The organism is Arthrobacter sp. NPDC056691 (genome assembly GCF_042791415.1).
In the GTDB taxonomy this organism is placed as follows: Bacteria; Actinomycetota; Actinomycetes; order Actinomycetales; family Micrococcaceae; genus Arthrobacter.
The window spans coordinates 62340-120010 of the sequence record NZ_JBHTXX010000011.1 but is presented as its reverse complement, the minus strand read 5'-3'; the positions used below and the strand labels follow the sequence as shown (position 1 = coordinate 120010).

Sequence of the window (57671 nt, the reverse complement as noted above, 5' to 3'; positions counted from 1 at the left end):
CAGGCTGCCCCTGTGGCTCACAGCAGCAGTCCAGCACACCACTCCGGGAGCAGCCTCGACACCTAACCAACACCTTGTGGCCGGCGGTCAGTCGATGCGTTTCTGGAACGAGACCATGACCAGGGCCGACGCGATGTACCGGGTGACCTGGACGTTCTCATGACCAATGAGTCCGGTGGGTCGGCGTTCAGTGAAAGGCACTGGCGTGACCGTGTGTGATGCAGGCTCCGCGGTCCATAACTGCTCCCCCGCCTCCTGGAATACGGTCACCAGGTCTTTGAGGTTCTTGTCCAGGCGTTGGGCGAGCTGCCGGACCGAATCCTCGACGGTGGGTTGCGGCTCGCTCACGACGTACACCGTTTCAATGCGGCTCATCTGTTCTTCTTTCTCAGCAGTCGTGGGCGCCGGATGCCGAACAGGCTTCCGGCATAAACCAGCACCGACCAGCTCACCAGGCCGGTAACAAAGGAAACCGCGGCGTCGCCCAGGAACGACACGTTCGTCCGCGCTATCGCATTCCCCAGGGCCTGACCGGTAAGGATCAGGTAGATCCCGGCGCAGGCCCACCCTGACAGTGCCAGGATCAGGCCGACCATCGTTCGTCTCATTGCGTGCCTCGTGGTTCGCGCAGCGTGCCGCCGGCCATAGGGCAATCGCGGCGGGAAGTGCCGTCACCAACAAAGGCCGCCTGCACGGGAATCCCCCGGTTACTGTTCCGGCGTCCCCTCCGGCTTCCCTGCCGCTCTGCTTCGGCGGGACCGGGATTCGGCCAGGGCCGCGCGGGCTTGGGCGGCTTCGGTTCGAAGCTGGTCCACCTGGCGCTCATAGGTGGCCCGGAGGTCATCCACCCGCTGGTTGCCGTGGTCGCGTTCGCGTTCGGTGTCGGCCCGGGCGGCATCACGCTCTGCCGTGAGCACGGCCACGGATGCCCGCAGCTCGGCGGTTGTTTCGCGGGCACGGTCCAGATCCGCGCGGACAGCCTCCAGCTGCGCGTGGGCTTCCCCCGCTTCGGCTTCGGCACGCTGTGCGCGTCCTGCCTCTGCGGCCGCGCGGCTCTCTGCATCTGCTTTCCCACGTTCCGCGGTCCCGGCCCGGGCAGTGGCCGCATCCCTTTCGCGCTCGGCGCCGGAGAGCTCGGCGCGGGCGGCCTCGACGTCGGCGCGCAGCTCCGCCGCGGCGGCTTCCGCCTGTGCCCGGTCCTGCTCGGCGTCCGCGCGGGCCTGGGCCAGCTCTTCCCTCAGGTCCTCTCCCGCAGTTCGGGCAGCCAACAGCTCTTCCCGGGCGGCCGAAAGCTCTTCTTGCAGCCCGGCCAGATTCCCGGTCAGCTCCTCGACCTGCTGCGTGGCCTCCGCCGCGGCGGCGTCGGCCTCGTCTTTCTCGACCTCCGCGCGGCGCTGTGCCTGCTCGGCACGCGTTGCCCGGGCAGCCGCGGCGGCGATCTTCTCAGCAGCCTCGGTCGAGATCGACTCGATCTGAGCTTCTGCCGCGTCCGGATCCCCCACCGTGCGCAGTTCCTCGACCAGCGAGGCCAGCTGCTGTCCCAAGTGCTCGATCATCCCCGCAACCTGACCGCCGATCTCGCTCGCGCGCTGACGCGCCGCATCCACGGGCCGCGCCTCTTCGGCCCGCTCCTGGTTCTCGCCAAGCCGCTGCCGCGCCCGCCACGCGGCGGCACGGTTATGCCGCGGGTCATCGCAATACTCCGGAGGCCGCCCCGTGCCAGCCTCGCCAGCCATCGCAGGACGCCGGCAGCCAGGAAACCGGCAGATGCGCTCCTCGGTCTGTTGCTCAGTCATGACGTTACAGTAACACAATACGGAACATAACGAAAGACGAAATACGGAACGAAACAAAAGGGACGATTGTAAGGTCCGGAGTTGGGTGGCGCGGAATTACCAGCGCTATCTGTCTGGCCTCGGCTTATGCTGAGATCGTGAACAGTCCCTCGTCGCTGAGCGGCGCTGATCCGCTGGCGGTACCCGGCCGCGAGATGGCCAGTGGTGGTGTGCGCCGGTCGGGTGCTCGCCAGGGAATGGGTGTGGTGGTGAGGTGACGACTGCGGTGGCAGACCACACCCCGCTGGGCAAGTTGAGCGAGGCGCAGCGGGCAGCGGCGATGGCGCGGTTCGAGGTGTTGCGTCCGCACCTGCACGATGGGGTGCCGGTCACCGCGGCTGCGGCGGCGGCGGGACGGTCGCCACGGACGGTCACTCGGTGGCTGTCGGCCTACCGGGCACGGGGCCTGGTCGGATTGGCGCCGACACCTCGGTCGGATCGGGGTCAGCGCCGGATCCGGGCAGAGCTGGTCACCGTGATCGAGGCCCTGTACCTGCAGCGGCCCGCGCCGTCGGTCGCGACGGTGTATCGCACCGTCGGGCAGGTCGCGGTGCGCCAGAGGTGGGCCGCGCCGAGCTACGAGACTGTTCGGGGCGTGCTGCGGGCGTTGGGTGATCCGATGCTGGTGCTGGCTCAGCAGGGCACGAAGGCCTACCAGGAGGCCTATGACCTGTTGTACCGACGGGAGGCCGACCGGTCCAATGGCATGTGGCAGGCCGACCATACCGAGCTGGACATCCTAGTGCTCGGCCCGGGTCGGTCGCCGGTGCGGCCGTGGCTGAGCGTAATCCTGGATGACCACAGCCGGGCGGTGCCTGGTTATGCGCTGAACCTTAGTGCCCCCTCGGCCCTGCAGACCGCGCTGGCGCTGCGGCAGGCGATCTGGACCAAGGCCGACCCGGCCTGGCGGGTGTGCGGGATCCCGGAGATCCTGTACTCGGACCACGGCTCGGACTTCACCAGCCGCCACATCGAACAGGTCTGCGCGGACCTGCATATCCAGCTGGTTCACAGCACGGCCGGTAAACCGCGCGGCAGGGGCAAGATTGAGCGCCTTTTCCGCAGCGTGAACCAGTTGTTCCTTCCCGGGTTGCCTGGGCATCTGGTGGCTGGGGTGCAGGCGTCTGCACCGGGTCTGACCTTGGGTGAGCTCGACCAGCTGCTGCATGCGTTCATCGTCGGCGACTACAACCAGCGTCCACACGGCGAAACCGGCGTGCCGCCACAACAACGCTGGGAAGCCGGCGGGTTCCTGCCGCAGCTCCCGGAGCGCGTCGAGGATCTCGACCTGCTGCTGTTGACCGTGCCGGCGCCTCGGGTGGTGCATCGTGACGGCATCCGCTTCGAGAACATGCGCTACCTGAATGTGAACCTGGCCGCGTTCGTTGGCGAGCCGGTCGTCATCCGCTACGACCCCCGAGATCTCGGACAGATCCGGGTATTTCACGACGGGACCTTCCTGTGCACGGCGATATGCCAGGACATCGCCGGCGAAACAATCAGCCTGAAAGACCTGCGGACCGCCCGAGACCGCCACCGGAGAGATCTGCGTGAGCAGATCACCGCACGGCGCACCCTGGTCGACGATCTGCTCGCCGCGCACCAGGCCGATAGGCCGCCGCCGGTCCGCAAGCTCAAGCGATACCGCAATGATTGACACCACCTCCGCGGCATTCCTTGTCACAGGCGAGTACCGGCGGTTTTGCGAGTTCGCGGACGCGGTGCGCCGCGACCGCTATATCGGTCTGTGCTACGGGCCGCCGGGCGTCGGCAAGACAATGTCGGCTCGCCGTTACGCCGGCTGGGACCTCGCCGAAAAGTACCTGGCCCAGTTGTATCGGCCCCTCGGCAGCGACTTGGACGCTCTCATCTCGTCCGCCGACCTGATCGAGAGCCGAACCGTCTTGTGGACCACCCGGTTATGTCCGCCAGCAGTCGCATCAGCCGCAACGTGGTCGACTTGTGCCGCAGCATGGACACCGTCATTCGAAGGCTGCCGACATCCCGGTGGCGGCAACAGATCCCGGGCGGATTCCCCCAGGTCGAGATGCTCATCTGCGACGAGGCCGACCGGCTCACGACCACCGGGCTCGAAGAGCTGCGGGACCTGTACGACAGGAACGGTATCGGACTCATCCTGGTCGTTATGCCCGGCCTGCAACGCCGTCTGGCGCGCTACCCCCAGCTGTACAGCAGAGTCGGATTCGCACACGAGTACCGGCCCCTGGCCCGAACCGAGCTGCTCGAGGTCCTCACAGGGCACCACCACGAACTCGGGCTCGCCCTTCCCGCTGGAGCCACCCTGGAGGACCCCGACGCCCTTGCAGCCATCGCACAGGTCACCGGCGGTAACCTCCGTCTCGTCCAACGCCTGTTCACACAGATCAACCGAATCACCGAGATCAACAACCTGACCGGTGTCACCCGCGACGTCGTCGAAGCAGCCCGCAGCTCCCTGATTATCGGCGTCCCCTGACACGGGCAAACCCCGTACCGCAGGCGAGGTTCAGCAGGGAGGCGCCCACGTCTATCTGGTTGTATTGGTGCATGGATGCTGACGATCATACTGCCGGGCAGCGGGCCGGGTGGGAGAACCTGCAACCGGGGCAGGAAGTGGAAGTCCGGGAACCGGGCCAGGCAGGCAGCGCAGGGGTCATAGACGATCTGACGCCCGATGGCTCGATCGTGTGGGTAAGTCTCCATGGGCAGTCTCCGCGCAGGATGTTCCTGACGGGAGATCCCGTGGTGATCCTCCCTCAGGTTCCTGACGCGTTCTAGCGTCAACTCGTTCGGTCGCGACCCGCATGGAGGCCGGGAGTGCGCCCACCTCCGCACTGGCCTCGATCCTGTCCGCACGTCTTTGACCTGGTCATGGGCGCGGACTGCACCGGCTTTGGGCACCTGCGGCTAAATGCTGTCTTGGTCTAGAGCGGGCGGATGTTGTCCGCCTGGGGACCCTTCGGGCCTTGAACTAGGTCGTACTGGACTTTCTGGTTCTCCTCGAGCGAGCGGTAGCCGCCGGAAGCGATCGCGGAGTAATGGGCAAAGACGTCCCCCGAACCGTCGTCCGGGGCGATGAAGCCAAAGCCCTTCTCCGCGTTGAACCATTTCACTGTGCCTGTTGCCATGTGCCTGTTGCTCTCCACTGAACTCACGATTCGTGGCCGCGAGGGCCCGGGCGGAAGTGATCTTCCGCTGGTCTCCAACCTATGGTGGCGGTCAGCGGTGGGCAAGGGAACTGCGCGGGCGGGCCGCCGCAATCGATCGACTGCGCCGACCGCCACCGCGTTGAAGCCCTAGGCGTTCGGCTGGTCCGGGGCTGTCAGCGTTTCTGGGGGCCGGGGCGGCAGATGACGGTAGAGGCTGGAGCGGGTGATGCCTGTGGCGTGGACAATCTCGGAGATGGACAGGTCCTCCTGATCGCGAAGGTGTGCGGCATAGGCGAGTTTCGCCGGATCGACCACGCTGGGCCGGCCAACCCTTTTGCCCTTGGCAGCAGCCACGGCACGCGCGTGGGCTGCGCGTTCGATCGCGTAGGTTCGTTCCATTTGGCCGAACAGGGCGAGCATCACCACTGCCAGCTGTGACATGGGATCTTCCGGATTGGCCGAATCAACGCGGATCGGGTCGGCCAGATTCCGGATTCCGACGCCGCGGCCTGCCAGGTCGTGGATCAGGTTCAGGGTGTCCCTCACCGTCCGGCCCAGCCGGTCCAGGGTGTGCACCACGATCACATCGCCCTCGCGGGCGTGGTCGAGTGCTTCATGAAGTCCGGGCCGGTTGGTGGTGGACCCGGATTTCTTGTCCACATAGATGTGCCGGGCGGGGATGCCCTGCCCGCGCAGCGCCTCGATCTGCCGGTCGAGGTCCTGTTTCGCTGTCGAAACGCGGGCGTACCCAATTTCCATTGAACCAATGTACCGATACTTGTCCTGCACTCGTCGGGCGGGACGTCAAAGAGAACATAATTTTGGAACGGGATCTGACGGCGTGTCGCCATTTTTTGAGGGTCCTTGACTGGGTGTTCCAGTTCCTAGGATGTGGGCCGGGTCCGGGACGTTGTAGGAGTCGGACAAATATGCCGGCGCGGCAGGTCGGTGAGGCAACGGACTGGTTGTGGCCAGCGGCGAATCCGGGCAGCACCTGGCGCATCTAACCGTGCCGTTTCCAGGGCCCACCTCAGGGCTGAGCCCATCGCTGCTTTTCCTCAGATGGGGGGACCGTATGTGGGGAGGCCGGCCCCCTGCTTTTGCCAAGGCCCGCCGGACATACTGTGTGCATCTGGTTCAGCGAGGCTGGGGAGCTGATCCTTTACCAGAGTTACAGGGAACCGGCGCCCGGAATCCCAATCCGGCGCCGGCTTCCGCCGACGTCCAAGGAAGGGCGCCGGCGGGCCAGCGCAGGATGGGCTAACCACGCCAGCCCGGCTGACGCGGTTACCGGCGGGTAAAATCGCTGTTATGCCGGTCACACACAATGTTGCCTGGGACGGACGTCTGGAATCCTTTAAAGGCAGGGATACGACGCTTTACGTAACCACGGCGGCCGCCGTTGCCACGACCTGTGATCGCTGCCGCAGGCCGCTGCGGCCCGAAGAACCACTCTCGCTGATCGTGGACATCGCCGAAAGCACGGCCCCTGACGGGACCGAGTACCTGACATTCAGTGACTGGGTCTGCCACCGTCGCTGCGGAGATCCCACAGTGACGGTGCACGATTCCCCTAACAGGCCCGAAGGCCTGGCGCCTCTCGCTGCACGGGTGATCCTCGTCGACAGGAGCGGCACCGGCCCGGCGCGGACCGTCCCCATGCTCGCGTACACCCTGGTCCCGGTCGTGAGCTTCCGGGAAGCAGGCGGCGAACTGACGTCCGCGCTCGTGGCGATTCTGCTCTCCCACGGCTTCCAGCTGGCGATGAGCGGCGACTACTCCGACATTCTGAACCAGGCCCGCCAAACGGGGAACGGCTGCCGTTTCACCCTGTCCCGCAACGGCCTGCTCACCCTTGAGGTGGGCGGGGAAACCATCTACCGGGAGCAGCTTGACCCGGACAGTCCGGATGATGCCGAGTGGCTCCAAGCCGCAGGAAACGGCAGCATCCTGGTCATCGGCGGTGACAACCTCGTCGTCACCGGATCTTCACTGGACATCACCGCCGCCGCGGGCCTGGGCACACTGGTCATGGGAACCGTCACCGTCCGATCCGCCGGCTGACCGGCGCACGCTTCCGGCAGCCTGCCGTCAGAATTTCCGTACCACCCCCCTACGTGCGCTCATCAGGGGCTTAAGGTTTCCGGCCTAGACTGGGCACACCTACTAAAGGCCGGGGGCACATTGGGTTCACGGGGACTTTGCCTGGTCATCGAGGATGACCGGGACATTCGAGATCTGCTCACACTGATCCTGACACGGATGGGGTTTGAGGTTCATGCCGTGCGCAACGGCGTTGAAGGTGTCGCCGCGGCATGGGAACACCGTCCGGACCTCATAACGGTGGACCTGAATCTGCCGGACATCGATGGCCTGGACGTTGCCAGGCACATCCGGGCAAGGTCCGAAGCGCCGATGCTGTTCATCACCGCCCGGGCCGAACTCGAGGACGAGATGGCCGGGATGGCATCGGGGGCCGCAGCGTATCTGACAAAACCCTTCCAGCCCCGGCAGCTCACCGCGGCGGTCAATCAGCTCTGCCCGGCCGGGCCCCTGAGCGCACACAGCCGGAATCAGAGCACCTGACAACCCGTCCAACGCGGAGCCCATCACGTGCCGGCATAAGGCCAGATAGCGCCCGGAATCGTGGGACCGACGACGGAAACTGGGAGTCGGCTGGCATGGGGGACACCAGCACGACGGTCCGCCGCCGGCCGGTTCCAACTTTACGCCGCCAACATACGGCCGAACACGGGTTTGCCTCGGAACCGCACGGCTTCGCCAGCCCACCCGGACGCACGAACTATGGACGAGACGGCTGCAGCGTTGGCCGCTTGCCTGCTTTGTACGGTGGCAGGTCTTCAGGACCCTGAACGTCGCCGAGGTGGGCCAGCAAAGCCTGCTCCGGATGCCCGGGATACTCGGTCAGACGACCGATCAGGGACACGTACATGCTTGGATCAAGGTCCGGGGCAGCCAGAATTTCGACAATCAGGCGCTCGAGCTGAAACCGCAGGAGCTCGCCCGGTCCGGCGGGCGGTCCGGAGTGCTGGTGGATAGCCCTCGGGTGAGGTCCGGGAAGCATCATCGTCCCTGTCCTTTCGCCTGCTCCTGTCGAGGGCGCCACACGCACTCGGTACCGGCGGCGTTACAGTCCATGTCGACCACCATGAAGCCGCTTCGTTCCGCCTGTCCTGTCTGAAAACTCTGCCACTACTTCATGGTGAATACCCTGTGGACCTTGGAACTGTGCGGGGTATGTGCAGAGATCTGGAGCGCCGCCCCAGAGCCGGGCTTTCTGAGGGCGGGGTATCGGTTATAGGGTTCCGTCGGGTTTCCCCAAGGTCGTAGCGAAAAGATCTGTGTTACCTGGCCGACGAGGCGCCCTCCGGGCCAGTCCGCCTGGCCCGGCATTGCACCCCCCGTCAACAGCCGGGCCCGGCGGGATCCTTGTGGCACTCAAAACACCGCGGCACCGTGACATCGGACCATGCTGGAACGGAGTGCAGAGACCTTCGGACATCCGTGCAGATAACATCGCAAACTGACACCGAAACCGCCATCATGACCTAGCGACTCAACCGCCATTTCGGCTAACAGTCACAGATTCGGGCCTGTTGCGTGTCCAAAAGACGTCTCATAACCCTGTCGGACACAGTAACCGGGCTGGCACCCCTCTCCCCCGTTCGACACCGCGTACGTCAAACAGCGTTGGTAGAACCACGCCATCAACCGCTTGCATTTACAACGATACCTTGTCGTTTTTCGGAGGCATCTGCACACAGATGTTCATACTCGCTTGCACACCGTGGTCGGCCAAGGTCTGGCAGGGCCGTCAGGCCAGCCGCCGGCGAGAGGGGCGCGTTCGTGCATGCCGGGAAGTCCCGAGCCCGATACGGCCGGGTTCCCGGTCTGTGCATTAGTAGGGCGCCATCGTCGAGGCCATGTGGAGGGTCAGGCCTTGACCGCTCCAGTCAAGGGGTCTGGACATCCCGTGCCGCGCCCGCCGTGTTTCAGGGCATTGGTCAGACACTTCCGCATGATCCGAAGATTGCCATCTCTTGTCCTGTGGAGAGTTCCACCGGCGTCCCGGACTCTCTGTCATGGATGTTCGAGCTGCCCTGTTGCATACCCTCGATCAGCGCTTCGATGTCACCACCTTCATGCGATCCCACGGCCTATGGGCAGTCGCTGCAACTTCCGGCGCCGCGTCCGGGTGTCAAATACAAGCCCTTGGGGACGCGTATCCCCTCGGCTTGTGGAGCGCAGGTTAGAAGTGCCCAATTCTCCAGCCGGCAATCTCCTGAGGACAGGACGTCTCGAAAAACTGCGGCGGACATCAAGGCGTTCAAAGCTGGTGCCAGGCGCTCCGGAAATAAAACCCCCTGCCATGTCTTCAGACTTGAGTAGATGGGACTCCTGGACGACCATAAGACCTTTAGCCCATGTTCTGGTGATTTCTATAAGCGGTCAGAACTCCGACGAAGAAGGCGTTCCGGTTATCTGCTGTCCAGGTGCGCGCCAGACTGATGATCACTCTCATGTGGTCCCTACGAAAGCGCAGCGGCCTGGTCTCCGGCTCGATAGACCCACGGGCATGCTTGGATACGGCCGGAGCTCGCCCGAAAATGTCGTTGGCGGGAATCGGGCTATCCTTGGGCGCAAAAATATCCCCCAACCGATTCTCGCCTGCAGCCCAGCTGATCGCATTCAGAACGATCCCCGGATACGAGATATCTGTACTGTCGTGGTGCTCCCCTAGCCACCGATTGAGGTCCTTGGGCAGGTAAAGAGTGACATGGCCGGAATGCTCTTCTGCAGCGGGTTGAATCTTCTCTGGGGAAATGACCGTAGGCTTTGCCCTTTCCGCAGGCTCATGTGCGCCCTGACCTTCTAACCGCTCTGGAGCTGCAATCGCATCATCTGCTGCGGACTCCGGGTCAGCGCCTGACTGTCCACCTGTAGCCGATTCGGCCGTACGAGCGTCTTGCGTACCCGCTACGGCCTGTTGCTCAGGCTCGAGCACCGTTTCAGATGCCCGCTCGGCAGGTACTGCTTCAACGGGAGTAGACGGTACCGATTGCAGCACGCGCTTCTTCAAGCCGCTGAGGGCACTGAGGTCCATCTTTCCCGGACTAGAGGGCATGCTCACTTGGCAACCACCTCAAGATTCTCGTCAAGCGCTTCTTCCTGAGCCTGGAGCTCCTGGACGATCTGTTCCGTCAACCGCATGTAATCCTCGGCGAGGTTTCCTGCTGACTGCGCGATGCGTGGTTCGTCAGAAGTGCCTCTACCCTTGTTGCGCAGCCGCTCCCAGAACGGCGACTGAGTCGCTGCTTTGGCGGCCAGCTCATGTGCCGCCAAACCACGAAAACTGGCGTCAGCGTCAGCGGCAACCACGTCACGGATGCTGCCCTCGAACACGGGTGCTATGCCGTCCAGGGAGTCCTGCAATAGCGTGCGAGCCTGCTTGTCAACATTCCGGGCATTTGTTGGGATGCCGAAAAGGATGACGCCAAGCAGCGCGACAGCCGGATTGTCGTTCTGGACACTGACTATGCGGCGGGCAAGCGACTGGAGGCCGCGAATTGACTTCGGCTCAGGCCTTACCGGAGCCAGAATCCATCGGGACGCTAACATCGCTTCCTCGATAGCTGTCCAGCCAGCTTCCGAGGGAGGAGTGTCGATCAGAACGATGTCGTAATTCGGAGCAATCTTGGCCAAAGTGCGGGCTACTCCCCCGCGCATCTTGCCCTGGCGGGAGGCGTCGCCCTGGAACGTATCCATGAGCTGTGCGGTGTGATTGCCGCCAGCGAGAACATCCAGGCCCGGTCGCACATCCTTGATTGGGACTGGAACCTTGTCGTACCGGACCGCAATGTCCAACGCCTCACCACGGTCGTACTGCTCATCGTTAATGATGCCCAAGTTGGTGGATGTGTCGCCTTGAGAATCGAGGTCGACGACGAGCACCTTGTACCCCGCTTCAGCTAAAAGAGCAGCCAAGTTGGTCGTAACCGTTGTCTTGCCCACACCACCTTTGCCGTTGGAGATACAGATGGTGCGGCGCGAAGCCAGCTGAACGTCGGGTGACAAAGCGTGAGAGATAGTTGCCGTAGCCATAGTGCACATCGTATGTGCGACCAATGCAAAATAGCCGCACATTCAGTGGGGTGTCGCCATGCAGCACCAACATGGCTACTATGCAGTTGTTATGCACTTGCACCGCAGTAGCTTCAAACTAGTGCCGTAGTACTTGCTTTCTTGTAGGACAGCTGAAATGAACTTCCAACGAACTCGTAGCAAACCAGCTTCTACTAGTAGCGACTCACAAAACATGTAGTAACCACGCAGTAAATTCACTAGCAAACTCACAGTAGTTATGACAGTTAGGTCACGCAGTTGAAACCGCAGGAGACCCCCACTTGAACCACAGCCAGAACACAGTTAGTGCGCAGTTAGTGCGCAGTCTTTTTTTCCCATGGAAGTAGTGGAGCATAACAAGGGCCGTAGGTTCGAAGCATTACGCCCTGCAGTAGAACAGCAGTCAAGAAGGGCACAACCAACTTAAAGATAGACGGGTCGATTGGGGAATGCACTCAATTTCCATGATCGACGGGCATAGAGCATCGGTATGTAAACGCGGAGAGGCTGGCCCACCGGGCGAGGTGGGCACACTACAAAACAAAATCCGCTTTGGGTGCGACATTGCACGCGCTCGCGCCCTACGCCGACGAACACCAGCCGTCAAATGCTGGACAACAAGCCAACAGAGAATTACCAACTGTGCACCAGCACCCCATTAGCTAAGCACCAGCTACGCAGTATTGAGACAGTAAAACAGCGTCATTCCCTGCCTATTTACGCAGCTGCCCACAATGGGTAATCGTCGTCACTGGGCGGCAGCCAATATTCATCCCTCTCCGCGTCGAACAGGTCTTCTTCGGCGATGAATTCTGGCGTTAGGTGCCGGTCGAGCCATGCGTGCCATGCGGCGCGTTCTTTACGGTTCCTGCTGATGTGGGCCTGAACGTCATCCATGACGCCGAGGCGGACGGCAAGACGGGTGAGGCTGGTGGCTGCGCTGATTTTCCATTGCCGGCCGTCTCGGTGGATCATGCCGAGGCTTGCCATCTCTGCCAGGGCGCTGTCTATGGCGTTGCGGCTGATGCTTGTGGCGCGGATGATTTCGGCTGTGGTGGGGGAGTGCCGGCCGCGTTCAATGGCCTCGTAGGCAAGTGCTGCGGGATCTCCGAGGGTGCGAAACACGGGCCGTATCCCATGGATTTTGCCTTTGCGCCAGGTCAGTTCGCGTGCGAGCTCTTGGAAGTGTTCGGGTAGTTGGATCGTGTAGACGTCCGCGGCTTTGTGCCTGGCGTCTTCTGTTTTGGTGAGGATGCCATCAGAGTTGGCGGCGAGGATCGGCAGGAGCCGGGCCACCGTTGCGTGGTGTTTACCGACTGCCACGGCCAGAGTGCGGCATCCTACGTCCAGGACATTCGTGTTCTTCGCCCTCATGTAGCTCAGTAATGCGCGGAGTAGGAGGCGGAGGCTGTGGCCTTCACGCCCTCTGTCTTTGAGGCGTTGATCCAGGACCGAGTAGAGGACATTTTCCAGATCGTTTACCAGTTGGTGAATAGCTGCGTTGCTGGGGTTGGGTGCCCCCCCTGTGGGTTTAGTAGGGCTTGTGTCGTTAATAAGTGCATGTCTTTCTCCTTGTTTTCTGGGGTCCCGATCTTTTACGTAGGCGGTGGCTTTTGCCCACTCTTTGCGTAGGAGCCTGTGCTGCTTTGTGGGGGTGCCGTAGAGGGCGGCCAGTCCGGTGAACTGTCCGGTGAGCTCGTGCTCGACTTGTGACAGGGTCCAGCCGGAGCCCACGAAATGGTTCAGGACGGCAAGGCGTGCTTCGGAAGGGGAGGGGTAGCGGTTCGCGTCGAACAGGCCGGTCTGGGCAATCCTGCGCAGCGGTGATTCAGTCCCTGCCAGTAGGGGCACAGCAGCCGGGGCCGGGTTGGGGAACGCAGCAGCCCTGCGGAGCCGGTCTTTGAGCTCTCGGCGCCGGCGCAGTTCAGGTGCGAGTTTTCTGCGCAACGCCTCCACAGCGGCAGCCGGGTTCCGGTGCCGCAGGATCTCGTACGCGGACGTCAGCGGCGTGGACAGGACTTGGTGGCCGCCGGACTTGTGTGGGGAGCCGGGGACACGGATGCAGCCGTCACCGAGATTTTGATGAGGTCCTGGGTCAAGGCTGGGAGCCCGAAGCGTCATGGCTTCAACGAGCTCCCGCGCAGCTGCCCCATCCATACGCTGCTCTAACGGAACGTACAGGTGAACACCACCACTGGGGGAGAAGTCCTGAACGAATCGCAGCCCGCATTCGGCCAATAGGCTTCCGAGACCAGCGGCGTCGGAGTCGACGACGTGTTTAGCGGCTTTAGAAGTATCCAAGTCAAGGCACAGGGTTGCCACGGAACCATCAGTGCCGTGGATCATGACCGCTGCCGGCGCCCCAGGAAGAGCGTCTGTAATCCGCGGGGGAGTATCAGGCCGCGGATACCCAAACCGCTGGCCACGCCAGCGGCCAACCCGGTACAGGGGTTGACCGGCGATCAGCGGAGCCAGTTTCCACGCCTGCTTGGGCGTGGACTGACACGAAAAACGCGGCCGCGCCTTTGTTGACGCGGATGTGTAGGGCTGTACCATAGACAGCAGTTGGTCCTCTCCGGAGGGTACGAAAAAATCCACCCACTGGGTGGGTGTTTTGAAAAGTTCAGATCGCGTCCCGCCAAGAACTGGATCTGAACTACATACTTTGGAAGGCCCGCCTAGTGCGGGCCTTCTTCCTTTAAGATGCTTGCGGTATGGGCAGCGCTCCTTGGTTCTTGAGCATCCAGGAGGGCAGTCCGACGGTGGGAATGTCCGGCTGAATGTGGTCGATGATGGCTTCCAGCACGACTGCGCTGGATACGCCAGCCCGCTTCGCCAGGTCGTCGATTACGTCCTTGCGCGGTTCTTCGATTGCCCAGCCAAGACGGACGGGATTGACCCGTGTACCTTTGGGAAGTCTGCGAGCTGCCATGAGACCCACTTAACTATGTATGTGTGTGTGAGCTTGGGAGTGACACGCCCAACGGTGCGCAGTTTAAGCATGCACTTCCAGCTGGCGGGAGCTAATCCACCAGTTTCAGGGCGCGTCCAAGGGCTTTATAGTGCTTGGCCAGCTCGTCGCGTACCACCGAATACCTGACTCTCTTACCGACCCTGTCTTCAACGCGAAGACCTCTTGGGGGGTCAGCGGTGACCGCTCCAGCGTCTGCCAATTGATAGAGGTGCGCTTTAACTGTCGGCCGCCCCAGGCCAGTCCCTTCCGCGACTTCAGCGGATGTCGCCGGACCATGCTCAGCAAGGAAGCCCAGGACGGCAATCTTTGCGTGATTGCCACCGAACGCGTCAATGGCTGCCTCCAGGGAGGCGGGCACACTGGGCCGGACGTAGCGGGGCATGGGTCCTATCATGCCCCAACTTCTGGATGGTGATCATACCTACACACTAGTGCATAGTTAAAGTATGCGCTATCCTGAACGCAGTTTCTATTGACTCATTCCGTCACTGGTATGTGAAGCCCGCCACGAATGCGTGACTTGACATGCAAATGCCCGTCAAAACCGGGAGAATCGCCCCTTGGTCCAGTCGATGGAGTTCTGTCGGTGCCTCTTGGTACCGCTGGAGGAGAGGTGTTTGTAAGCTGCGGGGCTCGTTTGAGTCCTGTTGGGGATCTAGGAAGGTGGGATCTTTCGATGACTGAGGTGAATTTTCCGGGCGCCCGGCGTTCGGGCATGTATGTAGAAACAGAGGAGCGGCCGAAGCCGGCTCCGGCCGTTAGTGAGGCTTTTGAGGAGCCCGCGGATCCGTTCGTTGAACCGGCTGACGCCGGCGATGCACAAGTGGTCCAGGAGGTCAGGGCGGGCACTGCCCTTGCTGCGCCTGCAAAGGCACCGGATCCGGTCCCGGCACCGGAGTCCGAGGCTGATGAGGAGGAGCCTCCGGTACCTGCAAGGGAAGGTTTTCGGGGTTTCCTGAACCGGGTCTCGGGCGGGTTGCTGAAGCTCGGGCCGTCCCGGGCCGAAGCTGATGCGCGCCTTCTGAACGTGGACCAGGGCCGTTTTGAGGCTTTGATCCGGCAGTCGAGCTGGACTCGGGCCGTGGGCCTGCTGGTGGCCAACAAGAAAGGTACCGCAGGGAAGACACCGCTCTCGATCCTGTTGGGCGGGGTTCTTGCTGCGATTCGTGGCGGGTCCGTGGCCATCCTGGAAACGTCGGATGATAAGGGACAGTTGGCGTACCGGGCTGAAGGGGATCCGCAGTTGGGTATGGGGGAGTTGGTCGCGAACATCGCCGGTGTCCGCACGCAGTCCCAGCTGCGCGGCTACACCGTGACGCAGACCAGCTTTGCCTCGGTGATTGGCTCCACGCCCGAATGGCGCCCGCCATTGACGCGGCAGAACGTGCTGGATGTCGCCTCGATCGTGGACGAACACTTCACAATCCGTGTGATGGACACCGGCAACCAGTACAGCTCCGGCCCGTTCGGTGCCGCCGTGGACGTCGCCGACGTGCTGGTGATCCCAACGATGCTTGCCCAGGACGCCGTATCAGAGGCACTTGAGCTGCTGGAGTTCCTGGAACACCAGGGCCCGGACGCGGCGCGGCTGGCCCGGACAGCCATCGTGGTGATGATGTCCGACGGCCGCCCGGAATTCAAGCCATCCAAATTGAAGAAGCAGTTCACAGACAAGGGCATTGCTGAGGACCACATCTACGCCGTCCCCTACGACGCGCACGTGGCGGAACGCGGTGCGCTCACGCTCGCCAAGCTGGCCCCGGAAACCCGTCAGGCTTTGACGGCCATCGCCGCCGGTGTTGTCGCCCAAACCAACCAGAACGTCTTCGCAAAGGATCAGAACCGATGAGCGTCATTCTTTCCGCCCTTGTAGAACTCTCAGCGCACGTTGACCCTTCCGCTGTCGTGCAGGCCGGCCCGGTGCCGATGATCGCGAACCCCTTCCCAGGCATCCCCGATTTCACCTCCCTGGGCGGGAAGTTCACCGAATGGTGGCAGAGGCTTTTTGCTGCCGCGTGGGGTATCGCCATCATCGTGGCGGGCGTCTACCTGATCATCGGTTTGACCGCGATGGCGAAGGCCGACTCGAACAACCCACATGCTCACGCAGAGGGCAAGAAGAAGGCCGTGGGAGCGGGTATCGGTCTGGGCTGCCTCGCCGGGTTTGGAGTCATCGCCGGGGCGATCCTCGCGGTGGCGGGCTAATGGTAGGCCGCAACTCAACCGGCGAGGCCGGGCGCGGATTTCCGCGCTGGGCATGGATCGTTATCGGTCTCGTCATTGTCCTAACACTGGTGTTCGGTGTCGGTGCTTGGTACCAGGCCAGACCGCGCCCGGCCGGCTCTGCCCCAACTCCTGCGGCATCTCCTGGTACAGCTACTGCACCTAACGGGTGCCTCGCCGGTGCATCCAACGATGCTGAGGGCCTGCTTCAGGCACAGAAGTATGCCGGGCACAACGAGGACGGAGCGGCTGCGTTCGCAGCCGCTGTCTTGCGCTGGATTGCTCAATATCCCCGGCCCTCCGTCGAGGACGGGGAAACCGTCGCTTCATCCATTCTCGCGGACGGCGCAATCGGCACCATCGCCACATTGCCAGCGAACCTCGCGGCAGCAAAGTCCTTGCCTGGCGTCAATTCCGGAGCGGTTAACTTCGCTGAAGGCCGCTACGTGGTCGAGGAGAGCACTCCCGACACGGTTCGCGTCACTGTCGGCGGTGCCGAGATTCGTAACGGCAAGGCCACCGATCAGAAGATCGCCTCAACGTTAACGGTGGTCTGGGAAGACGGCGCATGGAAAGTTCGAAACGATGGGACCGAGCGGACTCTTGAGGACCTGTTTGCCAGTGGTGCCGCGTTTTCAGGGGGATGCTGATTCATGTCGATGCATATTCCTTTGGAGGACAACGCAGGCCCAGGAGGTCTAGTAGGCGGGTTGATCGACGCCGCCGTTGGAGCCGTCAAGGCCACCAAACCTGCGGCAGATGCCATTGGCGGGGTTGTGAATTTCGCTTCTGATCCATTGGGAGCCATTTTTAAAGCGACCCGTGATGGGGCTCAGGGTTTGGCGAAGGATCTGCTGCCGGCGTTGTCCAAGGCTACTGAGCCGGATCTGTCGGTGGATTGGTTCATCAGGGCGTATGCGATCAGTTTCGCCCTGTCCATTGTGGTGTGGGGTTTTCTGCTGGTGTTCCAGTTCGTTGCGGTCGCCCGGGGCGCTTTGGCCGGCCAGGAGTTCGCGGAGGTCCTGACGACGAAAACGGCGCTGTTCTTCGGCGGCGCGCTGTTCGGGCCGTTGATCGGTGTGATGGCGGTCAAGACCTTGGGTTCATTGTCGGACAGCCTGATTTCGTGGGGCATCGTTTCATCGTCTGAGCGGATGCTGGCAACGATGGACTCGATGCTGAAGACCGATGCGGCCGCTTTCCCTGGCGGCGTGATCGTGGGGATCGCGCTGATGGTCTGCATGATCATCGGCCTGTTCGTCGTCGTGATCATGCTGGCGGTGATGCTGGTGACGCTGTATTTCTCCGGGGTTATGGCGCCGTTGGGCATGGTCTGGTTCACGTCGGCCAAGCACGGCTCGTTCGGCCGGAGGATCCCTCTGTTGTGGTTTGGCATTCTCGCTTGCCATCCGCTGCTGTTTTTCATGCTGGGTGTTGCGTACAACATGATTGCCGCGTCCGCGTCCTGGATGAAGTGGAGCGATGGGCTCGGAACGCTGATGAACATCATCGCATCGTTTATCGCGTTGATGATCGCCGGTCTGGCACCCATGATGCTCATGAAGTTCGCCCCGGTCATTCCCTCGGGGGCTGGCGGCCAGAACGGCCCCTCACTGACTCCTCCACAAAAGGACTACGGACCGCAGAACATGCGGGACGTGAAGGACATGAACCGCGGCGACTCTTCTGCCGGTGATGATTCCGGCTCCGACGGCGCCGACTCGGCTTCACAGGATCGGGCTGCGTCGCCGGAAGACGGATCGCTGGTCCGAAAACTCCGCGAGCTGAACGGCGATTCGCACGCCGATGCGGCTGCCAGCCCGGATGGCGCTCCGGTGGCACCCAAGGCGCCCATGGGAGGCGGCCCCAAGGCCAGTGTCGGCGCTGGTGCCGAAGCTGGCGCCGGCAGTTCGATTGCCGGTGCAGGTGGTGCAACAGCTGGCACTGTTGGCGCGACGGCCGGTGGTGCGGAGGCGATGGCGGCCGCGGGTGCCGCCGAATCTTCGACCGGTGTTGGTGCGGCGATCGGTATTCCTACCCTCCTGGCTGCGGGCACGATGGCAGCGGCGGAGAAGGCCAAGGATATGGGCGAGGCAGCGGCACGGCTGGGCGCGGCAGGTGGAGAGTACGCGGCCGGCGGTATGGACGACGAAGCGGAACGGTACGGGGGGTAAGACGATGGCGACACGGTTCATTGGTGGGGAATCGGGGCACCGGAGTTTCTTTGGCGGTATCAAGTCAAAGTCGCAGCTGGTCGGCCTGGGTGGGTGCCTGGCTGTCGGCTTCTTCGGGATGATGTTTACCGGCTGGCCCGGGCTGCTGGCCGGCGTGCTTTCGGGAGTGGTCGTTTACCTGCTCACGGCCTCGACGCACCGGGGGTCCTACTGGGAGCGTCGGAAGCGGCGGGTCCGTTGGAAGGAACGTCAGAAGGCCGGAACGGACCGGTTCGTCCCCTACAGCCCGGCCGCGTGTGAAGAGGCCAGCGCGTTGGCCGACATGGCCACCAGCAGTGCCGAGAAGGCACGGATCATGGCAGCGGTCCGGTCACGTCCGGACGGGGCCGACGGGATGGGCTGGCTTGACGCCCGCACCGGCAAACCCGGGATCGCCTGGCACGCCCCGGTCGGGGAACAGCCGTATCTGTCGGTGGCGTTCGAGGTGTCCGGGCAGCTGCGCGGCGCAGAGTCCGCCCGGAGGCAGGAGCAGGCGCAGGCCGGTTTCGGGGCGCTGTTGGCAGGTTTCGCGCCGGCTTCCAAACTGGTCAGCGGCATCCAGTCCATCACCCGGGTGCTGCCGCCGGATCTGGCCTTGAACGAGGCCTGGGTCCAGGACCATTTGGCGGCCGACGCGAATCCTGCGGCCGTGCGGTCGTATCAGGAGGTGCTGGAACGGACCGGCAGGGACACGTTCGTGCAGCGGCACCTGGTCGTGGGCCGCTGGCCCCTGACACCGGATTTCTATGCCACGGCCGCCCGGTATGGTGCGGGGCGGGATGGTTGGCGGTTGTTGATGGCCGCGGAGATCTCGTCCCTGGCCCGGTCCCTGCGCGCCGCGAAGCTGGGAGAGGTGCGGCCGCTGACCGCACGCGCGGTCGTGGCGATGATGCTGCACCAGCAGAATCCGTCCCGTCCGCCCTTGATGGTGGCCGGGGTCCGGGCCGACCGGATGGGTCTGCCGTCCCGGGATGAGTGGAACTCGACCTGGGTCACGGGCACGGACCCGATCACGGGCGATGAGGTGGTGTGGGGTCACCGGACGGCGATGATCAGCGCCGAGAACATGGAAACGGGGGAGCGGACCCCGTACTGGCTGCTTGCCCTGCTGCACAACGCCGGGTCCGGGGCGCGGACGCTCAGCTTCCAGCTGGAGACCGTCCCGGCCGATCAGGCCAGGCTTCTGGCGTCAAAGGACGTCGTGAGGGACATGGCCGCCGTGATCTCCAGGCAGAAAAAGGGCCAGCTGGTCGACCCGGCCACGGATGTGAACCTGAAGTCGGCCCGCGCCCGGGGTGCTGACCTGATGCCCGGCACCGGCCAGCATGGCGTGAACTGGGTTGGGTTCATCACCATTTCTGCCCGCACCCAGGCCGGGCTGACCGACGCCGCCCGGCGGCTGGAGGAGTCGGCCGGAACCGCGGCCGGCATCGGCAAGCTCGAATGGCTGGACACGTACCAGTCCGCCGCCTCCGGTACCACGTGGCCGATCTATCGGGGCACGAAACCGGTCACACCAACCCTCGGTGCCAAGATGATGGACCAGCTGGCAGGACGCGGCGAGAAGGAAGAGAAGGTCGCCTGATGGGCACGATCGAAAAAGCCGGCGTCGACGAACTCAGCAACGACGCCAGCACCGAACCCGACACCCCAACACCCCAAACCACGGCACCGTCCCAGGATGATTTTCCTTTGACCCCGGAAGCGGGTCAGGCAGCCGTGACGGATCCGGCTGGGACGGGATCCCTTCCAAAGGATCCCCTGGTCCGCCGGATCCCGCTGCTGCGGGTGTTCGCTGCCCCGGACATCGAACCGGCGCAAACCCTGGAATCGGGGGAGTGGCCCCCGTACGCGGAGCAGGGCACCAGGCTGCGGGTCCGGGAACGGGCGGCCCGGAACGGGTTCTACGCCCCCGCGTTCCAGGGCGCTCCGACCACCACCCGTCAGGCCGAGGTCCTCAACACGGCCCTGATCGCCGCCCCTACCGGCGTTGAAGGTGTCGCCGCCGGCCGGGACGTGCTGTCCCAGACCGCGATCAGCAAAGACCCGATCACGGATTACAACTCCACGCCCCGGCGGATCACCTCGACCAACGTCCTGGTCGTCGGGGACGTGGGCGCGGGCAAGTCCGCGTACACCAAAACGGTGTACGTGATGCGGCCACTGATCCTGCGCCATCGCCGCGCTGTGGTCTTCGACAAGAAAAACGAAAAGGGCGAAGGTGAGTACTCACCCATTGTCCGGGAGTTCAACGGCGACCACATCAAATTCGCCATGGACGGGTCCGGGGTCATTTTCAACATCCTGGACCCCGCCATTTCCGGGGTGAACGATGACGGGCTGAACAACCAGCTCGTGTACCTGAACACCATCCCGGCGCTCATGCGTGAAGGCCAAGGCCCCAACGAGTGGGAGCGGAAGGCACTGCGCCTGGCGTACCGGGCGATGATGAAGAAATTCGAGGGGACCCGCACCCCGACGACGGCGGACCTGCACGACCTGCTGGGCCTCATCGACCCCATGGATCCCAGCCTGGACGGCATGAGCGCGGCGACGCTGGAACTGCTGCACCAGTCCGGGATCTCCATGCGGTTCTGCTTCAACGAGCTGCTGGAGACGTACGGGGCGATCTTCGACGGTGAAACCTCGGCCGACGTCCGTTTGAACCGGAAGCTGACCTCGTTCGATATTTCCCAGCTGCCCGACACCGGGCCGGCCATTCCCATGGTGATGGGGCTGGCGAACCTGTGGCTGCTGGGCACGGTCCGCCGTCCCGATAACCGGGGCATCCGCACGAACGTGATCAACGAAGAGGCCGGGCACATCCTCGGCGGGCCTCTGGCCGTTCAGCAGCGGTCGAACATCAAGCTCTCCCGCGGCCTGGGTTTGTCCAACATCTACAACATCCACAAGGGCGCCACGGACGTGCCGGCCGGGTCCCCGGGGATGGCGGTCATCGAGGAGGCCCAGACGGTGCACATCTTCCGGCAGGACAAGCCCGAGGCGGCGCAATGGTGCGTCAGGACGTTCGGGCTCAACCCGGACTCCGCGGCGGACATCATGGTCCTGCGCAACGGCCATCACCTGCTCAAATCCGGTGCGGACGTGCCCGAGGTGGAGATCGAGCATGTCCGCTCCGCCTGGGAAGTGACAATGACCGACACCGATTCGGCACTGCGCGACACCGACTCCGCCTACGCGGACGTGGCCTGAGGGGGAAGATCATGACTGAGAACATCACCGTCGAAAAGCACAACCCGGGCGGCTCGAAGGTCAAACAGACCGAACGTGAACTGATTGCATTGGCGGTCCTGGCCGCCTTCCTGTGGCATGTTGCCCTGGTCTGGACGACGGGCCTGCCCTTCGGGGACTGGCCGGCGACCCTGAAGGCCCTGCTCGGCTCGGTCGTCGGGCTGATCGCCCCGACCAAGGCCGCGTCCCCGGTGGCGGTGAACGGCTATCCCGGCGATGAGTGGGGCTGGCCGGTCACGGTCTGGGCTGTGCTGATGGTGTTGCTGGTCTCGGCCTACATTGGGGTGTTGTTCGGGCTGAAGGCGGCCCGTGTTCGCCGCCGGAAGGCCCGGACGGGTGAGAAGGGCATGAGCACGGCCAAAGGCATCCGGACGCGCATCGGGGGAGTGGAAGGGTCGTCCCTCGCCCCGGCCGTGTACGTCCTGGACGGCCAGGAGATTGCCATCCGTCTCGAAGACACTGCCTGCACGGTGGCCCCGCCCAAGTGGGGAAAGACCACCTACATGGTCGCCGGCATGGTCGCCGACGCGTCCGGTGCGGTGATCACCACGTCCACCCGGCCGGACGTGCTGCGCCTGACCGTCGGTGTGCGGAAAGACACTGGGAAGGTCTACGTCGCCGACTTCGACGGATTGAGCCAGTACCCGGACAAGCTCCGCTGGGACATCGTGGCCGGCTGCGAAGACCCCCAGATCGCCTCGGAGCGGGCCTCGGCCATGGTCAACGCCATGCCCCGCACCGGTGCCCCGTCCTCAGCCGACCGGTACTTCGACTCCGGCTGCGTGATGATCCTCGAAGCCCTGCTGCACGCCGCCGCGCTCAAAGACGCGGGCTCGATGCGGGACGTGCTGCGCTGGTCGCAGAACTTCTCCGAGCACGAACCGGCCAACATCCTCCGGCAAAAGTCCCCGACGGTGAAGACCTGGGCAGGGAACCTCGATGAATGGTGCCGGCAGAACAACCCGGACACGATCGGCAACACCAAGACCACCCTGGGCAAGATCACCGGGCCAATGAAAAACGAAAACGTCCTGTCGATGCTCTGCCCCACGGACGATGATCCGGGCATCAACGTCAACACCTTCACCGACGAACCCAACACCCTGTACTGCCTCACCCGGGTATCGATGAACGCCTCCACCGCCCCGATCGTCACAGCCCTGGTGGAATCCCTCGTCCAGGCAGCGATCCGCCGATCCGGCGCCATGGCATCGGGAAAACTGGACGTCCCGCTGTCCGTGATCCTGGACGAGGCCGCCAACACCTGCGCCCTGCCGTCCCTGCCCTCGCTGATGTCCGAGGGTGGCGGCAACGGCATCCACACCTCCGTGTTCGTCCAGACCTACTCGCAGCTGGTGAACCGGTGGGGCGATGAGGGCGCGGAAACGATCTTCGATTCCGCGGCCGCCAAGACGATCTTCGGTGGCATCTCCGACGTGAAGTTCCTGACCAAGATTTCCGACCTGATCGGCCGGCACTGGGTGGAGCACACCTCCACCTCGTCCTCAACCGGCAAGGACGGTGTCCCCTCGGTGAACATCTCCAAGTCCAAACAGCTCGATCAAAAGATGCGCGTCGATGAGATCCGCAAGCTACCCCAAGGCAAGGTCCTGCTGATGTACCGCGAGATCGAAGCGGTCGTCAGTGTCGTGCCGTGGTGGGAACGTCCCGACAGCGAAAAATTCAGGGCCTCCCGCGCCTGGTGCCTGAAGCAGGAAGGCATCACCGCCGAAACCGCCGCCCAAGCCGCCGAGACCGAGAACACCGCCGAAGTGGAACAGGCGGCCGCCTCATGAACCCCCAACCCCCACTGAACCCCGAACCATCACTGCGCCCTGAACCATCACTGGGCCAGGAGCCGCCTCCCGAGGAAGACACGATGCCCGACGACGCCTGGCTCCCGCCAGAGGACTCTTCATCAGTGACCCCGGCACCGTCGGCCCCGGCCAACGCCGGGGGAGCGGGCACCGGAACGGGCGAACTGGCCGGACCTCCGGAACTAACTGGGCTGCCCGGGGTGGAGGCCATTCCGGAGCTGCTGGACCGGATGGAGGCCGTCGAGGAACTGGCAGCGGGGCTGTACGAGGAACTGACCAGCCAGCCGGCCGGCGGGCCGTGGTTCTGGACGGGGCTGAAACCGAAACAGCGCAAAGAACTGTGGATCGAGCTGGACGGGTTTGTCGTCTGGCTGCAGAACAGGATTCTGCGGCATTCCTCCAACTCCGCCGGATGGATCCCCGAATGCTGGTACCGCCACCCTGACGCCGTCGAGCTACTGACAGCGCTGATGGTGGCACACAAGGCCGCCTACCCAGCCAAGTCCACCAAGCCCGGCTTTGAGCTCACCGAGTGGTTCAGCCGTGCGCTGTGGCCGACGATGGACTCCCTGTCCCAGCGCATGACCTTCAAAAACTGCATGGAAGGCCAGGGCCACTTCGACGCCACCAGCCCCGGCCTCCAACTCACCGCCGCCAGCCCTGGCTTCACAGCGTTCATCCACCAGCAAACGGGCGGCACCCCGGTCCCTGACGCTGGGGCGCCTGCAGGGGAACCTGCCCATGCGTAAAGCCGGGCTATTCCTTCTGATTCCGGCGCTTCCCATCCTCATCGTGTCGTGCCTGCTGTTGGTGGCCGTGCTCTCCGTGGGCGGCGGCACCGCCCCCGCGCAGGCCGCCTGCACCAGTGTCAACGGCAAGAGCTTTAATCAGGAACAGATCCCCAACGGCTGGGGCGCAGCCGTGGCCAAGGCCGCGAAGACCGCCGGGGTGCCGGCGTCCGTGCTTGCTGCGCAGCTGGAAGCCGAAAGCGGCTGGAACCCCAACGCCAAATCCCCGGGAGGTGCATCGGGCCTGGCACAGTTCATGCCCGGCACCTGGGAGTCCTACGGCGGCGGCGGCGACGTGTTGAACCCGGCCCATGCCATCGCCGCGCAGGGCCGCTACATGGGCGCCCTCGTCAAGCAGCTCCTCCCTGTCGCCAAGAACACCGGGCAGGACATTATCCGGCTGGCCCTTGCCGGCTACAACGCCGGTCCCGGCGCCGTTCAGGCGGCCAAGGGGATCCCGGCGTTCGCCGAGACCCGCGATTACGTGGACAAGATCATGCGCACCGCCCAGGAAAAATACGGCGACTCGTGTCCGGCCAGCGGGTTCGAGATCGGCGCGCTGACCGGCAAATCGTCACACCCACTGCCCGGCTCAACCTTCACCTCAGGGTACGGGCCGCGGCCCACGCCCGCGGGGACATTGAACATCGGCGGGAACTTCCACTACGGCATCGATTTCGCCACCCCCGGAGCCGCCGGCACCGTCGTGGCCGTGATGGACATGAAGATCGTCATCGCCCACGAACTGCAGTCCAGCTCCGGCACGTGGGTCGCCGGGGTGAGCCTGGACGGCAAGCTCACCGCCACCTACTCGCACATGGAAGCCGGGTCCCTGCGCGTGAAGGAAGGCGACACGGTCTCCGCCGGCACGCCGCTGGGCACCGAAGGCGCCACCGGCAACGTCACCGGCAGGCACCTGCACTTCGAAATGTACCAAGGTGCCCCGAAGGATCCACGACTGGGGGCAGTTGATCCCAAGCTGGGTGAAGTGAAACCCATTGACCCGACACCCATCCTGAAAGGCAAGGGCGTTCTATGAGGTTCACCAAGATGCTCGCCGCTGCTGTCCTGGCGGCCGCGCTGCCACTGGCCGGCTGCGGGCAGACAGGGACAGGCGAACAGCCTTCCCGGGCCCCGGCCGTGACAGAGACCCGGAAGCCGGCACCGTTCGACACGACAGTGGCGCAGCTGCTCGAGGTGGACCGGGCCAATCCGGACAAGGTCGCGACTGCGTTCTCCACCCTGGTCACGAGCTGGGACGTGGCCAATGACCGAACGGAGACGGCGGCCGCGGTCCGTGCCCGCCCGCTGATGACTCCTGCGCTGGCGTCCCGGACCGTGGAGCCGCAGCGCAACGCTTCCCAGGCGTTATGGCTCGAGCTGGGACCGCTGGGCGCCTTCTCAGCCCCCACCATCGGTCCCGGTGTACCGGTCGACGGTGATGAAGGCACCGACACCGACGACACCGCGTACCGGAACTTTACGGCCACGTGGACGTGGCGCGATGCCGACGGAAAGCACCTGAAGGGCGATGAGCGGAAGCGGAACATCTTCCTGGTCCTGACACGGTCCAAGGGTGCATGGTCGGTTGCCGACTATGTGACCGAAGACCTGCCCGCCTGACGAACGAGAGACCTCAGACTGTCCCCTGCCCAGAGACCCGCAGGGCCGGCAAGCCATCCACCTTCTTGCCGGCCCTTCGTTCCCCTCCCACCTTTGTGGGAGGAATAGAAGCCATCGTCCCGGTTATCGCCGGTAGCCGGGACGATGGCTTCGCTGTTGCTCTGCTGGTTCAGTGGCCATGACTTTCTCCGCTTCGGCCGCACGCTGCCGGCGCAGCTGCTCCAAGGCGGCCTTGACCTTTCCCGCACCCTGCGGCTGCATGATCGTCTCAGCTGCCCGGGAGATGGCTTCCTCCGTGCGCGGGCGCGACTGCCCCTCCGGTTGCCGGGACTGCCTCAAGTAGACGTTGGCCGCCGCCACCAGCCGACGCGGTTCATTGGTGGCCACAGCCAGTGTCACTTCCTGGTCAACGTTCTTCCCGGCGGCCGCGGCAATGCGCCGTATCCGGCCCAGCGCTTCGCTTTCGGAACCGTCGAACACTACACTGGAGGGCGAAGCAACAGCGGGCCCTCTGCCCCGGTCACGACCGGATTCATGGGAGACAGTCTGCTGGACCCCCGGACTTGGCTGCGGCAGATGGGGGTTGCTTCGTTTAACGGATACATCCGCGCCGTCCACGTGAAGCACGGTCGAGATTCCCTGCAAGGGTTCGAACCACTGCTTGTCCCCGACGGCCAAGTTCCGTCTGAACGCCCACACACTCAGGTCAGCTGCCCACAGCAGGGGCTCTTTGCCCGGCGAGGTGTGGTGAACGTGCACAGCACGGTCGATGCTGCCCGCTGACCTAAGCTGCCTGATCACGCGGGTGTCGTCGGCGTCCCCACCAGGATGGACTTTCGCGTTCCGGGACTCCGCCACCAGGAGCCGTACTGCATTGACGCCTGAGCCGCGGGTCAGTTCCTTCGTCAGGGCGCCCAGACATTCATGCCTCGCGGTTATCATGCCTGGATCGTCCCGGCGGATCTGGGTCTGGACAGTGACGATGTTGAAGTCAGCAGCCCCTGCAATGTAATCGATCATTTCCTTAATGACCCGTTTGCCGGCCGGTGTGCGGTAAGCCTCAGTCGTGTGCCAGTACCGGCTACCGGGAATGTCCATCAGCACATCACGCACCAGCGCACCCTGGTCGCGGCCCACGATGACGGCCGACATCGAATAAAAGGGCCGTTCGTCCGTGTGCAGCGGCTCCCGGTAAGACTCATCAATGAAGGCCACCGGCCCCGTCGTCGTCCGATATAACTCCGCCAAGGGCCTGTCCGTCAGGCCGAAACCATGCATTCCCCCCACGGGCCCTGCCTTTTCTAATCGGAAGCCTCAAGCCTATCGGGGCGTCAGGGGTCAGGGTCTACACCGGCGGCCTGAGCTAGACGCCGCGTTCGTTCTGGCAAGTTCGGCACTCCCGCCGGCCACCCACGGTGCTCATGTCGATGACCACTACGCCCCTGGCGTCATTGTCCAATTTGTCTGCACGACGCTGCACCGAAGTCGACATGTTCACCCGCGGAGGCAAGGACAGCACCAGCATCCAGCACAGGTCCATTCCTGTGTATCTGCATGCACCCTCACACCTGCTCGGCCTCGTCGCTCTGAGGCTGGTCCTCAATCACCTCCGGCGCCTGGCCCCTCCTGAGGGTGTTCCGGTTTTCCCAGACCCAGTCCTTGACCTGATCCCTGGAGATCAACCATGTCTTCTCGACTTGGTAAGCAGGAATCACCCCGCTCTGGAGCCAGCGGTACACGGTGTTCCGGGAAAGCCCGAAGAGTTCTTCGAGGTGCTGAGGTGTCAGACGCTCGGGGTACTTGGCGAAGAGAGCTTCAAGGTACTTGGGGTCCACGCTCAGTCCGTCCCACCGCATGAAACCATCTCAGACCACAAATTGGTACTTTGCGGTACTGAGAGAGATTCAGAGTGCCTAATGCTGTTGTTCGGGGTCATCTTCGCCCTTTCGCGTCGGAGGGTACCGATACGATCTTTGCGGACATTCCCAAGGGATGTGAAATGCCGGTCCCAAGAATCGCTCCGAGACCCTCGGCATGACTGTCTCGGAACACTAGCGTTTCGCGACTGGCGGGTTCAGGGGTGTTGCACTCACCGCCTGAACTCGCCACTCAGGGGTTTTGAGACACAGTCCCCGGTTTAGGACGGTCCAGTGTCTGCCGTCGAGGCTCCCGGCGAGACTGCGATGCGCGGCGCCAAGGGTTCCGGATAGTGACAAATCGTCGGGAACCCCGGCGCCACAGCCGCAGGTTATCCTCCGAGTATTGGTTCTGCCGGGTCTGCCGGCCTCGTCCCGACAGTGCGCGGCTGGCTGTTGGCTGCGCCCATAGCTGCGTCCAGAAGGATGAAGCCGAGCGGGCTCTAGGCGAGCCGCGGCAGGAACATTCCTATGGTGATCGTGACCATGATCACGGCCCGATGTGCGCAGAGGAACGCTATGGGGTGCGGGCTGCGCAAAGGCCCAGGCGCTGCCGCGGACGGGACGGCGCTTCCACCACAGCACGTAGCCCCAGATGGCCATGGCGATCAGGCCACCGGAACGTTTAGCAAGGAAAGATATTCTCTCAGGTCTCCAAGCCATACGCGTTCGCTATTCACCCGGAAGACTGCCGACTGTGCCTGAAGGAGAATGCCCGGCGATTTGCTGCTTCTGTGACCGGCAGTGGCAGGGTTCGGCTGCAAGTGTTGACTTAGAAGTCGGGACTCGGGCGAAGAGAAGCCTGTGATAGTGATTTTTGCCGGCTCCACACTGAGCGTGAAGTCTAGCCAATGCGTGGTCCTGAGCCCGTTAGTCTGTTCAGGAGAGCACAAGCGGGTGCCCACTGTCATTGAGGATGCCATGAACGACCAGAATTCTTTTGGAGCGATGCTTGCGATTATTTCCGCCGTTCGTGATGCTCGCATCGGTCCTGCCTTGATGGCGACCGTGGTGACCACCCGCAGCGGAGTCCTTCGAAGTGTGGCAACGGCGCGTGTTAGTTTGGGCGATCGGCTCTGGTCCCTGACTGACGAACATAGCGCGTCCGCCTTTCACCCGGAAAGCGGGTGGACCATCAGCCACAGCGACGGAGTCGTTGAGACATTGCCCAGAGAGCGTGACGATTGGATACCACCGCGATTGCGCCTGTTTTTCCCCCTTTCCCTCCCCATTTGGGGTGAGCAGATGGACAGTTGGAGGGTCATTGACGCTGAAGTGTCCGGAGGGGATGCGCATCTGCGCTTCCAGCACAAAGAAAATGCGGAATTTTTTGGCCAGGCAACCATCGACCTCGAATGGGGTATTGCGACGGAGTTCACGGAGCCGTGGGAGCGGACGACGCTTCAGGACATCAAGAGTCCCTGGCAATAGTTCCAAAAAAGCGTCGGGGTGTCATCCACAGTTGGATGTTCACCCCGACGCTTCTTCTCGTCCTGGCAAAGCCGAATCAGCTATGCCTCCCTGCCGTAGGGGTATTTACATGGGGCGGTGATGTAACACTGGAAGCGGGGGAGCTTGATGGTCCCGGCGACCTTGAAGACCCGCCCGGCGCTGCGGTCATTAATGGACATGTTGTACATTTCAGCGAAGAACTTTCCAGGCCCGTCTGTCTCAGGGAACTGTGTCTGAGTGAAGGATGTTCCAAACGAGAACGGTCTGAACACTAGGGTGTCCACATCCCTGTCCCACCAGAGGGGGATGCTTTCACGCATCCGCAGCGGAATGGTCACCGAGATTTGCCGCTTGTTCATCGACGTGTAGAAAACGTTGAAGGAGTGGCGCGTTTTTTGCAGGGAAATCCAGGTATTGAGCTTGATTGATGACTTCCAGATGACCACCTTTGCTGTCGTCATTTGGCCCCACCAGAGGGTGTCATTGGAGGAAGCTCGGTATTGGGAGTTGATCGTCGTGCTGAGTGGTTGCATTTCACCTGCTTGGGTGGTGGGTGATTCCGCGACGATCTCGGTATTAGTCAATTCAACTTGCGGGAGCAGTGCTGCCCGATCCTGTGCATCCAAGCCGGTAAGGTCGATCGGCTCTTCGGTCGGGCCTTCCTGAACCACCTCGGCGACAGAGTCCCCTGAGTCATCAGCTACGGCAACCGTGACCAGGTCAGCCACGCAGGTAAATCCGATGGATCGATCTGCGTCTTCAGCGACCGCGTCTTGGATTGATTCCTGTGAAGCAAGGTCGCTCGCGGTGTCCTCGCAGTTTGTGGAGGGCGCTGGTTGGTCTTCGCTGGTGTATTTTGCGGAGGTTGTGAAGCTGTAGACATTGCTGGTGCGTGTTATGAGGTCTTGTCTGCCCTCGACCCGGCCGGTGGCTGTCGCCGTCCAGTAGTAGGTGGTGCCAGGTGCGAGCAGTCCATCTGCTACCGGCATGTCTCTTGTGGTCCCGTTGGAGGTTTGGATCGGGTTTGATTGCCCGTCTGGATTGGTCGTCAGGGCAAAGACCAGGGTGCCGTCGTCGGGGAACGAACCATAGTAGGGGGCGTAGTCGAGAGTCGGCGGAAAATCCGTGGTGGACCCGTTAGCCAGGGAGGTGCCCCAGCGGGATGTTGACCAGTTACCAACGGCGAACTCGTAGGTGGTCATGACCTGTTCCCCGATATGTGTTGTTGTTTCAGCGCTGATGACATGTTCACCGGTGTGCGCCGGGACCGCAATTGCGGGGCTAATGGAGGATCTAGCCGGCACCGAGTAAAGACCGTAGGAGGTGCCGTCATAGGCAACGGAAACGCTCAGTGGCGAGCCGTAGGGGTTCGTGGCCGCCAAGGTGCAATCGACCATCGTCGGTGTCGTTCCTTCCGTCCAACTTGCGCCGACGAACGGGGTGGGGCAGGAAAACGCAACGGTGGGCATTTTGGTGTACCAGCCGTTGAGGTCAAGGATGTAGTCCACGGTGTCGGTTGAGACGTTGTGGATCTTGATTGCGTTGTCCGAGCCCACCGGGATGGTGGCCAAGTTAGTGGTAAGAGCACCTGCCGTTCCCTTGTTGAAGGTTAGCGTGGCGACGTTGGTCGGTTCGGTTGTGCCGGATGCATAGGCACGGGCGTAGCCGCCGGCAGTGCCACTATCGATCACAATCAAGTTCGCCACGATGGCCGAGAGTCCGTTGTCGGCCGATGGTATATCGTTTGTTCCCCCGACAGGGATCGTCACTGTAGCGCCTGGTGCCACGTGGCCCGTGGCGCGTGTGTCATAGATCTTCGCCACGGCCGGAGTGAATACCCCTGCATCGGAGCTGCTACCGCCAGGCGTGAAGTAGCCTTCTACGTCCATCAGCAAGTCGATCGTATTGCCGGTTGACAGGTACACCTTGATCGTGCCGTCTGCGGCCAGTGGGACGATCGCACCGATGGACGTGAATGGGCTTCCGTCGAAATTCAGGGACGTTCCTGGCCGGGAGGTCGCGCTTGTGGCGTATGGATTGAAATAGCCTGCAGTGGTGTTGGCGTTGTTGACTTGGAAGTTTACGAATGCGGCCTTCGCGCCAGCAGGAACGCTGGCTGTGCCGGTGACCTGAATGGTAGAAGTGCTGCCGCCGGTTAGTTTTGCCTTGGGCAGTCCCACACCATTGACGGTGTCCACCGTTCGGGTTTGTTTGACTGGCGAGTATCCACCCGCAGCAGTCACCCCATTGCCGGCAGTGTAGTAACCCTGCACGTCCACCATGACATTGGCCGTCGTGGTGGCCTGAATCTGAATCTGTCCGACGTCGGACACCATCACGATCGCACTGTTCGAGGTATAAGGGCTGGCGTCATAGCGCATCACGCCGGTCATCGCGCCATCGGCAGGGCCAGCTGACATCTGTCCGGCCGCTGTCGGGGCCACCGCGGTCATCGTGACCAGCACGGCCGACACCCCTTCGGCCGGGATCCCGGCTGCACCAGTGGCCTGAACCGTCCGCGGCGTATAGGGAGCCAGCGGTTCCTTTGACACGCCCGTCCCCGTTCTGGAATCGACCAGCCGTCCCTGCGTAGGAACGAATAACCCTGCTGTGCCTACGGTCGCTGCGCGTGCGGGGGTAGCCGAGAAAAGAGGTGGTATCAGTGCCGCCAGCATGACCATGACGATTACCAAGGACATCAAGCCAGCTATTCCGCCGGCAGAAAAACGTAGACGCCACCGCCCGATGGCGGTCAGAACAAAAGAGTGCATGAAAAATCCCCCCTGACGCACCCCCAGGTGCGTCTGAACCACAATCACAAGACCAAAACGGCAGCAAACCCACTGCCTGACTGCAGTTCTCGGATGAAGAATCCAAGCCAACTGAGCTAAGGAGAAAGATAATCCATGGAATGGAAATTGCCCTAAATAGCACAGCTTACTGAGTGTTTACTGGAAAAACGTTAGTCCTCCGTTCAAGATCCTGCGGAGAAAATGCGGATAACCTGCGTTTTCCCCGCCTTTGCAAGACATGAGCGCCATCGACGGGTCATGCAAGTCGTGGCACCGCAAGGGATTGCCGGCCCCAGCCTTTTCCAAGATTTGGCATCAGGCTTAGGGAGGATAAGCGGCCGGCAACGGGCCTCAAATCCCGCTTGTGTGGCGAAAGCGGGAAAGCCCTGGACGACGAGGCTTACGAAATTGTCGCGGGCATGACTCGCTTGTCACGCCTTTGTCTCACCTAGCCGAACAGCATCCCTCGTCCCGATCAAAAGCGTGTTCTTTCGTTTACTCCGGACGGCGCAACCGACCTTTTTCACACCCTCGAATATGTGCAGTTATCAGGTCATTCAGCACAGCAAAACCAGACAAACAACTGCCGGCAAACATCCGCAATCATCAGCATGCTTTTTTGTCATGTGACTACTGCCCCGGCTGGCTCGGCCACTATGTTTTCCGCCTCGGAGTAAAAAATAAATGGTTGCTGGGTATTGATTTGCGTGAACGCTGCCACTCATGCTTCTGCTGTGCTCAAGGGGGAGCACGAAGTCGCTCGCTGGGGAGCGTATAGAAATGGGGGCGCAGCATGGCTGCACAACGATCTCTTTTGTCATGTCTCGTTTTATCCGCCGTGGTTTTAACCGGGGTGTCTGTTCCGGCGCGGGCCCAAACACCAACATTCGCGCAAGCCGCGGCTGTTTTGCCGACGACGCTGGCGCCGGCAGTAGCGGAACCGATGAACCTTGCGGTGGCGCAGAGCTTGCCGCTGGATGATGACAATCCGCCCGCTACGGGGCCAAACGGAATCCTCTCGGGGTCAAGGAAGGCTGCCGGAATGGTCGGCCGCGACCTGACGGACAGGATGAAGCTGGCGTGGAACCCGACCACCGGGAACGTCCTGGTTACGGGGAAGCTGCTGCATCTGGCCGGTAACGACCGGGGCATTGATTTGTCCTGGCGGTACAACAGCATCAACGATGACCGACCGACCCTCTCGGAAGGCACCAGCGAATCTGCGGTGACCGTCGGGGCGGACAACTCGGTCACTTACACGGCCCCTGATGGGGGAACGTACAAGTTCGTGCCGAAATCCGGCGGCGGCTGGACCTCCCCGCCCGGTGTGAATGCCACCGTCACGGCTTTGAGCCCCACGGCCGTGACCTTGCGGTTCAACGACAACGGGTACAACAACTTCTACGAGAACGTTGGCGGCGTTTACCGGCTGGCGTTTGCCAGCGACCGGTACAGCGCGACCGCCAACCGGATGGCCTACGCCTACGACACCGACGGCCGGCTGGAAACCATCACGCTGGCCAACGGACGGCAGGTTCTCTTCGAATACAACGACGCGGACAACACCGGCCAGCCATCCAAGATCACCGACCAGACCCTAAACCGGGTCATCAGCATCGATTACGACAGCAACGGCCGTATGCAGGACCTCACCGACGCTGCAGGCGAACACACCGGGTTCGATTACTCCTCCGGGCTGGTCGATCAGATCACCGACGGGCGCGGCAACACAACCGAACTGACGTACGCCAACGGCAAAGCGTCCAAGATCCGGTACGCCGCCAACACGACTGATCCGACCGTCCACACCCTCGCGGCCGTAGACGCCACGACGTCGACCCTGACCGACACCGATAACCGGGTGACAACGTACAAGTTCAACGCCTCCCGGCAGATCACCTCGATTACTGACCCGCTCGGCCACGTCACCGGCAAGACCTTCAACACCCACGATGACCAGCTCACCCAAGTAGATGCCCTGAACCAAACCACGACGGCGACATTCAATCCGAACAACACGCTGGCAAACATCACCTCCCCGATCGGCGGGACCGGCCCGGGCAAACAGGTCGCCTACACCTACCCTGCCTCCACCTCAGCGGAGACGTATCTGGAATTCCAGCCAACATCCTCCAGCGACAGTGAAGGGAACGTCACCAGCTACACCTACGACAGCGTCCTGAACAGGCCGTACCAGACCATCACACCGGGAGGGGCTGCCGGGTCGGGCACCCTGGTCAACCGGTACCAGGGGGACGCCGCGGCCACGACGTGCGGGGCCCTGCGCGGTCAACTCTGCAAGACCATTGACGGCAAGGGCAACACCACGTCCATTACCTACGACGCCACGTACAACCCTGCCACCATCACGCGGCCAGCCCCGCTCGGGGTCATCACCAACACCTTCGATGCCGCCGGCCGGATCGCAACCAGGAAGGACGGAAAGAACCAGACCGCGACCTACGTCTACGACGGGAACGACCGGCTGCTGCAGACCCGCATCGGCGCGACCTGCGTTCCCGCTACCTGCGTGACCAACACCTACGATGACAACGGAAACCTGGTCACCAGGGTTGATGGTTCCGGCACCACCACCAACGTCTACGACGAACAGAACCGCCCGACGTCCAAGACCATCGGCGGCGTCACGACCACGTTGGCCTTCGACCACAATTCCAACGTCACTAGTTTCACCGACCCGACCGGAACGGTGGGCTACCGCTATGACGATGCCAGTCGGCTCACCGCCCTGGCTGAACCCGGAGGCTCCTGCCCGGCCACACTGGTCTTTCCGAACAGCACCGGATGCACCGGCTTCACCTACGACAACAACGACCGGCGCATCGCTACGCAGTATCCGAACGGGGTGAAGAACGCCACCGTTTTCGACAATGCGGGACGGATCAAGTCCATCACCGCAACCAATACCTCCGCAGCCGTCCTGGCCAGTCGGGCCTACACCTACACTGCCCATTCCACCACGCTTCGCGAAGGAGCTCTGAGGAAGACCATGACCACCGACACCGGCGAGGTCACTACCTACGGCTATGACGCCGTACGGCGGTTGACGTCGGCAGTGACCGGTGCGATCACCGAAAACTGGACCTACGACCTGAACGGCAACCGGACTTCAAGGATCAAGACCGGGGCCACCACCGTCAACTACGCCTACAACGCGGCCGACCAACTCTGCTGGACCTCCACAGGAACCGGCACATGCGCCGCACCGCCCGTCGGTGCGACCACCTACACCTACGACGCCAACGGCAACCAAACCAAGGGCGGCACACCCACCAGCACTTGGAACACCTTCGACCAGCTCGCAACCCACAACACGACCAATTTCACCTACGCCGGATCGAGCAACACCGAACGGCTCACCTCCGGGGCGACATCCTTCTTGAACGGATCCCTCGGCATCACCCAGCAAACCAACGCTGGCTCCACCACCTCGTTTATCCGTGACCCGCAGGGTACCCTGATCAGCATGCGCACAGGCGGGGCGAGCTTCTACTACACGGCCGACGCTATCGGCTCCACAATCCTGCTCACCGATACCGCTCAAGCGAAGGCGGCCACGTACCTCTACGACTCCTGGGGCAACACCACCACCCAAACCGGCACTCAAGCCCCAGTCAACCCGTGGCGGTTCGCCGGCGGCTACAAAGACGACGCCACCGGCTACACCAAATTCGGAGCACGCTACTACGCCCCCGGCATCGGCCGCTTCAACCAACCCGATCCCTCAGGACGAGAAGCCAACCGCTACGCCTATGTCAGCTGCAACCCCATCAACGCAACTGACCCCAGTGGACTTAGTGCCGGGGGCTGTTTCGGAGCTATTGCTGGATTTGTCGGCGCCTACGGACTTTTCGTGGTGTCCGTCATTGGAGCAACGGTGGGAACAGCAACGGCCCCACCCGTGGGGGCCATCGGCTGGTGGGGAGCAGCATTCGCCTTCAGTGTCGCCATCGGTGCTGGTACTGCAGCAGATGAGGCGTGTTGAACATGGTGTGGTTGAAAAAATACGGCTTGATAGCCCTTTTTACCCTGCTTGGTTTTATCTCATTCCTAATCGGACTTTACAGCCAGAACCTCGTCCTCATATTCACGGGTGGATCCACCACCGTCCTCGGTTGTCTGATGGTCCTAGTCGTATGGAGGAACGCTAGGCGTAAAACAAGCAGGTGAAGGCCCTCGGAACCAATCATTAGTCAGAGGGCTCAGCGAAGTCGAGGAGCTAGCTGTATTGTCCCGGCAGGTTGATGACACGGGGATTGATTTGACGCAATAAGAGGACCTCCGGGTGTTGTGTGGTGCTTGTCGAGAGCGAACACAAACCAGGAGGTCCTCGTGTCCCACCGTAACGCGTTTTTAGCTCACTCGGGGCGTTTGCAGCTGGCCCGGTGCATCGTGGTTGATGGATGGCCGTTGCGGCGGGCCGCGGAAAGATTCCACGTTTCCGTCCCGACTGCCGCGCGCTGGTCGGGCCGCTACCGGGAGCTGCCTGGCCGGGCGAGATGATCCACGTGGACATCAAGAAACTCGGCAGGATCCCCAACGCAGGCGGGCACCGGGTGCACGGCCGGGTACACGGCGAAGCCAACTCCCGGGCCCGGAACCTGGCCGAAGGCCGGGGCAGGGACCGCGGCCAGGTCCGGGGCTACACGTTCCCGCACCACGCAGTGGATGATCATTCCCGGTTCGTCTACTCCGAAATCCTGCCCGACGAAACCAAGGAGACCGCCTCCGCGTTCATGCGCAACGCCATCGCCGCGTTTGCCGCTCAAGGCGTCAAAGTCCAGAGGGTACTCACGGACAACGGCTCCTGCTACCGCTCCCGTGCCTTCGCCGCTGTCCTGGCCGAGTCCGGGATCACGCACAAGCGCACCCGGCCCTACAGGCCCCAAACCAACGGCAAAGTAGAGCGTTTCAACCGCATCCTCCAGGAAGAATGGGCCTATGCCAGGGCCTACGGCTCAGAAGCAGAACGTCAGGCCTGTTACCAGGACTTCGTCGACTACTACAATCACCGCAGGCCCCACACTCCCCTCAAAGGCGCCTCACCAGCCAGCCGCGTCACCAACCAACCGGGTTAGTACAGCTAGCTGGCCGGGGGATGTATCGGGGTGCCGTCGTGGCTGTCTGTGGTCGGGGGATCGGTAAAGGTGCAGGATTCGGTTGGCTAGGGGCATGAACGACGTCTACATCATCAGTCTGGCTTCAGGCCTGTTCGTTGGCATGGCAATCCTGCTGACAGCCTTTTTTCGACGCAAAAAGAGTGAATACCTCGACGAACCAAAACATCGGGCGTTTTTGATAGGCGCGTTCCTGTTCTTCGGAGTTGCATTCGTCTGTACGATGCTGCTAATTTTCAGCAACCTCTAACCAGCGATGTTGCTGCAGGGCGCCGAGTCCTACCTTCGTCGCTCTTCACGCACGTTTTCCGGAGAAGACGCGCGGGCCGCTGCCTTACATGGTGCAGATTACAACGCCCACCGTGGTGTCAGATTGAGGTCTAAGAGCTTCTCGCGACCATGTCAGAGAAAGAAGATCGGGTTCTATTCTGACGGCCCTGGCCCACTCACCTGACGTCAGGTTGAGGTGTAGCTTGCTCTGACTGGCAGCGCCTATTTGATCTGCGGCGCAGATTCCGCTTTGAAGGATTCTTCGAACTCTTCGAGGCTACGGCCTTGGGTTTCGGGCAGGTACTTGGCGGTGAAGGCGATGGCAAAGAACCCGATTACTGCGAACACGAGGAAAGTTCCAAATCCCATTACTGCCACCAGCGGCGGGAACACTAGGGCGACTGCCGCGTTGGTCAGCCACAGAACCAGAACCGACGCGCCGATCATTAGTCCGCGCATGCGGAGGGGGAAGATTTCGGAGATCATGAGCCAGGCCAGCGGACCGATGGTTGCCTGCATCATGGCGATGAACATGAGGATGAACGCTAAAAGGATCCAAGGGCGGATCAGGTTGTCTTCCGGCAGTAGGATGCCGACCATGCCGACGCCGATGTGGGCTGTGGTGGTGCCAATGAATCCTGTGATCATCATGCTGCGTCGGCTGACGCGGTTGATGATGTAGAGCGCAACGATCATGGGCAGTACTGATGCGACGCCGTTGAGTACGTTGAAGCTGAGGGCGGCGTTACGGTCAAAGCCCGCTTGTTCTAAGACCTGGGTGCCGTAATACATCATCGAGTTGATGCCTGTGAGTTGTTGGAAGATACCGATGCCGAAGCCGATGAAGAGTAGGCGTCGCGTCCAAGGCGCTGTGAGGACCTCTTTCCAGGACCCGAGGTGCTCCAATCGCTCCTCTTCGGCCAGTTCATGGACTTCCGCCATTTCTGCGGCGGCGCGTTCAGGGGAGCGCATGGTTCTCAAAACTGTATGGGCTTCAGAGTCCCGTCCCTGAGAAACCAGCCAGCGGGGGCTTTCGGGCATGCGAAGCATTCCGAAGAAGAGCACGAATGCAGGTAGTGCCGCTACTGAAAGCATGTAGCGCCATACGTCGGGATTACTGCCAAACGTGTTGCCGATGATTGCGTTGATCAGGAAGGCGAGGAATTGGCCTGTTACGATCATGAGCTCGTTACGCGAAACGAGGCTGCCTCGTTTTTCGAAAGGTGCGACTTCGGCCAGGTACACGGGGACGGTTACGGATGCGCCGCCCACTGCCAGGCCGAGGACGAATCTGAAGGCGAGCAGGACGTCAAAGCTCGGTGAAAATACGGAGCCGGAGGTTCCTATGAAAAAGAGGACGGCGAGGGCAAGGATGAAGCCGCGGCGGCCGTATCGGTCGGAGATTCGCCCGCCAACGAAGGCTCCGGTTGCAGCGCCGATGAGCAGGATAAAGGTGATCAGCCCTTCTTCCCAGGGCGTGATGTTGAAGTAGCTGCTCATGAAAGATAGTGCGCCGTTGAGCACGCCGGTGTCGTAGCCGAAGAGAAGGCCCCCGAAGGTCGCGATGACGGCTACCGTCCCGAGACGTTTGTTGTAGCTTCCCTGCCCCAGTGGCGGCAGGTGTCTGCTGCGCTTTTGAGGGATAGTGTCGAGATGTGCCATTTCAGCGCTCCTTAGAGTGCAGTCAGATAAACAAGTTGGTAGGGGTTTGTCGCTCGGCCGTGCAGCGTTCAGCGCATGCCGGGCCACCGCAAGAAGGCAGTCCAAAGGGATGTTCACGCTGCCCGAGACCCCGCCTACCCGGCCGGAGGACGACACTGTTGGTAGTGTTTGGCAGCCCCGCACACCGGTACCGGTCACTAGACATGCAGCCGAACGCCCGGAACGACACAGGCCACAGCTTTCATGGTCGGAGATGGCGTTGCCGGGCGTTCAAGGGCCGCAGCCGCGCCCCGTTAGTGGTTCGCTACATCGGTTACTTCAGCGGGGTATTGAGAACGCAGCTGCGGCAGCAGGCAGGGTTGGAGCCTAGTCCGCGGCCGGTGGCAGGACGATGTCGAAGCGTGTGCGCGCCCAGGTACGCCCGCCGAGTTCGCGCCCGTCGGGTGTGGGGGTTCCGGCATCCTGCTGGACGAAGTCCTTAATGAGGGATTCCTTGACGCCGAACACGGTGTCGTATTTCAGCAGTTCGTCCCCGCGGACGAAGATGTGGGTGACCAGTGTCCTCAGTCCGGGTTTGGTGACCATGAAGTGCAGGTGGGAAGCGCGCATGGGCGAACGTCCTACGGCTTCAAGCATTTTGCCGACTGGTCCGTCGTGGGGGATGGGGTACGGGGTGGGGGTCAGACCCCAGAAGCGGTACTTTCCGTCTTCGTCGCTGTAGAGGTGGGCCCGGCCGGAGACGCGCTCGTCGTCGTACTGCACGTCGTAGAAGCCGTCTTCGTCTGCTTCCCAGACTTCGATTCGGGCGTTGGGGACCGGATTTCCGTTTGTGTCTTTGACGCTTCCTTCGATCCAGCAGGGTTCACCCGGCGCGGCTCCGGCGATGTCCCCGCCGTTCTCGATCTGGGGGGCGTCATCTACGAAGAAGGGGCCGAAAACGGTGGCTTCGGTTGCGTCACCATGGGCTTCGTTGTTGACGTTGATGGTCTGCATTGAGGCACCAAAGACGTCGGAGAGCAGGATGAATTCCTGTCGGCGGTCATCGGTGATGTGGCCGACGGCGGTAAGGAACTCAATGGCTTTGTTCCATTCGGCTTCAGTGAGCCGAACGTCGCGGATGAAGTTGTGCAGGTGGGAGACGAGTGACTGCATCAGTTGCTTCAGCCGCGGGTCCTGGCAGTCATCGAAGGAGCGCAGCACGTTGCGGACCAGTTGTTCCTCAACGTGCTGTTGTGCCTCAGACACGTACTGGTTGCCGGGAACGATCTCGGTTTCGGGGACGCGGGTCTGCTGGGTCATTGTCGTTTCCTCGCTGTTGTTTGTGGTGTCTGGTGTGCGCGCAGGGACTCAGAGTTGCGATGCCTCGTCGAGCAGCTGCAGATCCCTGGTGGTCAACTGGATCTGCATTGATTCAACGAGGGGCGCGAGTTGGTCGGTCGTGCGGGCGCTGGCGATGGGGGCTGCGACACCGTTCTGCGCTGCGAGCCATGCCAGGGCGATGGAAGCAGGCTGGGTGGAGTGCTCCCCGGCTACGCACTTGACCGCGTCGATGACTTTGCGGCCGTGGGCGTTGAGGTACTTCGCCGCGTCGGGGGCGCGAGGGCTTTCGATTTCCTCGCCGTCGTCGTATTTTCCGGTCAGGAAGCCATGGGCGAGGGAGTAGTAGGGCACAACGGCCAGACCATGGCTCCGCGCGAGCGGGAGGATATCGGCTTCGATTCCTCGTTCGACGAGGTTGTATTGGGGCTCGATGACTACGGGCGCGTGAAAGGCTTCGCGGGCGGTGATGTCGAGCCATTCCTGGATTCGTTCCGCGGTGTAGTTTGAGATGCCGATGGAGCGAATCTTTCCCTGATCGACGAGTTCGGACAGCGTCGCGATGCTCTCGACGAGGGGTATTGAGGGGTCATCGAAGTGCGCGTAGTAGATGTCAACCGCGTCGAGGTCGAGGCGGGTGAGCGAGGCGTCGATCGCAGCCCGGATCGTTTCGGGGGCCATGCCGGCGAATTGCGGGTGGTGACTTACCTTGGTGGCGATGACGAGGTCGTCGCGGTCGGACCTGCCGGCCAGCCATTTGCCGATGATCGTTTCCGATTCCCCGCCGGTGTTGCCCTCGGCCCAGAATGAGTAGGAGTCTGCGGTGTCCAGGAAGTTCCCACCGGCCGCAACGTAGCCGTCGAGGACGGCGTGCGATGTTTCGGTGTCGGCGGTCCAGCCGAAGACGTTCGTGCCGAGTGCGAGTGGGGATACAGCGATTCCTGGGGCGATGGCCCGCTTGGCGACCAAGGTCTGCCTCCTAGTTGTTTTCTAATGTGTGGTCGGGTGTGGAGTAGGACCCTCCTGGGGTGTACCCGTGAGGGAGGGTCCTACTCCGCGAGGTGCCACGCCCTCACCTGATGGCAGGGCGTGAACTTTTTGGCTAGAAGGTGGGGTTGGCGGTCGGCGGCTTGCCGGCCCATGCCGCGTGCAGGATGCCGCGGACATCGTCGAAGGTGATGGGGCGGGGGTTGCCGTAGGAGCGGCTGGTTGCTTCTTCGGCGATGCGGTCGATGTCTTCTTCCTTCATGCCCAGCTCGGCCAGGGAGCGGGGGGCATTCAGTTCGCCGGCGATCTGCCACAGCCTCTCGGCGGGATCGGCAGCGCCACCGAGTGCCCGGGACAGGGCACCGGTCGCTTCGGGAGCGGCGGGCTGGTTGAAGGCCAGGGCGTGGGGGAGGACGACGGTGTGGGTTTGGGCATGCGGCAGGTTGAGGGTTCCTCCCAGTGCGTGGCAGAGCTTGTGATGCAGCGACATGGTGGTGGCGCCCAGGCAAGCACCGCACAGCCACGATCCGTAGAGGGCGTTGCTGCGGGCTTCGGGGTCGGAGCTGTCAGCCACGATGGCGGGCAGCGCTGCGGCGAGGGCCCTGACGCCTTCTTCGGCCATCAGCGAGATGATCGGCGTTGCGTCCGGGGCATAGAGGGCTTCGACGGCATGCGCGATGGCGTTGATACCGCTGGTCACGGACATGGCGGCCGGCAGGGTCGCGGTGAGCGTGGGGTCGTAGACGACGCTGCGGGGCAGAACCCGGGGGTCCTTGCCGGTTTCCTTGCGTCCGTCGGTCGTCAGGCCCCACACGGGCGTCATTTCCGAGCCGGCGTACGTAGTGGGGACGGCAACGATCGGCAGGCCGTGCTTGAGGGCGATGGCTTTGCCGAGACCGATCGCTGAGCCGCCGCCAACGGCGACGCAGCCATCGGCGCCGACGCGGGAGGCCTCGTCGCTGGCCCGCTGTGCAACTTCGTTGGGGACGTGCATGACGGCTTCCGGGAGAACTCCGACGCACCGCTCACCCAGGGCCTCAGCAACCCGGTTGCCGGTGTCTTCCTGTTCCGGGGAGCAAAGGACCAAAATGCGCTTGAGTCCGATCTGGTCAAGTTCTTCAGGCAGTGCCGCGAGGGAGTCGACGCCGAAGCGCACCCGCATGGGGAGGGCTTCGTATACGAACTGCTGGGTCATCAGGTGTACTCCTTTTTGAAGGGGTGTTGTCCGCGTAATAGTTCATTCACGCGGGGTTTCTTGGTGCGGGAAGGGTTAGCGGGAACCGGCGCGGCGCTTGTTGTAGATGTCGAAGGCGACGGCCAGCATCAGGACAAGGCCCTTGACGACCGACTGGACGGACTGGTCGATGCCCATCAGCTGCATGCCGTTGCTCATGACGGCCATGATGAGGCCGCCGGCCATGGCTCCGACGACTTTTCCGACGCCGCCGGTGACGGCCGCGCCGCCGATAAAGGCTGCGGCGATCGCGTCCAGTTCAAACATGTTGCCGGCGCCGGGCTGGGCCCCGTTTGAGCGGGAGGAGAAGACGATGCCGGCCACCGCGGAGAGGAAGCCCATGTTGACGAAGATCCAGAAGTTGACAGTGCGGACCTTCACCCCTGACAGGGCGGCTGCGACGACGTTGCCGCCGATGGCATAGACCTGGCGGCCGAAGACGCTGCGCTGCATGAGGACGCTGTAGACCATGATGAGGATGGCCAGCATGATCAGCACGAGCGGCATGCCGCGGGCGATGGCGAGCTGCCAGGCGAAGATCATGACTGCGATGGCGATGACGAGGATTTTGGCGATGAACAGCGGGAATGACGGGACGAGCTGGTTGTAGCTGATCAGGGTCTTGCGGGTCCGGAACTGGTTGAAGGCGTAGCCGATCACGGCGACGGCGAAGATGAGGAGTGTGAAGACGTCGTAGCCCTGGCCGCCGAGAAGGCCGTTGAGGAAGCCGGAGGCGATCAGCCCGTAGTCAGCCGGGAAGGGGGAGAGCGAGACGTTGTTGAGCACTACCAGGGTCAGGCCGCGGAAGAGGAGCATGCCGGCGAGGGTGACGATGAACGCCGGGATCCCGACGTAGGCGACCCAGTAGCCGTGCCAGGCGCCAATGGCGAGGCCGGTGGCAAGGGCGGCGACAACGCCGACCCACCACGGCTGGCCGAGCTGGATCACGACGACCGCGGAGATCGCACCGGTCAGTGCGACGACGGAGCCTACTGACAGGTCGATGTGCCCGGCGATGATCACGATGACCATGCCGATGGCCAGGATCAGGATGTAGGAGTACTGCAGGACGATGTTGGTGATGTTTCCGGGCCCGAGTGAGGCGCCGCCGGTGAGGCCGGCGAATAGGGCCACGATCGCTACGAGTGCGACGTAGATGCCGCTGGTGCGCAGGTTGCGGGTGAACAGCTCGCGGATTTCGCTGGTACCGGTATTGACGACCGCTGCTGCGGCCGGCGCATCTTTCCTTTGGGATCCCCGGGGGGCGGTCACGGTCATGCTGTCAGTTCCTTCTCTTTGGTCATGAGTGTCATGAGGCGTTCCTCGGAGGCTTCGGCCTTGGGCAGCTGCCCGGTGATTCTGCCTGCGGAAAGCGCGTAGATGCGGTCGCAGGTGCCGAGCAGTTCGAGCAGGTCCGAGGAAATAACCACGACTGCCTTTCCGGCGTCCACGAAGCTGTTGATCAGGGTGTAGATTTCGTATTTCGCGCCGACATCAATGCCGCGGGTGGGTTCGTCCAGGATCAGTACCTCGGGGTCGGTGAGCAACCATTTCGAGAGGACGACCTTCTGCTGGTTTCCGCCGGAGAGTTTGCCGACGATCGATTTCACGTTGGGTGCCTTGATGTTCATCGATTTCATCGCGAACTCGGCCGCGCGAGCCTCTTCGTGGTGGTTAACGAAGCCCCAGCTGGCCAGTTTGCCCAGTGCTGCCGCTGAGATGTTCCGCGCGATGTCATCGATGAGGTTGAGGCCGAAGGCCTTGCGGTCTTCGGTGGCGTAGGCAATCCGGGCCTCGATGGCTGCGGCGACAGACCGGGTGTGAATTTCCTTGCCGTGCATGAAAATTTTGCCTGAGACGAACTTGCCGTAGGAGCGGCCAAAGAGGCTCATCATCAGTTCGGTGCGTCCGGCGCCCATGAGCCCGGCGACGCCGATGACTTCCCCGGCGCGGACTTCGAAGCTCGCACCGTCAACGACCAGGCGGTCCTGGGTGGGGTGCTTGACAGTCCAGTCCTCCACCCGGAGAACGACCTCGCCCGGGTTCGAATCACGGTCGGGGTAAAACGCTTCGAGGTCCCTGCCGACCATCCCGCGGATAATGCGGTCGACGTTCACGTCCGGGTCCGCCATGTCCAGGGTTTCCACGGTCTTGCCGTCCCGGATAACGGTGGTGTGGTCGGCGATTGCTTCGATCTCGTTGAGTTTGTGGGAAATGATGATCGAGGTGATGCCGCGGTCACGAAGGGCGCGGACCAGGTCGAGCAGGTGGGCGGAGTCGTTGTCGTTGAGCGCCGCGGTCGGCTCGTCGAGGATGAGCAGCTGCACTTCCTTGGACAGGGCTTTGGCGATTTCGACCAGCTGCTGCTTGCCGACGCCTAGCTGGCCCACCGGGGTGGTGGGCTCCTCCCGCAGACCAACAGAGGCGAGGAGTTCGGCGGCCTCGGCGTTCGTCTTGTGCCAGTCGATCAGCCCGGATGCTCCGCGGCGTTCGTTGCCCAGGAAGATGTTCTCGGCGATCGACAGGTGCGGCACGAGGGCCAGTTCCTGGTGGATGATCACGATGCCGGCGTGCTCTGAGTCCCGGATGCCGGAGAAGGAACATGTCTGTCCCTTGTAGAGGATGTCACCACCGTAGCTTCCGGCGGGATAGACGCCGGAGAGGACTTTCATGAGGGTGGACTTCCCTGCGCCGTTCTCGCCGCAGATGGCGTGGACCTCTCCGCGTTCCACGGCCAGCGAAACACCGGATAGCGCCTTTACGCCGGGGAAGGTCTTGGTGATGGATTGCATTTCCAGGATGTGGTCGGCCATTGGCCCGCCGTCCTATCGGTCTTGTAGGGGAGAAGGGGCGGGAGGGGCACTGTGTGCCCCTCCCGGGGGTGCTTACTTAAGGCGGCCGGCTGCGACCTCTTCCGAGGTGTAGTAGCCGGAATCGATCAGAGCCGTCTTGATGTTGTCCTTGTAGATCGGCTGGATCGGTACCAGGAACGATGGGACAATCTTGGATCCGTTGTTGTAGGACTTGGTGTCGTTGACTTCGGGGTCTTTCCCGGCCAGCAGGTCCTGGGATGCCTTGACGGCCTGCGCGGCCAGGGCGCGGGTGTCCTTGAACACGGTGGAGAACTGCACACCGTCATTGACGAACTTCACGGAAGCAACCTCGGCGTCCTGACCGGTCGTGACAGGCATCGGCTTGGGCTTTGAGGACAGGGTGGGCCCATAACCGGCGTTTTTCAGCGAGGTGATAACGCCGCGGGCGACGCTGTCATTAGGCGTGAGGACACCGTCGAGCTTGGCCGCTCCGCCACCGTAGCTGGCAGTCAGCAGGTTATCCATGCGCTCCTGCGCCTTCTGCTGCGACCAATTCTCGGTTGCCACCTGGGAAAGCTTGTTCTGCCCCGACTTCACCACGAGGGTGCCGTTATCGATGTACTTCTGCAAAACCGACATGCCGCCGTTGAAGACGAAGGTCGCGTTGTTGTCATCCAGCGATCCACCGAACAGCTCAATGTTGAACGGGCCCTTGGCGGACCCCTCAGAGCCGTCCTTGTTCAGCACACCCAGCCCGATCAGCAGTGACGTAGCCTGCTGCGCGCCGACCTTGAAGTTGTCGAAAGTGACATAAACGTCGACGTCAGCGCTGTTCCGGACGAACCGGTCGTAGGAGACGATCGGGATGTTCGCCCCTGCAGCCTGCTGCAGCTGCGGTGCCAACGCCGTTCCATCCAGCGGAGCCAGGATCAGCAGGTCCGCTCCCTTGGTCAGCATCTGGTCCACCTGCTGCTGCTGGGTGGGGATGTCGTTGTTCGCGTACTGCAGGTCCACCTGATAGCCGACCTTCTCCAGGCCTTCCTTGATGGCCTTACCGTCGGTGATCCACCGCTCCTCGTCCTGGCTCGGCAGCGAAACCCCGATGCGGGTGTCGGCGGGAGCCTGTGTCCCACCGCCGCCCCCGTTGCCGCTGCCTGCACCCCCGCCTGCACATCCGGCAAGTACCAGTGACGTGGCTGCTGTTGCAGCGAACAGGAAAATCTTCTTAAACACCGTTCTCCTCCTTTGGAGAGCCGCGTGACGCTGAAGGCGTCAGTTCTGCGTCGGCATGACCGCCGCGCCTGAAATTTAGATGTGATTGCGAGCACTTGGTGTCGTACAATGGACACTATGTTCGCACAGTACCAGCTCTTGAGGCTAGTGGTGTTCCAAATTACATTTGCGTGCACCACGAGCCTGGCCTCCCGGGCGCTTAGCGGGGCGGACAACCTTGGCTGAAATAGTCATGTGCAGCGCATCTTCGCGAGGGTAGTTACGCGATGCTAGAGGCCCCTGCGGGCCAGGAAAGAGGCGTTTGGTGAACACCATTCAGCTGTTGAAAAAGGCCAGTCAGGTGGTCGATGAACTGGCGCGGATCGGCCATTCAACGCCGGCGGAGTTGGCCAAGGTCGTGTCCGAGCCGCGGCCAACCGTCTACCGGATCGTCGGTGCACTTGAGCAGGAAAGGCTCGTCCGCCCCAGTGGTGACGGCAGGCTGGAGCTGGGCACCGGGATACTCAAACTCGGTGACGCGGCGGCCGACGCCCTTATTGACCGTGCCGAGCTGCGCGAACAGCTGCGCTGGATCCGCGGACAGCTGGGCATGAGCCCCTACTTCTGCGTTCTCCGCGAAAACGGGGCCGTGTGCCTGGATCACATCCAGGGCGCAGACGTCGACCTGCATGAGCTTGCCCCTGGACGCGCGCTTCCACTCTACGCCGGGGCCGCGTCGCAGGCCCTTCTGGCCTTCGGTGCCCCCGAGTTCCGGGAGAGCGTATTGGCCTCCGGCCCGTATCCCGCTATTGCTTCGCAGACACCGCTCACCGGAGAGCATCTGAGGCAAAGAGTTGAGCAGACGGCTAAGCGTAGGTGGAGCGTTGACGACAGCGAAGTCATCGAAGGCGTCGCCTCCATCTCCGTTCCGGTCTTCCGGCAGGATGGCAGCCTGCTGGGAGCCATCTCTGTCGCAGGCCTCCGGGCAACAGTCCTCGGCCACGAGGATGCGGCACGGCGAGTCCTGGACGGCGCCGCTCAGGCCATCGCCGCCTCCATGGCCCAGGAAGACCCCAACGACGGAAAAGAAGCCCCCCGGCTCGACCCCCCGGAAGGATCCGAGCGGGACTCCCCCCGGGCTCCAGCCGTCATCGCCAAAGCCTCGGCACTAATGTCGGCCCTGGCAGAGGAACGCATCGCCACATCCACGCGCCTGACCGAGCTGCTCGAGGAGCCTGCCAGTTCCATTTATCGGATGCTGGCCACCCTCGCCGAAGCCGGATGGGTCGAACAGATCGGTCATCGCGGCGCATACCGCGTGGGGAGCAAAATGATCGCCCTTTCCGGCGACCTCACGCGACGTCTCGATATCCGCCGGGCCGCCGCCCCCATCCTCCGTGAAATCCACGACGCAACCGGGGAAACAACCTTCTTGTGCATCCGCCGCGGCACCCGCGCGGTCTGCATCGAACGCATCGACGGCATCCGGGTCAATAGCAGGGTCCTCAAACTGGGGGAGTCACTTCCCCTGCACGTCGGCGCCGCACCCCGTGCACTGCTCGCGTTCGAAGACAGGACCTCCTGGGACGAATACGCCGCTATCGTCGCCAGCAGCGGCGAACCCTGGCGCGACGTCCGCTCCCGCTCGGAGTTCTACTCCGGGCTCGAGCACATCCGTGACCAAGGCTTCGTGATCAGCGACAACAACGTCACTCCCGGCATCGCAGCCATCGGGGCACCCATCTTCGACCATCGCGGCCAGGTCGCAGCATCGCTGTCCATCAGCGGACTCCGTGAAGGCATTCTGAACCGGCCGGCAGGCGAAGAACCCATCGTCGAGCTCCTCCTGCGGGGAACCAGGGCCTTGTCGGACTACCTCGGTGCACCCCGCGCAGAGTCAAAGAAAGATGCCGACGTGTCACAGGTCATAGCTTGACCGCAGCCGCGCCGCCGTGAAATGCTTTGGACATGCTGTCCGCTAGGTGACACTAACTACTAGATCTTATTGATCCGGCCGAGCATTGCTGCCCGCCCCATCAAGATCCACCAAACGCACCGATAGGTGCTCAGTCGAAGGAGACCATGCGTTGGAACCGATTGTCGTAGGACTTCTGGGAATCACACACCCGCACGCGTCCGCCCGGGTCCGCGCCCTGCGCGAAATTGAAGGGGTGGAAGTGGTTGCGGCCGCGGACGACGACCCGCGCCTGCAGTACTTCACGGATAAGTACGACGTGGAGCCCCGCAGCATTGACGAGCTGCTTCAGGACGAGCGCATCAACGCTGTCATGGTCCACTCCAAGAGCAAAGACATGGTCCCGCACGCCCTGCGGGCGCTGGCTGCCGGCAAGTCCGTTGTGGTGGAAAAGCCCGGCGGCGGAACCGTTGAAGACCTGGTTCAGCTGGCCGAGGCGGAAGCCAAAGCCGCTCCCGGACTGGTGGTGCAGGTTGGCTACAACGTGCGCCTTGCCCAGTCCATCGCAGAAGCCAAGAAGCTCATCGAAGCTGGCGTCATCGGTGACGTGGTTTCCGTCTCGGCCCGTGGTGCCGCCCTCGTCGGGGAGCACCTTACCGCGCATCTGAACCAGCCGGCGGACATGGGCGGCGCCCTCTGGATCATCGGTTGCCATATGCTTGACTCCCTGGTCCACATGTTCGGAGCACCCGACACGGTGAATGCCCGCGTCCACAAGTCCGGCCGGCTTTCCGACGAGTCGAGCCGGGAAGATTCCGCTGCGGTCCTGCTGAACTACCAGGACAAGTCCGTGACCTTCAGCTTCGACGGACACGACCACCTTGAGTGGTTCGAAAGCTCCAGGATCTCTGTCTACGGAACCGGCGGCATGCTTGAAATCGGCATCCTGCCCCAGAAGCTGCGCGTCTACGTGGACCAGGACCGTGCCGGCTGGCGCGCCGGCTGGACCGAGTGGACCCAAAGCCACTTCACCCCGCCCTTCGCCAGGACCGAACTGAACAAATTCTCTGAACTGCCCGAACTGGAAAACATCAGCAACTTTCATCCTGAAATGCGCGGCTGGATCGACAGTATCCGCACCGGCGCCCCGGTCGTCGCCCCGGTCGCCGATGCCCTGGCCGTCGCCCGGATCGTCGACGCCTGCTACCGCTCGGAGAAGGAACAGGGAGCATCCATGGAGGTCGAGACCGCATGACCAACGAAACCACCCCAGCCCCGCAGCTGATAGCAACCTGCTGGGTGAGCGCCGGCGATACCGCCCCCGGGCGCCCGGACGAAACCAGCCCCATCCCGATCACGGAGCGCATCAACCTCATCGCGCAGACCGGATGGTCAGGCATCGGACTGGTACACCACGATCTGCTGCACGCACGTCGCGCAATCGGCTACCCCGAGCTGGGACGCATGATCCGCGAGGCAGGAATCGGCATCATCGAAGTCGAATTCCTCAACGGCTGGTGGGCCACCGGCGCCGAGCGGGCCGAGTCCGACACCCAGCGCGCAGAGCTGTTCGAAGCCGCCAAGGCCCTGGGCGCCAGCCACATCAAGGTCGGCGCCGGCATGACAGATAAACCGCTGCCGCTGTCGACAATGGCCAGCGCATTCTCAGACCTGGCAGACGAAGCCGCCGAATCCGGCATCCGGCTCGCCCTCGAAGCAACACCGTTCTCGCACCTGCGCACGGCACAGGAAGCGGTCGAAGTCGTCACCCACTCCGACAGCCCCGCCGCGGGCCTCATGATCGACATCTGGCACACCCACCGGTCCGGGCTCTCCCACGACGACCTCTGGGACGTCGTACCCATGGACCGGGTCTTCGCCGTGGAAATCGACGACGGCTACAAGGACGTCGTGGGCACCATCTTCGAAGACACCATCAACAACCGCGCCTACTGCGGTGAAGGCGACTTCGACACCCGCACCTTCATCCAACGAACACTGGACGCCGGCTACAAGGGCCCTTGGGGAGTGGAGATCATCTCCGCCGAACACCGCAGCCTGCCCGTCGCCGAAGGCCTCAAGCGCGCCTACGAAACAGCAATCAACTGCTTCCCCGGCGTAACCCTCACACGCTAAGTGATCTCTTCTCCATTTCCTGAAAGGCCACACCCCATGTCGAACGACAACCGCCTGCGCCTGGCACTTTTCGGCTCGGGCCGCATCGGGCAGGTACACGCCCGCAACATCGCCGCCCACCCGGGCGTCGATCTGGTCCTGATCGCCGACCCCTTCATCGACGGCGCACGCCGCCTGGCCGAAAGCACCGGCGCCCGCGCCGTGCAGGACCCTGAAGAGGTCTTCGCGGACACCAGCCTCGACGGAGTCATCATCGGCTCTCCCACCAGCACCCACGTGGACCTTATCTCCCGTTCGGTTGCCCACGGCCTCGCTGTCCTCTGCGAAAAGCCCATCGACCTCGACATCGACACCGTCCTGACCTGCCGTGAGCAGATCAAGGATTCCACCGTCCCGATCATGCTCGGATTCAACCGCCGCTTCGATCCGTCCTTCGCCGCCGTCCGCACCCGGGTCGAAGCCGGTGAAATCGGCAAGCTCGAACAGCTCACCATCACAAGCCGCGACCCCGAACCGGCCCCGCGCGACTACATCGCCGGGTCGGGCGGCATCTTCCGCGACATGACCATCCACGACCTGGACATGGCACGCTCCTTCGTCCCGAACATCGTCGAGGTCTCCGCCGTGGCATCCAACGTCTTCAGCAAAGACATCGCCGAACTCAACGACTTTGACTCTGCAGTCGTGACCCTCCGCGGCCGCGACGGTGAACTGATCACCATCACCAACTCCCGCCACTGCGCCTTCGGCTACGACCAGCGGCTGGAAGCCTTCGGCCCGCAGGGAATGCTCTCCGCCGGCAACGTCGCCCCTACAACCGTGCGCAAGTCCGGCGCCGCAGGGACAGAAGAATCGGATGCCTACCTGCCGTTCTTCCTCGAACGCTACCCCCAGGCCTACTACGCGGAACTCGACGCCTTCGTCCAGTCCATCCGCACAGGAGCGCCCACCTCTCCAAACTTCGCCGATGGAGTGTCAGCACTCGTCCTGGCCAACGCGGCAGCCGAATCGGCCGCCACCGGCAAGACCGTGAGCGTCGTCGAGTTCTAACCCTTCCCTGCTGGGGCTTTTCCTTCGAACCAGGGCAGGCCCCAGCCCCACCATTTGGTTCCCTTCATTTTGATCGGCCCCAGGCCTCCCTCCACCGCGCCCGAAAACCGCGGTGGTGCGCGGCTGGCTTCAAGGATCGAGGAGACAACATGTCAACAGGAAAATGGGCCTGGAACGTCCGTGAAGGCGATCTGGTTGCCTGCCCCGAACGGCACGGCCACGTCCGCGGAACCGTCGTCGAAGCCGCCCCCGACATCGGCGTCGTCTGGATCAGGGACCACATCTACGGCGAACGCCGGATGCTCATGATGCAGGACCTTGTCCCCGACAACCCGAAAAGCGCCGGCTTCGTGGTGCCCCTCGCTCAGTACCGGCCCTCGTAACCCGGCCCATACGCAGTGAGCATTGGGGTGCCCGGAACTTTCGCCCCGCTGAGAAGCACAACGAGAAAGAACGAACCCCAGTGAAAGTCTTTAGCTCGCCGGCTATTAAGAAAGCCCTCGATGAGGTCATCACCACCTTCCGGCAGGAAACAGGAGCCAGCATCGACGCTGTCTTCGAACCCACCGTCCAACTTCTCCGACGCATCGACGCCGGTGAGTCCTTCGACGTGATGATCGCCGTTACCGAGTCCTTCGGCTCCCTCACTACAGTCGTCGACCCCCACACCGTGGTGTCGGTGGCCCGCGCCGGCATCGGTGTGGCCGTTAAACGCGGCACCCCGGAGCCCGACATCTCCACCGCTGATTCCTTCGTTCAGACCCTCCGAGCGGCAAACTCTGTTGCCTACTCCGGAGTCGGAGCAAGCGGCGCTTACTTCGCGGCCCTCCTGGACAAACTGGGACTAAGAGCAGACGTAGGCGCCCGCGCCACCGTCGTCAAGCAAGGCTACGTGGCCCAGGCTGTCGTCACAGGCAACGCCGACATCGCAATCCAGCAGCTCAGTGAGCTGCTGTTCGTTCCCCAGGCCCACATCGTCGGTCCCCTGCCAGCGGAGCTCCAGCACTACACCGAATTCTCAGCGGCGGTCAGCGCCCAATCCAGCGACCCGGCCCGCGCACAGGCCTTCGTCAATTTCCTCACCTCTCCGCCGGCCCAGACAGCCTACGTACAAACGAGGCTCGAACTTCCCACGGCCCCCGCACAATAACGGCAAAACTGCCCCTGCTACCCGGCAGCAGGCCCTTCCACTATGGACAACGAAATGGACAACAACCTCATGAACCAGGCATTTGTTTACGACGCCGTACGCACCCCGTTCGGCAAGTTCGGCTCCGGCCTCGCCACCGTCCGCCCGGATGACCTTGCCGCACATGTGATTAAGGAGTCCGTTCGCCGTGCGCCGGGCTTGGACCCGGAGCGGATTGATGAGGTGGTGTTCGGGAATGCGAACGGCGCCGGCGAGGAGAACCGCAACATCGCCCGGATGGGCACGCTGCTTGCCGGTTTGCCGGTCTCGATCCCGGGCACCACGGTGAACCGTTTGTGCGGGTCGTCGCTGGACGCGGCGATCATCGCGTCCCGCCAGATCAATGCCGGCGACGCCGAGGTGGTGCTGGTGGGCGGCGCCGAGTCGATGAGCCGTGCGCCGTGGGTGCTGCCGAAGACGGAGAAGCCCTACCCGGCCGGGGACATGACCCTGGCGTCCACCACGCTGGGCTGGCGGCTGGTGAACAAGGCCATGCCGAAGGAGTGGACCATCTCCCTGGGCGAGGCCACCGAACGGCTGCGGGAGAAGTACGGGGTTACCCGGGCCCAGCAGGACGAGTTCGCTGCTGCCTCGCACAACCTTTCCGCCGCCGCGTGGGACGAGGGCTTCTACGACAACCTCGTCGCCCCGGTCCCGGGCACCGACCTGGTCCGCGACGAAAGCATCCGCCCCGGCTCGTCGGCAGAGAAGCTCGCCGGGCTGAACACCGTGTTCCGTGCCGAGGCCGACGACGCCGCGTCCGGCGCCACGAAGGGCGGCACGGTCACCGCCGGCAACGCCTCGCCGCTGTCCGACGGCGCGTCGGCGGCGTGGATCGGGTCTGAGAGCGCTTCGTCGATCCTGGGCCTGGAACCGCTGGCGAGGATCGCGGGGCGCGGCGCGCACGGCAACGACCCCCAGTTCTTTGGTTTCGCGCCGGTGGAGGCGGCGAACAAGGCCCTCGCGAAGGCGGGCATCGGCTGGGACCAGGTGGGCGCCGTCGAACTTAACGAAGCGTTCGCCGCGCAGTCCCTGGCCTGCATCAACGCCTGGGGCATCGACCCGTCCATCGTGAACCGGCACGGCGGCGCGATCGCGATGGGCCACCCGCTGGGCGCCTCCGGCACCCGGATCCTGGGCACCCTCGCCCGCTCCCTCCAGGCCTCCGGCCAGCGCTGGGGTGTCGCGGCGATCTGCATCGGCGTCGGCCAGGGCCTCGCCGTCGTCCTCGAAAACGTTTCCGCTGGAGTGAAGGGCTAAGAGATGCTGAATTTCATTGACACCGTCGGCGAGGCCGTCGCGGCCGTCAAGGACGGCTCCACGGTGATGATCGGCGGGTTCGGCAACGCCGGCCAGCCGTTCGAACTGATCGACGCGCTGCTGGAATCCGGCGCCACGGACCTGACCGTGGTGAACAACAACGCCGGCCAGGGCGACCAGGGCCTGGCGCTGCTGATCAAGGAAGGCCGGGTCCGCAAGATGATCTGCTCCTTCCCGCGGCAGTCCGACTCCTGGCACTTCGACGCCAAATACAAGGCCGGGCAGATCGAACTCGAGCTCGTGCCGCAGGGCAACCTGGCCGAACGCATCCGCGCCGCCGGTGCCGGGATCGGCGGGTTCTTCACCCCCACCGGGTACGGCACCATGCTGGCCGAGGGCAAGGAAACCCGGATCATCGACGGCCGCGGCCAGGTGTTCGAGACCCCGATCCACGCCGACGTCGCGCTGATCAAGGCATTGAAGGCTGACGGCGTCGGAAACCTGGTCTACCGCAAGACGGCCCGGAACTTCGGCCCGATCATGGCCGCCGCCGCGAAGCACACCATCGTGCAGGTGTCCGAGATCGTGCCCACCGGTTCCCTGGACCCGGAGAACATCGTGACCCCCGGCATCTACGTCAACAGCATCGTGAAGGTGGCCTCCGCCGCCGGCACAGCCACGGCAGAAAAGGTGGCCTGACATGACCGTCCAGTCCAACGAAAAATCCCTGCAGACGTCCGAAACCCCGCTGGGCCGTGACGACCTCGCCCGGCTCGTGGCCCGCGACATTGCCCCCGGTTCGTTCGTGAACCTCGGCATCGGCCAGCCCACCCTGGTCTCGAACTACCTCCAGCCGGAGCAGAACATCACGCTGCACACCGAGAACGGTATGCTCGGCATGGGCCCGGTAGCCACCGGTGACCAGATCGATGAGGACCTCATCAACGCCGGCAAGATCCCCGTCACCGAACTCCCGGGCGCCTCGTACTTCCACCACGCCGACTCCTTCGCGATCATGCGCGGCGGCCACCTGGACATCTGCGTCCTGGGCGCGTTCCAGGTCTCCGCGACCGGTGACCTCGCCAACTGGCACACCGGCGCACCCGACGCGATCCCCGCGGTCGGCGGTGCGATGGACCTCGCCACCGGCGCCAAGGACGTCTTCGTCATGATGACCCTCCTGACCCGAGAAGGTGCGTCCAAGATCGTCGAAGCGTGCACTTACCCGCTCACCGGCGTCGGCTGCGTCACCCGCGTGTACACCGACAAAGCCGTGTTCCTCACCGGCCCCGACGGCGTCCGTGTCCGCGAAACCTTCGGCTGCACTTTCGACGAGATCCAGGAACTCGTCCCAGTGCCGCTCAAAGCCGCTGGTGAGTAACAAGGTCTTCCTGCAGGGTGGCCCAATACGGCATCATGCCCCTTCTCTACTGCCTGGCTACCGAAGCTTTCTTGTTCGGCGGCCAGGCGGAGAATAAGCCGGAGCACGCAATTCGGTAACGGCCGGGGTTCTCGCAGCCGCTTCTACTCCCGGGCGTTTATACAGGAATCTGGGGCACCCAAATAGGCTGAAAGCCGTCGTGCCCCGTCGCAGGCCAAGTCGATGATGCTGGGAGAGAAATCCGGTTTTTGGAGGATGGCGTCTCGGAGGCCGCTGACCGATAGGGACGCCATGACATGGCCACGGTGATCAAAGATTGGGGCGCCGACGGCGGCTATACCCATAGTGACTTCATCATCGCTCAGCGCGAAGCCGGCCTCGCGGATTTCTTCGAGCTTTCCATAGAACTCCGTTCGGGAGCGAGCACCCAAACTCCAGTCCGAGCTCTGACTCATAACCGCCGCGTACTCCTCCCAGGACGGGGGAGTGTCGAAAGCCAACAGTGCGCGGGGCGCCGCCCCAATATGCAACGGCAAAGAACTTCCAAGGGCCAGACGGCGACTGTTAACTCGCTTACCGTCGATACGCTCTATGCATACAGCGCGGGTCCCGCTCCTGATGCACATAAGTACGGTCTCGCCGGTCGCATCGTGAATTTCGCGTAGCACGGGAAGCGCAGCCCGCCGCAAGTCCATGTGGTTCAGCAGATTCCCGGCCAAAGAAATCATTTTACTGCCGATGCGATAGGAACCGCGGTGGCCAAGCTGTTCTATCCAACCGGCCTCAACAAGAGTGCCCAGCATGCGGTAGACCGAGCTGATGTGTTCACCTGTGAGGCTGGCAAGTCTGGCGGAGGTTGCTACGCGTTCGACAGCCAGCGCGTCCATGAGCGCGCCGGCCTTCGCCAAAACCGATTCCTTCGATTCTGGCGCATCAAACTCATTAGTGTTTGGGACCAGTTTGAAGTCTGCCATGAGATCGGTCAGAGTCTGTGCGGCGCCTGCGAGAACGGTTTTGGCTTCTTCCTGCAGCTTGACCACTTGGTCCACCAAACCCGCTGCTGTCAGTGCGCCGAAGATGCTGCCGTCCGAATTGAATACCGGAAATCCCAGGGCTGCGATCCCATCAACAATCTCGTTGGACTCCATCCTCCAGCCCTCGCGTTTGGTGTCTGCTACCAGTTGGCGGAGTGTCTCGGCGTCAACGGGCGTCCTTGACGCCAATTTCTCGAAGGGGGCCTGGGCAAGGATCTCTTCGAGTACCTCGGGGGATTGCCATGCCAGGAGGACATGTGATGCAGCACTAGTGTGGAGCGGAAGAATACGGCCGGATGAAAGCTCGTGGAGATCCACTTCGGTGGAATCAACCTGCTCTAAGCAGACGGCCGTCCCGTTGCGTGGTATCCAGAATGCGGCAGTTAGACCAAGCGAAGACTGGATGCCCTCGAGCAACTTGTTAAGGGCTTCATGATCAAGGAGAGCGTCGGTTGCCGCGTCCGCCAACCGCAATATCCCTGTGCCCAATTCAACGAGACCCCCCGGCGCACGGCGAAGGATACCGGACTCTTCCAGCGATCCGATGATCCTGTAGACCGAAGGCCGCGGCTCATCAATAGCTTTTGCCAGATCCGCCGGAGTCGAGGGGCCAAGAGCGGATGCTTTATCCACCAATTGTGTAGCTTTAAGGACCAGCTGAATCAGGTTTGCTGTTTGGGTCATATTGCACCTCTCGGCTCGTACTTCCACGCGGTACAGGCTGTGTGAATCCAGGAAGCCACCGAGGAAGGCATCATTCTGCTTCGGCAGCAAGTGGAAACTGCGGTGGGAACGGGCACTGTTCTATGGCGGCGACACACGCAGATTGTCGTGGACGAACATGTTGTCCACTATATGCGAGGTGAAGCGCCATCGGAGTTCGCTGAAATTACGT

General features: G+C 62.8%; 48 protein-coding genes and 1 pseudogene. 27 read left to right on the top strand and 22 right to left on the bottom strand.

Annotated features, from left to right (window positions below; translation table 11 throughout):
- Positions 1-87: 87 nt before the first annotated feature.
- From ACFRAU_RS11525 to ACFRAU_RS11515, 3 genes are all read right to left on the bottom strand, one after another.
- On the bottom strand, positions 88-375 hold the full coding sequence (locus ACFRAU_RS11525) for a hypothetical protein (protein WP_378000010.1): 288 nt from the start codon (positions 373-375) through the stop codon (positions 88-90).
- Entirely contained in the window at positions 372-596 is a 225-nt protein-coding gene (locus ACFRAU_RS11520; protein ID WP_378000009.1) for a hypothetical protein, read from the bottom strand. The genes ACFRAU_RS11525 and ACFRAU_RS11520 overlap by 4 nt, the downstream gene beginning before the upstream one ends.
- Positions 597-707: 111 nt before the next feature.
- Positions 708-1796: a hypothetical protein gene (locus ACFRAU_RS11515; RefSeq protein ID WP_377995470.1), complete on the bottom strand. Its 1089-nt coding sequence runs from the start codon at positions 1794-1796 to the stop codon at positions 708-710.
- A gap of 265 nt (positions 1797-2061) precedes the next feature.
- Between ACFRAU_RS11515 and ACFRAU_RS11510 the strand changes: the two genes are divergently transcribed.
- Positions 2062-3492 (top strand): Mu transposase C-terminal domain-containing protein, encoded by a 1431-nt coding sequence (locus ACFRAU_RS11510; protein WP_378000008.1) that lies wholly within the window; start codon positions 2062-2064, stop codon positions 3490-3492.
- A gap of 264 nt (positions 3493-3756) precedes the next feature.
- Positions 3757-4311 (top strand): AAA family ATPase, encoded by a 555-nt coding sequence (locus ACFRAU_RS11505; RefSeq protein WP_378000007.1) that lies wholly within the window; start codon positions 3757-3759, stop codon positions 4309-4311.
- Between the two features lie 448 nt (positions 4312-4759).
- On the opposite strand, the gene ACFRAU_RS11500 is transcribed toward ACFRAU_RS11505, so the two are convergent.
- Together ACFRAU_RS11500 and ACFRAU_RS11495 are read right to left on the bottom strand one after the other, a co-directional pair.
- Entirely contained in the window at positions 4760-4963 is a 204-nt protein-coding gene (locus ACFRAU_RS11500; protein WP_378000006.1) for a cold-shock protein, read from the bottom strand.
- Between the two features lie 168 nt (positions 4964-5131).
- Positions 5132-5743, bottom strand: a complete 612-nt coding sequence (locus tag ACFRAU_RS11495) for a recombinase family protein (RefSeq protein WP_378000005.1) — start codon at positions 5741-5743, stop codon at positions 5132-5134.
- 552 nt (positions 5744-6295) lie between these two features.
- On the opposite strand from ACFRAU_RS11495, the gene ACFRAU_RS11490 reads away from it, so the two are divergent.
- Positions 6296-7048, top strand: a complete 753-nt coding sequence (locus ACFRAU_RS11490) for a hypothetical protein (RefSeq protein WP_378000004.1) — start codon at positions 6296-6298, stop codon at positions 7046-7048.
- 120 nt (positions 7049-7168) lie between these two features.
- Positions 7169-7570 carry a response regulator transcription factor gene (locus tag ACFRAU_RS11485; RefSeq protein WP_378000003.1) on the top strand — a complete coding sequence of 134 codons (402 nt, stop codon included), beginning with the start codon at positions 7169-7171 and terminating at the stop codon, positions 7568-7570.
- A 217-nt stretch (positions 7571-7787) separates the two neighbouring features.
- Here the strand turns inward: ACFRAU_RS11485 and ACFRAU_RS11480 are convergent, their stop codons facing one another.
- From ACFRAU_RS11480 to ACFRAU_RS11455, 6 genes are all read right to left on the bottom strand, one after another.
- Positions 7788-8072 carry a hypothetical protein gene (locus ACFRAU_RS11480; protein WP_378000002.1) on the bottom strand — a complete coding sequence of 95 codons (285 nt, stop codon included), beginning with the start codon at positions 8070-8072 and terminating at the stop codon, positions 7788-7790.
- Positions 8073-9422: 1350 nt separating this feature from the next.
- Entirely contained in the window at positions 9423-10109 is a 687-nt protein-coding gene (locus ACFRAU_RS11475) for a hypothetical protein (protein ID WP_378000001.1), read from the bottom strand.
- 23 nt (positions 10110-10132) lie between these two features.
- Positions 10133-11107 (bottom strand): ParA family protein, encoded by a 975-nt coding sequence (locus ACFRAU_RS11470; RefSeq protein WP_378000000.1) that lies wholly within the window; start codon positions 11105-11107, stop codon positions 10133-10135.
- Between the two features lie 738 nt (positions 11108-11845).
- Positions 11846-13474 carry a hypothetical protein gene (locus tag ACFRAU_RS11465; RefSeq protein WP_377999999.1) on the bottom strand — a complete coding sequence of 543 codons (1629 nt, stop codon included), beginning with the start codon at positions 13472-13474 and terminating at the stop codon, positions 11846-11848.
- A 352-nt stretch (positions 13475-13826) separates the two neighbouring features.
- Positions 13827-14060 carry a hypothetical protein gene (locus ACFRAU_RS11460; RefSeq protein WP_377999998.1) on the bottom strand — a complete coding sequence of 78 codons (234 nt, stop codon included), beginning with the start codon at positions 14058-14060 and terminating at the stop codon, positions 13827-13829.
- A gap of 91 nt (positions 14061-14151) precedes the next feature.
- Positions 14152-14484: an ArsR/SmtB family transcription factor gene (locus ACFRAU_RS11455; RefSeq protein ID WP_377999997.1), complete on the bottom strand. Its 333-nt coding sequence runs from the start codon at positions 14482-14484 to the stop codon at positions 14152-14154.
- Between the two features lie 294 nt (positions 14485-14778).
- On the opposite strand from ACFRAU_RS11455, the gene ACFRAU_RS11450 reads away from it, so the two are divergent.
- Genes ACFRAU_RS11450 through ACFRAU_RS11405 form a run of 10 tightly spaced genes read left to right on the top strand, consistent with a single transcriptional unit; the run spans position 14779 to position 26018 of the window.
- Positions 14779-15951: a MinD/ParA family protein gene (locus ACFRAU_RS11450; RefSeq protein WP_377999996.1), complete on the top strand. Its 1173-nt coding sequence runs from the start codon at positions 14779-14781 to the stop codon at positions 15949-15951.
- Complete coding sequence (locus ACFRAU_RS11445; RefSeq protein WP_377999995.1) at positions 15948-16307, top strand: hypothetical protein; 360 nt, start codon at positions 15948-15950, stop codon at positions 16305-16307. Before ACFRAU_RS11450 ends, ACFRAU_RS11445 begins: the two co-directional genes overlap by 4 nt.
- A complete protein-coding gene (locus ACFRAU_RS11440) occupies positions 16307-16975 on the top strand; it encodes a hypothetical protein (RefSeq protein ID WP_377999994.1) in 669 nt (222 codons plus the stop codon). Before ACFRAU_RS11445 ends, ACFRAU_RS11440 begins: the two co-directional genes overlap by 1 nt.
- 60 nt (positions 16976-17035) lie before the next feature.
- Complete coding sequence (locus tag ACFRAU_RS11435) at positions 17036-18499, top strand: hypothetical protein (RefSeq protein ID WP_377999993.1); 1464 nt, start codon at positions 17036-17038, stop codon at positions 18497-18499.
- A gap of 4 nt (positions 18500-18503) precedes the next feature.
- Positions 18504-20123 (top strand): hypothetical protein, encoded by a 1620-nt coding sequence (locus ACFRAU_RS11430; RefSeq protein ID WP_377999992.1) that lies wholly within the window; start codon positions 18504-18506, stop codon positions 20121-20123.
- Positions 20123-21751 (top strand): ATP/GTP-binding protein, encoded by a 1629-nt coding sequence (locus ACFRAU_RS11425; protein ID WP_377999991.1) that lies wholly within the window; start codon positions 20123-20125, stop codon positions 21749-21751. The genes ACFRAU_RS11430 and ACFRAU_RS11425 overlap by 1 nt, the downstream gene beginning before the upstream one ends.
- An 11-nt stretch (positions 21752-21762) precedes the next feature.
- A complete protein-coding gene (locus ACFRAU_RS11420; protein WP_377999990.1) occupies positions 21763-23586 on the top strand; it encodes a type IV secretory system conjugative DNA transfer family protein in 1824 nt (607 codons plus the stop codon).
- A complete protein-coding gene (locus ACFRAU_RS11415) occupies positions 23583-24356 on the top strand; it encodes a DUF4913 domain-containing protein (RefSeq protein ID WP_377999989.1) in 774 nt (257 codons plus the stop codon). The genes ACFRAU_RS11420 and ACFRAU_RS11415 overlap by 4 nt, the downstream gene beginning before the upstream one ends.
- On the top strand, positions 24349-25434 hold the full coding sequence (locus tag ACFRAU_RS11410) for a peptidoglycan DD-metalloendopeptidase family protein (RefSeq protein WP_377999988.1): 1086 nt from the start codon (positions 24349-24351) through the stop codon (positions 25432-25434). Before ACFRAU_RS11415 ends, ACFRAU_RS11410 begins: the two co-directional genes overlap by 8 nt.
- Complete coding sequence (locus ACFRAU_RS11405; protein WP_377995491.1) at positions 25431-26018, top strand: hypothetical protein; 588 nt, start codon at positions 25431-25433, stop codon at positions 26016-26018. The genes ACFRAU_RS11410 and ACFRAU_RS11405 overlap by 4 nt, the downstream gene beginning before the upstream one ends.
- Before the next feature lie 123 nt (positions 26019-26141).
- Here the strand turns inward: ACFRAU_RS11405 and ACFRAU_RS11400 are convergent, their stop codons facing one another.
- A complete protein-coding gene (locus tag ACFRAU_RS11400; protein WP_377999987.1) occupies positions 26142-27233 on the bottom strand; it encodes a hypothetical protein in 1092 nt (363 codons plus the stop codon).
- Between the two features lie 347 nt (positions 27234-27580).
- Positions 27581-27853: a helix-turn-helix domain-containing protein gene (locus ACFRAU_RS11395; RefSeq protein WP_377995493.1), complete on the bottom strand. Its 273-nt coding sequence runs from the start codon at positions 27851-27853 to the stop codon at positions 27581-27583.
- A gap of 1002 nt (positions 27854-28855) precedes the next feature.
- Between ACFRAU_RS11395 and ACFRAU_RS11390 the strand changes: the two genes are divergently transcribed.
- Complete coding sequence (locus ACFRAU_RS11390; protein ID WP_377999986.1) at positions 28856-29365, top strand: hypothetical protein; 510 nt, start codon at positions 28856-28858, stop codon at positions 29363-29365.
- Between the two features lie 80 nt (positions 29366-29445).
- Here ACFRAU_RS11390 and ACFRAU_RS11385 read toward each other — a convergent pair whose 3' ends face one another.
- Positions 29446-32157: a hypothetical protein gene (locus ACFRAU_RS11385; protein WP_377999985.1), complete on the bottom strand. Its 2712-nt coding sequence runs from the start codon at positions 32155-32157 to the stop codon at positions 29446-29448.
- A gap of 1063 nt (positions 32158-33220) precedes the next feature.
- Here ACFRAU_RS11385 and ACFRAU_RS11380 point away from each other — a divergent pair.
- From ACFRAU_RS11380 to ACFRAU_RS11370, 3 genes and pseudogenes are all read left to right on the top strand, one after another.
- Positions 33221-36184 (top strand): RHS repeat domain-containing protein, encoded by a 2964-nt coding sequence (locus tag ACFRAU_RS11380; RefSeq protein WP_377999984.1) that lies wholly within the window; start codon positions 33221-33223, stop codon positions 36182-36184.
- A gap of 347 nt (positions 36185-36531) precedes the next feature.
- Positions 36532-37277 (top strand): annotated as a pseudogene (locus tag ACFRAU_RS11375) (integrase core domain-containing protein).
- 94 nt (positions 37278-37371) lie between these two features.
- Complete coding sequence (locus tag ACFRAU_RS11370; RefSeq protein WP_377995497.1) at positions 37372-37566, top strand: hypothetical protein; 195 nt, start codon at positions 37372-37374, stop codon at positions 37564-37566.
- A 242-nt stretch (positions 37567-37808) separates the two neighbouring features.
- Here ACFRAU_RS11370 and ACFRAU_RS11365 read toward each other — a convergent pair whose 3' ends face one another.
- The 7 genes from ACFRAU_RS11365 to chvE form a co-directional block, all read right to left on the bottom strand.
- The gene (locus ACFRAU_RS11365) at positions 37809-39248 is read right to left on the bottom strand and encodes a sugar porter family MFS transporter (protein WP_377999983.1); all 1440 of its coding nucleotides are present in this window, start codon (positions 39246-39248) and stop codon (positions 37809-37811) included.
- Positions 39249-39614: 366 nt separating this feature from the next.
- Positions 39615-40547: a dioxygenase gene (locus ACFRAU_RS11360; protein WP_377999982.1), complete on the bottom strand. Its 933-nt coding sequence runs from the start codon at positions 40545-40547 to the stop codon at positions 39615-39617.
- A 48-nt stretch (positions 40548-40595) separates the two neighbouring features.
- Positions 40596-41534 (bottom strand): aldo/keto reductase, encoded by a 939-nt coding sequence (locus tag ACFRAU_RS11355; RefSeq protein ID WP_377999981.1) that lies wholly within the window; start codon positions 41532-41534, stop codon positions 40596-40598.
- A gap of 133 nt (positions 41535-41667) precedes the next feature.
- Positions 41668-42747 carry a maleylacetate reductase gene (locus tag ACFRAU_RS11350; protein ID WP_377999980.1) on the bottom strand — a complete coding sequence of 360 codons (1080 nt, stop codon included), beginning with the start codon at positions 42745-42747 and terminating at the stop codon, positions 41668-41670.
- 75 nt (positions 42748-42822) lie between these two features.
- A complete protein-coding gene (gene mmsB / locus ACFRAU_RS11345; RefSeq protein WP_377999979.1) occupies positions 42823-44064 on the bottom strand; it encodes a multiple monosaccharide ABC transporter permease in 1242 nt (413 codons plus the stop codon).
- Positions 44061-45599 (bottom strand): multiple monosaccharide ABC transporter ATP-binding protein, encoded by a 1539-nt coding sequence (gene mmsA / locus ACFRAU_RS11340; protein WP_377999978.1) that lies wholly within the window; start codon positions 45597-45599, stop codon positions 44061-44063. The genes mmsB and mmsA overlap by 4 nt, the downstream gene beginning before the upstream one ends.
- A gap of 72 nt (positions 45600-45671) precedes the next feature.
- Positions 45672-46832, bottom strand: coding sequence for a multiple monosaccharide ABC transporter substrate-binding protein (gene chvE / locus ACFRAU_RS11335; protein ID WP_377999977.1), 1161 nt, complete (start codon positions 46830-46832; stop codon positions 45672-45674).
- A gap of 304 nt (positions 46833-47136) precedes the next feature.
- Here chvE and ACFRAU_RS11330 point away from each other — a divergent pair, with 304 nt between their 5' ends.
- From ACFRAU_RS11330 to ACFRAU_RS11290, 9 genes are all read left to right on the top strand, one after another.
- On the top strand, positions 47137-48747 hold the full coding sequence (locus ACFRAU_RS11330) for an IclR family transcriptional regulator (protein ID WP_377999976.1): 1611 nt from the start codon (positions 47137-47139) through the stop codon (positions 48745-48747).
- Between the two features lie 151 nt (positions 48748-48898).
- On the top strand, positions 48899-49981 hold the full coding sequence (locus ACFRAU_RS11325) for a Gfo/Idh/MocA family protein (protein WP_377999975.1): 1083 nt from the start codon (positions 48899-48901) through the stop codon (positions 49979-49981).
- Positions 49978-50862: a sugar phosphate isomerase/epimerase family protein gene (locus ACFRAU_RS11320; RefSeq protein WP_377999974.1), complete on the top strand. Its 885-nt coding sequence runs from the start codon at positions 49978-49980 to the stop codon at positions 50860-50862. Before ACFRAU_RS11325 ends, ACFRAU_RS11320 begins: the two co-directional genes overlap by 4 nt.
- A gap of 36 nt (positions 50863-50898) precedes the next feature.
- Positions 50899-51912 carry an inositol 2-dehydrogenase gene (gene iolG / locus ACFRAU_RS11315; RefSeq protein ID WP_377999973.1) on the top strand — a complete coding sequence of 338 codons (1014 nt, stop codon included), beginning with the start codon at positions 50899-50901 and terminating at the stop codon, positions 51910-51912.
- 149 nt (positions 51913-52061) lie between these two features.
- The gene (locus tag ACFRAU_RS11310; RefSeq protein ID WP_377999972.1) at positions 52062-52295 is read left to right on the top strand and encodes a hypothetical protein; all 234 of its coding nucleotides are present in this window, start codon (positions 52062-52064) and stop codon (positions 52293-52295) included.
- An 80-nt stretch (positions 52296-52375) separates the two neighbouring features.
- The gene (locus ACFRAU_RS11305; protein ID WP_377999971.1) at positions 52376-53062 is read left to right on the top strand and encodes an extracellular solute-binding protein; all 687 of its coding nucleotides are present in this window, start codon (positions 52376-52378) and stop codon (positions 53060-53062) included.
- 69 nt (positions 53063-53131) lie between these two features.
- Positions 53132-54361 (top strand): thiolase family protein, encoded by a 1230-nt coding sequence (locus tag ACFRAU_RS11300; RefSeq protein ID WP_378000035.1) that lies wholly within the window; start codon positions 53132-53134, stop codon positions 54359-54361.
- 3 nt (positions 54362-54364) lie between these two features.
- Positions 54365-55060, top strand: coding sequence for a 3-oxoacid CoA-transferase subunit A (locus ACFRAU_RS11295; RefSeq protein WP_377999970.1), 696 nt, complete (start codon positions 54365-54367; stop codon positions 55058-55060).
- Between the two features lies 1 nt (position 55061).
- Positions 55062-55742, top strand: a complete 681-nt coding sequence (locus ACFRAU_RS11290) for a 3-oxoacid CoA-transferase subunit B (RefSeq protein WP_377999969.1) — start codon at positions 55062-55064, stop codon at positions 55740-55742.
- A 143-nt stretch (positions 55743-55885) separates the two neighbouring features.
- Here the strand turns inward: ACFRAU_RS11290 and ACFRAU_RS11285 are convergent, their stop codons facing one another.
- On the bottom strand, positions 55886-57460 hold the full coding sequence (locus ACFRAU_RS11285; RefSeq protein WP_377999968.1) for an IclR family transcriptional regulator: 1575 nt from the start codon (positions 57458-57460) through the stop codon (positions 55886-55888).
- Positions 57461-57671: the final 211 nt, after the last annotated feature.

What these genes read in the sequence shown, in the direction of transcription:
- ACFRAU_RS11525 (WP_378000010.1), bottom strand. Translation starts at nt 375, where the DNA reads ATGAGCCGCATTGAAACGGTGTACGTCGTGAGCGAGCCGCAACCCACC.
- ACFRAU_RS11520 (WP_378000009.1), bottom strand. Translation starts at nt 596, where the DNA reads ATGGTCGGCCTGATCCTGGCACTGTCAGGGTGGGCCTGCGCCGGGATC.
- ACFRAU_RS11515 (WP_377995470.1), bottom strand. Translation starts at nt 1,796, where the DNA reads ATGACTGAGCAACAGACCGAGGAGCGCATCTGCCGGTTTCCTGGCTGC.
- ACFRAU_RS11505 (WP_378000007.1), top strand. Translation starts at nt 3,757, where the DNA reads ATGTCCGCCAGCAGTCGCATCAGCCGCAACGTGGTCGACTTGTGCCGC.
- ACFRAU_RS11500 (WP_378000006.1), bottom strand. Translation starts at nt 4,963, where the DNA reads ATGGCAACAGGCACAGTGAAATGGTTCAACGCGGAGAAGGGCTTTGGC.
- ACFRAU_RS11495 (WP_378000005.1), bottom strand. Translation starts at nt 5,743, where the DNA reads ATGGAAATTGGGTACGCCCGCGTTTCGACAGCGAAACAGGACCTCGAC.
- ACFRAU_RS11490 (WP_378000004.1), top strand. Translation starts at nt 6,296, where the DNA reads ATGCCGGTCACACACAATGTTGCCTGGGACGGACGTCTGGAATCCTTT.
- ACFRAU_RS11480 (WP_378000002.1), bottom strand. Translation starts at nt 8,072, where the DNA reads ATGATGCTTCCCGGACCTCACCCGAGGGCTATCCACCAGCACTCCGGA.
- ACFRAU_RS11475 (WP_378000001.1), bottom strand. Translation starts at nt 10,109, where the DNA reads ATGGACCTCAGTGCCCTCAGCGGCTTGAAGAAGCGCGTGCTGCAATCG.
- ACFRAU_RS11470 (WP_378000000.1), bottom strand. Translation starts at nt 11,107, where the DNA reads ATGGCTACGGCAACTATCTCTCACGCTTTGTCACCCGACGTTCAGCTG.
- ACFRAU_RS11465 (WP_377999999.1), bottom strand. Translation starts at nt 13,474, where the DNA reads ATGATCCACGGCACTGATGGTTCCGTGGCAACCCTGTGCCTTGACTTG.
- ACFRAU_RS11460 (WP_377999998.1), bottom strand. Translation starts at nt 14,060, where the DNA reads ATGGCAGCTCGCAGACTTCCCAAAGGTACACGGGTCAATCCCGTCCGT.
- ACFRAU_RS11455 (WP_377999997.1), bottom strand. Translation starts at nt 14,484, where the DNA reads ATGCCCCGCTACGTCCGGCCCAGTGTGCCCGCCTCCCTGGAGGCAGCC.
- ACFRAU_RS11450 (WP_377999996.1), top strand. Translation starts at nt 14,779, where the DNA reads ATGACTGAGGTGAATTTTCCGGGCGCCCGGCGTTCGGGCATGTATGTA.
- ACFRAU_RS11445 (WP_377999995.1), top strand. Translation starts at nt 15,948, where the DNA reads ATGAGCGTCATTCTTTCCGCCCTTGTAGAACTCTCAGCGCACGTTGAC.
- ACFRAU_RS11440 (WP_377999994.1), top strand. Translation starts at nt 16,307, where the DNA reads ATGGTAGGCCGCAACTCAACCGGCGAGGCCGGGCGCGGATTTCCGCGC.
- ACFRAU_RS11430 (WP_377999992.1), top strand. Translation starts at nt 18,504, where the DNA reads ATGGCGACACGGTTCATTGGTGGGGAATCGGGGCACCGGAGTTTCTTT.
- ACFRAU_RS11425 (WP_377999991.1), top strand. Translation starts at nt 20,123, where the DNA reads ATGGGCACGATCGAAAAAGCCGGCGTCGACGAACTCAGCAACGACGCC.
- ACFRAU_RS11420 (WP_377999990.1), top strand. Translation starts at nt 21,763, where the DNA reads ATGACTGAGAACATCACCGTCGAAAAGCACAACCCGGGCGGCTCGAAG.
- ACFRAU_RS11415 (WP_377999989.1), top strand. Translation starts at nt 23,583, where the DNA reads ATGAACCCCCAACCCCCACTGAACCCCGAACCATCACTGCGCCCTGAA.
- ACFRAU_RS11410 (WP_377999988.1), top strand. Translation starts at nt 24,349, where the DNA reads ATGCGTAAAGCCGGGCTATTCCTTCTGATTCCGGCGCTTCCCATCCTC.
- ACFRAU_RS11405 (WP_377995491.1), top strand. Translation starts at nt 25,431, where the DNA reads ATGAGGTTCACCAAGATGCTCGCCGCTGCTGTCCTGGCGGCCGCGCTG.
- ACFRAU_RS11390 (WP_377999986.1), top strand. Translation starts at nt 28,856, where the DNA reads ATGAACGACCAGAATTCTTTTGGAGCGATGCTTGCGATTATTTCCGCC.
- ACFRAU_RS11385 (WP_377999985.1), bottom strand. Translation starts at nt 32,157, where the DNA reads ATGCACTCTTTTGTTCTGACCGCCATCGGGCGGTGGCGTCTACGTTTT.
- ACFRAU_RS11380 (WP_377999984.1), top strand. Translation starts at nt 33,221, where the DNA reads ATGGTCGGCCGCGACCTGACGGACAGGATGAAGCTGGCGTGGAACCCG.
- ACFRAU_RS11370 (WP_377995497.1), top strand. Translation starts at nt 37,372, where the DNA reads ATGAACGACGTCTACATCATCAGTCTGGCTTCAGGCCTGTTCGTTGGC.
- ACFRAU_RS11365 (WP_377999983.1), bottom strand. Translation starts at nt 39,248, where the DNA reads ATGGCACATCTCGACACTATCCCTCAAAAGCGCAGCAGACACCTGCCG.
- ACFRAU_RS11360 (WP_377999982.1), bottom strand. Translation starts at nt 40,547, where the DNA reads ATGACCCAGCAGACCCGCGTCCCCGAAACCGAGATCGTTCCCGGCAAC.
- ACFRAU_RS11350 (WP_377999980.1), bottom strand. Translation starts at nt 42,747, where the DNA reads ATGACCCAGCAGTTCGTATACGAAGCCCTCCCCATGCGGGTGCGCTTC.
- mmsB (WP_377999979.1), bottom strand. Translation starts at nt 44,064, where the DNA reads ATGACCGTGACCGCCCCCCGGGGATCCCAAAGGAAAGATGCGCCGGCC.
- mmsA (WP_377999978.1), bottom strand. Translation starts at nt 45,599, where the DNA reads ATGGCCGACCACATCCTGGAAATGCAATCCATCACCAAGACCTTCCCC.
- ACFRAU_RS11320 (WP_377999974.1), top strand. Translation starts at nt 49,978, where the DNA reads ATGACCAACGAAACCACCCCAGCCCCGCAGCTGATAGCAACCTGCTGG.
- iolG (WP_377999973.1), top strand. Translation starts at nt 50,899, where the DNA reads ATGTCGAACGACAACCGCCTGCGCCTGGCACTTTTCGGCTCGGGCCGC.
- ACFRAU_RS11310 (WP_377999972.1), top strand. Translation starts at nt 52,062, where the DNA reads ATGTCAACAGGAAAATGGGCCTGGAACGTCCGTGAAGGCGATCTGGTT.
- ACFRAU_RS11300 (WP_378000035.1), top strand. Translation starts at nt 53,132, where the DNA reads ATGAACCAGGCATTTGTTTACGACGCCGTACGCACCCCGTTCGGCAAG.
- ACFRAU_RS11295 (WP_377999970.1), top strand. Translation starts at nt 54,365, where the DNA reads ATGCTGAATTTCATTGACACCGTCGGCGAGGCCGTCGCGGCCGTCAAG.
- ACFRAU_RS11290 (WP_377999969.1), top strand. Translation starts at nt 55,062, where the DNA reads ATGACCGTCCAGTCCAACGAAAAATCCCTGCAGACGTCCGAAACCCCG.
- ACFRAU_RS11285 (WP_377999968.1), bottom strand. Translation starts at nt 57,460, where the DNA reads ATGACCCAAACAGCAAACCTGATTCAGCTGGTCCTTAAAGCTACACAA.